General features: G+C 39.5%; 48 protein-coding genes (1 of these 48 cut by a window edge). 27 read left to right on the top strand and 21 right to left on the bottom strand.

The window, feature by feature from the left end; genetic code table 11:
* The 3 genes from GSQ84_RS22365 to GSQ84_RS22355 all read left to right on the top strand — a co-directional run.
* Positions 1–693, top strand: partial view of a PLP-dependent aminotransferase family protein gene (locus GSQ84_RS22365; RefSeq protein ID WP_158799596.1) — the end only. Its footprint begins 795 nt before the window's first position; only the last 693 of its 1,488 coding nucleotides appear in the window; its start codon lies off the left edge, out of view; the stop codon is at positions 691–693.
* A gap of 96 nt (positions 694–789) precedes the next feature.
* Positions 790–2,037 (top strand): hypothetical protein, encoded by a 1,248-nt coding sequence (locus GSQ84_RS22360; RefSeq protein ID WP_158799595.1) that lies wholly within the window; start codon positions 790–792, stop codon positions 2,035–2,037.
* 8 nt (positions 2,038–2,045) lie between these two features.
* Positions 2,046–3,293: a glycosyltransferase family A protein gene (locus tag GSQ84_RS22355; RefSeq protein WP_158799594.1), complete on the top strand. Its 1,248-nt coding sequence runs from the start codon at positions 2,046–2,048 to the stop codon at positions 3,291–3,293.
* 122 nt (positions 3,294–3,415) lie between these two features.
* Here GSQ84_RS22355 and GSQ84_RS22350 read toward each other — a convergent pair whose 3' ends face one another.
* Positions 3,416–3,697 (bottom strand): hypothetical protein, encoded by a 282-nt coding sequence (locus tag GSQ84_RS22350; RefSeq protein WP_158799593.1) that lies wholly within the window; start codon positions 3,695–3,697, stop codon positions 3,416–3,418.
* A 225-nt stretch (positions 3,698–3,922) separates the two neighbouring features.
* Here GSQ84_RS22350 and GSQ84_RS22345 point away from each other — a divergent pair, with 225 nt between their 5' ends.
* The gene (locus GSQ84_RS22345; protein WP_158799592.1) at positions 3,923–5,266 is read left to right on the top strand and encodes a Gfo/Idh/MocA family protein; all 1,344 of its coding nucleotides are present in this window, start codon (positions 3,923–3,925) and stop codon (positions 5,264–5,266) included.
* A 240-nt stretch (positions 5,267–5,506) separates the two neighbouring features.
* On the opposite strand, the gene GSQ84_RS22340 is transcribed toward GSQ84_RS22345, so the two are convergent.
* The 3 genes from GSQ84_RS22340 to GSQ84_RS22330 form a co-directional block, all read right to left on the bottom strand.
* Positions 5,507–7,894, bottom strand: coding sequence for a mechanosensitive ion channel family protein (locus GSQ84_RS22340; protein ID WP_254070949.1), 2,388 nt, complete (start codon positions 7,892–7,894; stop codon positions 5,507–5,509).
* 186 nt (positions 7,895–8,080) lie between these two features.
* On the bottom strand, positions 8,081–9,199 hold the full coding sequence (locus GSQ84_RS22335; protein ID WP_158799591.1) for a hypothetical protein: 1,119 nt from the start codon (positions 9,197–9,199) through the stop codon (positions 8,081–8,083).
* Between the two features lie 64 nt (positions 9,200–9,263).
* On the bottom strand, positions 9,264–9,686 hold the full coding sequence (locus GSQ84_RS22330; RefSeq protein WP_158799590.1) for a secondary thiamine-phosphate synthase enzyme YjbQ: 423 nt from the start codon (positions 9,684–9,686) through the stop codon (positions 9,264–9,266).
* Positions 9,687–9,953: 267 nt separating this feature from the next.
* Here GSQ84_RS22330 and kynU point away from each other — a divergent pair, with 267 nt between their 5' ends.
* The 10 genes from kynU to GSQ84_RS22280 all read left to right on the top strand — a co-directional run bounded on the left by kynU (position 9,954) and on the right by GSQ84_RS22280 (position 20,585).
* Positions 9,954–11,237, top strand: a complete 1,284-nt coding sequence (gene kynU, locus GSQ84_RS22325; protein WP_158799589.1) for a kynureninase — start codon at positions 9,954–9,956, stop codon at positions 11,235–11,237.
* A 64-nt stretch (positions 11,238–11,301) separates the two neighbouring features.
* Positions 11,302–12,207 carry a histone deacetylase gene (locus GSQ84_RS22320; RefSeq protein ID WP_158799588.1) on the top strand — a complete coding sequence of 302 codons (906 nt, stop codon included), beginning with the start codon at positions 11,302–11,304 and terminating at the stop codon, positions 12,205–12,207.
* A 69-nt stretch (positions 12,208–12,276) separates the two neighbouring features.
* The gene (locus tag GSQ84_RS22315; protein WP_158799587.1) at positions 12,277–14,136 is read left to right on the top strand and encodes a DNA topoisomerase; all 1,860 of its coding nucleotides are present in this window, start codon (positions 12,277–12,279) and stop codon (positions 14,134–14,136) included.
* A 112-nt stretch (positions 14,137–14,248) separates the two neighbouring features.
* Positions 14,249–15,493, top strand: coding sequence for a hypothetical protein (locus GSQ84_RS22310; protein ID WP_158799586.1), 1,245 nt, complete (start codon positions 14,249–14,251; stop codon positions 15,491–15,493).
* Between the two features lie 231 nt (positions 15,494–15,724).
* On the top strand, positions 15,725–16,417 hold the full coding sequence (locus tag GSQ84_RS22305) for an HAD family hydrolase (protein WP_158799585.1): 693 nt from the start codon (positions 15,725–15,727) through the stop codon (positions 16,415–16,417).
* Positions 16,414–17,253 carry a phosphoribosyltransferase family protein gene (locus tag GSQ84_RS22300; RefSeq protein ID WP_158799584.1) on the top strand — a complete coding sequence of 280 codons (840 nt, stop codon included), beginning with the start codon at positions 16,414–16,416 and terminating at the stop codon, positions 17,251–17,253. The genes GSQ84_RS22305 and GSQ84_RS22300 overlap by 4 nt, the downstream gene beginning before the upstream one ends.
* Before the next feature lies 1 nt (position 17,254).
* On the top strand, positions 17,255–17,809 hold the full coding sequence (locus GSQ84_RS22295) for a TerD family protein (protein ID WP_158799583.1): 555 nt from the start codon (positions 17,255–17,257) through the stop codon (positions 17,807–17,809).
* Between the two features lie 3 nt (positions 17,810–17,812).
* Positions 17,813–18,427, top strand: a complete 615-nt coding sequence (locus tag GSQ84_RS22290; protein ID WP_158799582.1) for a TerD family protein — start codon at positions 17,813–17,815, stop codon at positions 18,425–18,427.
* 57 nt (positions 18,428–18,484) lie between these two features.
* Positions 18,485–19,582: a toxic anion resistance protein gene (locus GSQ84_RS22285; protein WP_158799581.1), complete on the top strand. Its 1,098-nt coding sequence runs from the start codon at positions 18,485–18,487 to the stop codon at positions 19,580–19,582.
* A gap of 40 nt (positions 19,583–19,622) precedes the next feature.
* Entirely contained in the window at positions 19,623–20,585 is a 963-nt protein-coding gene (locus GSQ84_RS22280; protein WP_158799580.1) for a hypothetical protein, read from the top strand.
* Between the two features lie 18 nt (positions 20,586–20,603).
* Here GSQ84_RS22280 and GSQ84_RS22275 read toward each other — a convergent pair whose 3' ends face one another.
* The 4 genes from GSQ84_RS22275 to GSQ84_RS22260 all read right to left on the bottom strand — a co-directional run bounded on the left by GSQ84_RS22275 (position 20,604) and on the right by GSQ84_RS22260 (position 27,024).
* Positions 20,604–21,326 (bottom strand): glycosyltransferase family 2 protein, encoded by a 723-nt coding sequence (locus GSQ84_RS22275; protein ID WP_158799579.1) that lies wholly within the window; start codon positions 21,324–21,326, stop codon positions 20,604–20,606.
* A 96-nt stretch (positions 21,327–21,422) separates the two neighbouring features.
* The gene (locus GSQ84_RS22270; protein ID WP_158799578.1) at positions 21,423–24,686 is read right to left on the bottom strand and encodes a glycosyl hydrolase; all 3,264 of its coding nucleotides are present in this window, start codon (positions 24,684–24,686) and stop codon (positions 21,423–21,425) included.
* 535 nt (positions 24,687–25,221) lie between these two features.
* Positions 25,222–25,509, bottom strand: coding sequence for a hypothetical protein (locus GSQ84_RS22265; protein WP_158799577.1), 288 nt, complete (start codon positions 25,507–25,509; stop codon positions 25,222–25,224).
* A gap of 678 nt (positions 25,510–26,187) precedes the next feature.
* A complete protein-coding gene (locus GSQ84_RS22260; protein ID WP_158799576.1) occupies positions 26,188–27,024 on the bottom strand; it encodes an aminotransferase class IV in 837 nt (278 codons plus the stop codon).
* A 96-nt stretch (positions 27,025–27,120) separates the two neighbouring features.
* Between GSQ84_RS22260 and GSQ84_RS22255 the strand changes: the two genes are divergently transcribed.
* From GSQ84_RS22255 to GSQ84_RS22220, 8 genes are all read left to right on the top strand, one after another.
* Positions 27,121–28,218 carry an MBL fold metallo-hydrolase gene (locus GSQ84_RS22255; protein WP_158799575.1) on the top strand — a complete coding sequence of 366 codons (1,098 nt, stop codon included), beginning with the start codon at positions 27,121–27,123 and terminating at the stop codon, positions 28,216–28,218.
* 42 nt (positions 28,219–28,260) lie between these two features.
* Complete coding sequence (locus tag GSQ84_RS22250; protein WP_158799574.1) at positions 28,261–28,593, top strand: hypothetical protein; 333 nt, start codon at positions 28,261–28,263, stop codon at positions 28,591–28,593.
* Positions 28,584–29,387: a hypothetical protein gene (locus GSQ84_RS22245; protein WP_158799573.1), complete on the top strand. Its 804-nt coding sequence runs from the start codon at positions 28,584–28,586 to the stop codon at positions 29,385–29,387. The genes GSQ84_RS22250 and GSQ84_RS22245 overlap by 10 nt, the downstream gene beginning before the upstream one ends.
* A 21-nt stretch (positions 29,388–29,408) precedes the next feature.
* On the top strand, positions 29,409–30,341 hold the full coding sequence (gene miaA / locus GSQ84_RS22240; RefSeq protein ID WP_158799572.1) for a tRNA (adenosine(37)-N6)-dimethylallyltransferase MiaA: 933 nt from the start codon (positions 29,409–29,411) through the stop codon (positions 30,339–30,341).
* 395 nt (positions 30,342–30,736) lie between these two features.
* Positions 30,737–31,276, top strand: coding sequence for a hypothetical protein (locus GSQ84_RS22235; RefSeq protein ID WP_158799571.1), 540 nt, complete (start codon positions 30,737–30,739; stop codon positions 31,274–31,276).
* Positions 31,277–31,454: 178 nt separating this feature from the next.
* Entirely contained in the window at positions 31,455–31,976 is a 522-nt protein-coding gene (locus GSQ84_RS22230; protein ID WP_158799570.1) for a DUF3347 domain-containing protein, read from the top strand.
* A 117-nt stretch (positions 31,977–32,093) separates the two neighbouring features.
* The gene (locus GSQ84_RS22225; RefSeq protein ID WP_158799569.1) at positions 32,094–33,380 is read left to right on the top strand and encodes a citrate synthase; all 1,287 of its coding nucleotides are present in this window, start codon (positions 32,094–32,096) and stop codon (positions 33,378–33,380) included.
* Between the two features lie 140 nt (positions 33,381–33,520).
* Positions 33,521–34,315 (top strand): TerC family protein, encoded by a 795-nt coding sequence (locus GSQ84_RS22220; RefSeq protein WP_158799568.1) that lies wholly within the window; start codon positions 33,521–33,523, stop codon positions 34,313–34,315.
* Between the two features lie 64 nt (positions 34,316–34,379).
* On the opposite strand, the gene GSQ84_RS22215 is transcribed toward GSQ84_RS22220, so the two are convergent.
* The 9 genes from GSQ84_RS22215 to GSQ84_RS22175 form a co-directional block, all read right to left on the bottom strand.
* The gene (locus GSQ84_RS22215) at positions 34,380–35,150 is read right to left on the bottom strand and encodes a GLPGLI family protein (RefSeq protein ID WP_158799567.1); all 771 of its coding nucleotides are present in this window, start codon (positions 35,148–35,150) and stop codon (positions 34,380–34,382) included.
* Positions 35,151–35,234: 84 nt separating this feature from the next.
* Positions 35,235–38,036 (bottom strand): TonB-dependent receptor, encoded by a 2,802-nt coding sequence (locus tag GSQ84_RS22210; RefSeq protein WP_158799566.1) that lies wholly within the window; start codon positions 38,034–38,036, stop codon positions 35,235–35,237.
* A gap of 236 nt (positions 38,037–38,272) precedes the next feature.
* Positions 38,273–38,443, bottom strand: coding sequence for an Arc family DNA-binding protein (locus GSQ84_RS22205; RefSeq protein WP_158799565.1), 171 nt, complete (start codon positions 38,441–38,443; stop codon positions 38,273–38,275).
* 3 nt (positions 38,444–38,446) lie between these two features.
* Positions 38,447–39,301 carry an SPFH domain-containing protein gene (locus tag GSQ84_RS22200; RefSeq protein ID WP_158799564.1) on the bottom strand — a complete coding sequence of 285 codons (855 nt, stop codon included), beginning with the start codon at positions 39,299–39,301 and terminating at the stop codon, positions 38,447–38,449.
* 200 nt (positions 39,302–39,501) lie between these two features.
* Positions 39,502–40,647 carry a DUF3667 domain-containing protein gene (locus GSQ84_RS22195; RefSeq protein ID WP_158799563.1) on the bottom strand — a complete coding sequence of 382 codons (1,146 nt, stop codon included), beginning with the start codon at positions 40,645–40,647 and terminating at the stop codon, positions 39,502–39,504.
* Between the two features lie 6 nt (positions 40,648–40,653).
* A complete protein-coding gene (locus tag GSQ84_RS22190; RefSeq protein WP_158799562.1) occupies positions 40,654–41,919 on the bottom strand; it encodes a NupC/NupG family nucleoside CNT transporter in 1,266 nt (421 codons plus the stop codon).
* A 69-nt stretch (positions 41,920–41,988) separates the two neighbouring features.
* The gene (locus tag GSQ84_RS22185; RefSeq protein ID WP_158799561.1) at positions 41,989–42,606 is read right to left on the bottom strand and encodes a bifunctional nuclease family protein; all 618 of its coding nucleotides are present in this window, start codon (positions 42,604–42,606) and stop codon (positions 41,989–41,991) included.
* Between the two features lie 46 nt (positions 42,607–42,652).
* Positions 42,653–43,624 carry an electron transfer flavoprotein subunit alpha/FixB family protein gene (locus GSQ84_RS22180; protein WP_158799560.1) on the bottom strand — a complete coding sequence of 324 codons (972 nt, stop codon included), beginning with the start codon at positions 43,622–43,624 and terminating at the stop codon, positions 42,653–42,655.
* A gap of 101 nt (positions 43,625–43,725) precedes the next feature.
* Positions 43,726–44,463, bottom strand: coding sequence for an electron transfer flavoprotein subunit beta/FixA family protein (locus tag GSQ84_RS22175; protein ID WP_158799559.1), 738 nt, complete (start codon positions 44,461–44,463; stop codon positions 43,726–43,728).
* A 155-nt stretch (positions 44,464–44,618) separates the two neighbouring features.
* Here GSQ84_RS22175 and GSQ84_RS22170 point away from each other — a divergent pair, with 155 nt between their 5' ends.
* Both GSQ84_RS22170 and chrA read left to right on the top strand, forming a co-directional pair.
* Positions 44,619–44,954 carry a tetratricopeptide repeat protein gene (locus tag GSQ84_RS22170; RefSeq protein ID WP_158799558.1) on the top strand — a complete coding sequence of 112 codons (336 nt, stop codon included), beginning with the start codon at positions 44,619–44,621 and terminating at the stop codon, positions 44,952–44,954.
* 10 nt (positions 44,955–44,964) lie between these two features.
* A complete protein-coding gene (chrA, locus tag GSQ84_RS22165; protein WP_158799557.1) occupies positions 44,965–46,164 on the top strand; it encodes a chromate efflux transporter in 1,200 nt (399 codons plus the stop codon).
* Between the two features lie 357 nt (positions 46,165–46,521).
* On the opposite strand, the gene dnaB is transcribed toward chrA, so the two are convergent.
* Entirely contained in the window at positions 46,522–48,096 is a 1,575-nt protein-coding gene (gene dnaB / locus GSQ84_RS22160; RefSeq protein WP_158799630.1) for a replicative DNA helicase, read from the bottom strand.
* A 271-nt stretch (positions 48,097–48,367) separates the two neighbouring features.
* On the opposite strand from dnaB, the gene rlmB reads away from it, so the two are divergent.
* Positions 48,368–49,138 (top strand): 23S rRNA (guanosine(2251)-2'-O)-methyltransferase RlmB, encoded by a 771-nt coding sequence (gene rlmB, locus GSQ84_RS22155; RefSeq protein WP_158799556.1) that lies wholly within the window; start codon positions 48,368–48,370, stop codon positions 49,136–49,138.
* 145 nt (positions 49,139–49,283) lie between these two features.
* Here rlmB and GSQ84_RS22150 read toward each other — a convergent pair whose 3' ends face one another.
* Together GSQ84_RS22150 and GSQ84_RS22145 are read right to left on the bottom strand one after the other, a co-directional pair.
* Positions 49,284–50,375, bottom strand: a complete 1,092-nt coding sequence (locus tag GSQ84_RS22150; protein ID WP_158799555.1) for a mannose-1-phosphate guanylyltransferase — start codon at positions 50,373–50,375, stop codon at positions 49,284–49,286.
* 14 nt (positions 50,376–50,389) lie between these two features.
* Positions 50,390–51,355, bottom strand: coding sequence for an SIS domain-containing protein (locus GSQ84_RS22145; protein WP_158799554.1), 966 nt, complete (start codon positions 51,353–51,355; stop codon positions 50,390–50,392).
* A gap of 88 nt (positions 51,356–51,443) precedes the next feature.
* Here GSQ84_RS22145 and recQ point away from each other — a divergent pair, with 88 nt between their 5' ends.
* Positions 51,444–53,633 carry a DNA helicase RecQ gene (gene recQ, locus GSQ84_RS22140; protein ID WP_158799553.1) on the top strand — a complete coding sequence of 730 codons (2,190 nt, stop codon included), beginning with the start codon at positions 51,444–51,446 and terminating at the stop codon, positions 53,631–53,633.
* A gap of 8 nt (positions 53,634–53,641) precedes the next feature.
* Entirely contained in the window at positions 53,642–54,457 is an 816-nt protein-coding gene (gene kdsA / locus GSQ84_RS22135) for a 3-deoxy-8-phosphooctulonate synthase (RefSeq protein ID WP_158799552.1), read from the top strand.
* Between the two features lie 1,097 nt (positions 54,458–55,554).
* Here kdsA and GSQ84_RS22130 read toward each other — a convergent pair.
* Positions 55,555–57,450, bottom strand: coding sequence for an OmpA family protein (locus GSQ84_RS22130; RefSeq protein ID WP_158799551.1), 1,896 nt, complete (start codon positions 57,448–57,450; stop codon positions 55,555–55,557).
* Between the last annotated feature and the right edge of the window lie 221 nt (positions 57,451–57,671).

The raw sequence follows: 57,671 nt of genomic DNA, 5'->3' as shown, positions 1-57,671 counted from the left end.
CAAAAAATCCGTCTGTTGTATCTTACTCCACATCATCATTATCCTACCACTGTCACGATGAGCGCAGAGCGCAGGGTAGAACTTTTGCAATTGGCTTCCACTTATGGTTTCATCATTTTGGAAGACGATTATGATTATGATTTCCACTACAATGGAAATTCAGTACTGCCCTTAGCCAGTGCTGATACCAATGGTATGGTTGTTTATATAGGTTCCTTTTGTAAATCACTGGCTCCTGGTTTCCGCTCAGGTTACCTGATCGCCCCGGAAAACCTGATCCGCGAGATGGCCAAATTTCGCCGTTTGGTTGACCGCCAGGGAGACATGTTGATGGAACAGGCGCTGGCTGAGCTGCTGGAAGAAAAGGAAATTCAGCGCCATCTGAAAAAAGCAGTAAAAATCTATCAGGAGCGCAGGGATACCTTTACAGGTTTGCTGCAGCACCACTTGGGTAATGAGTTATCTTTTATTTCTCCTCCGGGAGGTCTGTCGGTCTGGACAAAATGGAATCCTCAATTAAACCTGATGCGGATCAGTAAAAATTGCCTAAAGCATAACCTGCATTTACCACAAGAATTGTTGTACCAGACAGACAATTTTACTGCAATGCGATTGGGATTTGGAAACCTAAGCCCTGCGGAGCTGGAGGAGGCTGTTGCTATTCTTACAAGTGCAGTGAAAGAAAGTATATAGCTATTTGAAAATCTGTTACCTATGACCTGTTTTTGAATGTTTTTTGTCTGTAAATTGATTGATAAGCTATTGATCAATTGAACAGCCAGCAAGTGTATGAAACTACAGGATGATTTCTTAAAACAACTTATTCTTGATATTGAAAGTTTTAGTGTATTCACAGAGGTAAAAAACACAGTAAATCAGCAAATTGAACTTTGGCCGGATCCATTGTTGTTGTCAAATTTGTCGGGCTGGGTGGGTGCACTCGTAGTAAGAACTATCCTGTCTAAATTAGCTGTTAATGAGCATCACGTATTCAGATGGCGACTGGAAAATAAATATATCCAATACTTACTTTTAGATTTTTATATCCCTGGCTGTATGCCCGAGACAATCGGTTTATCTAAAGTATTAGATAAAGTTGGAGGGGAGTTAATTGTCAGAAAATTATTTAAAAAAGGATTCTTTTTAAAGGCAGCATTAGGCCATGGTTCTTTTAATACAAAGAGTTTTGATAGAACGGCTGAATTTGATGATATTCTAAGTTTTCATCAGGAAACAAAAGCCGATCATGAAAAATGGATCCTGCAGAAAAAATTGAATCTGGACAAAGAATTCAGGGTACATACATTTGATAAAGAAGTAATTTCAGGCCTGACCTTTAAAATACAGGGTATTGATTCGGCAGGTAGTACGGAGGCAGAGGAATTTGTTAAAGGGCTTCTTGAAAAACTACCGGATACTATTTTTCAGGGTACTTTAATCGGGTGGGATATTGGCTTGACCGATCAACATCGATATTATGTAATTGAGGCGAACTTTACGGGATTTCATCCAGAATATTGTGCCGGATTTCAAACCAGTGGATATGTGGAAGACAATAATTTTGGGCCGATTGTATGCGCCTGGCTCAACCAATACTTTAACTATAAATTCCGGGTAGCTATTGTTTCTGTTGACGACAGTATGCTGTCATATTTTCCATTTCTGAGTGCATTTATGTTTTACAGTTCTATATTCAATAACAATCATATAGCAATTCTTAATAGGAAGGTAAAAGCTGAAAGAACCGCTATTATCTATTTTCCTGATATGACCAATACACTGATGATGAAGTTGATCACTTTTTTTCAAGTAGTGAATTTTGCGGAATATTATTATGTCATCACCAAAGAAAGGTTTGTGAAGGTGACCTGTAGTTTGTTTTTAGGGAATGACCATATTAAAGTTTGGGCAGAGGAATCATTATTCAAGAAAGATCAGTACCCGATAATTGAGCAATTTCGGGAAGAAAGAAGAAAGCAGATTTGCTGTTACCATGCGGTTAGGCAACTACATCCTGTAGAATATATTATTATATAATCTCTACGATGAAGCTGAGTCATGATTATTATAGTTATTACAATATTATCCTTTGGAAAAAGGGTGGAATCATCAGGCATTACGCAATGTATTTTTTGAGTTTCGAATTTCTGGATGAGGATTTTGATTATGTAATGTTCTTGAAATTTGACTTTCCGCATGCCTTTGATCATTTGAATATTAAAGAGTTGATCGCATCCATGGAAGCTATTTATAATAATACACCAAGGGCCTTTGTTATGATCACTCACAGAAAGGAATTGCCACTTTATATGGAGAGTCCAGATGAATTTATTTATTCTTTCAGCTCTGATTTTTATATATTTAGAAAGCTCATTGGAAGTTATGGTAGATCTGAATTCTTAAATAAATATTTACTTTTTGAACTATTGGATCAGATTTTTAAAGGGGCTTCAGGGTTTGATAAAATATTGGTCAGGCAGATTCCTATGCAGCCCGTTCAAATTCCTGCTTTGAAAATGGCCGATGTGATTATCCCACACAGAGGTGACAACGACTATCTAGACCATTTACTTTTCTTTTTACATCAGCTGACAGGAATTCATTCCTATATTGGAGTAGATCAGGAGGTGTCTGATGATTTATTAAGTTTCACCGAACATTATACCAAGGCCTCTTTTTATAGCTTCCATCCCCATCCCGCTGGGCCTTATGTGATACGTAACCGCCTCATTGAGGAGAGTAAAGGTAGTCTCTTATTTTTCCAGGATGCTGATGATATTCCCTGTGCGGACAGGTTTGAAAGAATAGCTGATTATATGGATAAAAATGAATGCCAGTTATGTGGCTCTCATGAGATTAAGCTGGATTACTTTGATAAAACTGTGAGGGCAATCCGTTATCCAAAAAATGTCATGGCAGCTTTGGAGAAAGGTGCCGGGCAATCCATATTACATCCTTCCTCTGCGATTACAAGGGCAGCATTCTATTTGAGTGGCCGGTTATCAGAAGAGAGAATCTTTGGGAACGATACCAAGTTTTTGCTGCATAGTTACTTCTTATTAAATAACATCCAAAACATTGATGAGTTCCTCTATATACGAAGGGTGCACCCCGGTTCTCTCACTACTTCACCTGCGACGAAGATAAGTTCTCCGCTTCGATATAACCTATTGTATCAATGGGCGACAGATTTTGAATTGGTAAAATCTGGCCTATTGAAATTAGAAAATTCCAGTTTAAATTATGAGCCCTCTAAACTTGATGTTGAGATAAAGAAAATAGAAGGCTTATAATTTTGTCATGGAGGGTCTTTTTAGGTTGGATATTGTAGCGAAAGAGAAAGTTATCATTTGATAGTATTTAAATTTAAAGTATTGTATTTCAGCATATAAAAGTGTTTAATATAATGTATATATTAACTACATGTCTGTGATACAACCCAGTCGCGGCCATCACCCAGGGCAGCACAAGGTGCACTATTTGTACAGTCCGAATTTGACGAGCAACTTGTACCCGTGTAAGTAAAAGTATGCGTATTGCCACTTGAATCGTCATAAACACAAGTGTAATGGCAAGTACCTGAAGTACCTCCGTCACTGATAACGATATCACGATAACTAAAGATCTGTCTGAGCTGATCACGTGTCAGTATTTTTTTTTCCTCTACTTCAAGGATTTCTGATTCAAGATTTTTCATAACATTTGGTTTGGCTTTTATTGTGTCTAGTTGAATTCATAAAGCCTAAGGCTTTTGCTTGAAATTACAAAATAAAATAAATGGTAATAATCCCAGATTACCCATAATCAAAAAACTAATATTAATGATATTTCAAAATTCTATATCGATTAATAAAATTTAATGGATTAATAGCTATTTTACAAGGGCTTGTTGCTTAACTAAATATCAAAAATTAACGTAAATATGAATCGTAGAAATTTCATTGCCAACAGTGCTATTGCAGCAGCAGGGATAACCATCCTGCCCGGAACATTATTCGCAAAAACCGAAAAAGTAAGACTAGGCTACATTGGTGTTGGTCAGCGAGGCCGCAGCCACATTGGCGAAGGTATCCTCCGGGAAGATGTAGAAATCGTAGCTGTTTGCGATATTCAGGAAAGCTCTTTAAAATATTGTAGGGAGCTATTTAATAAAGCTGGTGAAAAATTGCCTGTGGAGTACACAGGAGGCCTGGAAGCTTATAAGAAGTTACTGGACAGGAAAGATATTGATGGAGTGATTATCGCAACGCCATGGGCTTTTCATAAAGAGCAGGCGATCTACGCGATGCGTTCTGGTAAATATGTAGGCTGTGAGGTGATCGCAGGAATCACCCTGGCCGATCACTGGGATATTGCTAAAGTATATGAAGAAACAAAAGTCCCATACATGACCCTCGAAAATGTTTGTTATCGCAGAGATGTGATGGCGGTACTGAATATGGTTCGCCAGGGATTATTTGGTGAGTTGGTTCACCTGGAGGGAGGTTATCAGCATGACCTGAGAACGGTATTGTTTAACGATGGAAAAAGCTTAAGTGGTAAAGGTGTTGAATTTGGCCCTCAAACCATGGGAGAGGCCCAATGGAGAACCCAATATAATGTAGATAGAAATGCAGATATCTATCCAACACATGGCGCCGGACCAGTGATGAACTACATCGGGATCAATAAAGGGAACCGTTTTACCAATCTTGTTTCCTTTTCTTCGAAAGCCCGTGGATTGGCTTCTTATGTAAATCAATTAGAGCCGGGAAATAAGAACGGCAAGATCAATTATAAAAATGGCGATGTAATCACCACGATGTTAAACTGTGCAAATGGGGAAACGGTCATGTTATCTCACGATACCCATTTACCAAGACCTTATTCTTTAGGGTTTAGGGTACAAGGTACAGAAGGCCTATGGATGGATGTAAATAACTCTTTGTACCTGGAAGGGAAAGCTAAAGCCTATGACACCTGGGATTCAGCAACAGACTGGCTAACCAAATATGATCATCCACTCTGGAAGAAGTATGCAGTAAATGCGGAAGGTGCAGGACACGGTGGAATGGACTGGTTTGTATTTAATGCGTTCGTTCAATCGGTAAAACAGAAAAAACAAACCCCAATAGACATTTACGATTCCCTCACCATGAGTGTAATCACACCACTCTCGGAAAAATCCCTTGCCGAAGGCAATATGCCTCAGGAGTTCCCGGACTTTACCAATGGGAAATGGAAAGATGCCAAACCTAAGTTCTCCTTAGATGATTCTGGATTGTAACCTATTGTTTTTTAAGCACCCTGCTGGATGATCCTTCCCACGGATGATTTGATGAGATTGGAGTAATCTGAACAAACGGTGTGCTTTGAGCATCCTGCAAGTGGATAATCCTAAGCAGGATAATCTGATTGAAGGTAACCTCAAAAAGAATTAGACCTTATTTTCTGTGCCTTTAATTGCGTTTCAGCAATTAGCAGCACAGAAAATAAGGTCTATTCTTTTCAGCGAAGCCAGATAAAACTATAAAATCTCAATTCCTTTTGATTCAAGCTCATCGTAAATCATCGCATTGATACTACTCTGCGTGTTCTCACCTTGTGAAATATCCTTACACCAAAAATAGATCTTCACACTGCTGCTCACCTTAGTCTTCGGATTAAAAATAATCTTGGGCTCCTTGAGCACCAGGATATTTTCATTAGCAGCAATTGCTTTTTTAATGATCTCTGTAACTTCATCCCTATCAAAGGGCTTACTGATGATGTACTCCAGCACAATACGCATCTGGTTATTGGTCAGCGTCCAGTTGATAATATTATTAGATAATATATTCCCATTTGGAATAATGATCTCTGCGCCATCATCGGTCAGCAAAGTACTGGCACGAATACCAATTTCTTTGACACGGCCTTTCTTATCACTCAGCTCTACTACATCACCTATGCGGAGAGTTTTATCAAAGATCAGGATGATCCCGGAAACAAAGTTACTAACGATGTTCTGCAGACCTAAACCTATACCGACACCCAAAGCACCCAGTACAACGGTAATCTTGTCAATAGGAAGCCCTGAAGCCGCTACAGCCAATAGGAAACCACCAACCAGCAGCACCAATCTGGTAACGATCAATTTAGAACGTTCCCCTTTATTCTCTTCCAGTGAATCGTCACCCGTATCCCCAAAGAAATAAGCGATATACTTTTGTAAGAAATTGGCCAGCCAGATGATCAGGAGGAAGAGGACGATCCCGCCAAGGGTAAAGACTAAACTGCCTATAGTTCTCTTCTCTGTCAATACAGCAATAAAGAAATCATGTAGTGCGTCGAATATATTCAGGTTCACCAGGAACAAGGTAAGCCATACGAGGAACATAAGAATATTCAACAATCCTTTGATGCTTTTAACTACCGGTACCCAATCGAAATTCTCTGGATAATGCTTGCGGACGCGACTGCTTTTTATTTGTAGCAGGAACGCCTCTGTAATCATTGTACCCAAAATAATTAAGGAAACAGCATGTAAGAAAGCACTGATGGCTGTGGTATAGAATATTTGGGTCAATGTATAACGACCGAATAAATTACAAACTACAGCAAGTAGATTAAACAACACATAGATCAGTCCTACCGGAAGCATGATCTTGTATCTTCCAACCTTGTCCCTCAAAAGTTTATACATCATTATTCCGTAAACAGAAGAAGCGATGCTAAAGAAAAACACGATCCAGCGTTGGTAACGTTGTGGTACACCCAGGTTACGCAAAATAACGGGCACGATGAGCAGCAGACCAAAAATACACCATTTGTAAAATACATCACGCGGAAAGCGTTTATAAAATAAGGCCGTCAGGCTTAAAGTCAGCAGGATATGGATCAGCTCGATATATAAAGCAGGAGCGAGGAGGTCAAAAACAGGAGCAAGGGTTAAAATAAAAATAATAGATACCTGGAAAGGCTTTTGACGAATAAAATTAAAATTAAAAGGTTCTACTGCGTCCAGTCGATCCCTGACTACAAGACTTTTAAAATTAAAGAACACCCAGAAAAAGAAGATGGCGCCGCTGAGTAGCAGTAAATAGCGACTACTGCGGGTATAGACAAAATAATAAGCAGAGATCTGCTGTTCGCTTTCCATAAACCGTTTAAAACCCATCGTTTGGTTAGAGGTGAGTTTATTGGATGGTTCCCATAAATAACGTCTTTCCTTTCCAAAAGCCTTCACTCCGGCAGCGGTTAACTGGCTATCGGTTAGATAAGTAAGTTCCTTGACATTAATGATATTGGCAGATGCCCGGGCGGATAGGGAATTAATTAAGCCTGTATTACATCGGATCAGACTGTCCATCACCAAATGTTTCGCTCCAATTTCCTGCAGCTGGGGTTTGAAAATAGCTTTTAAGGAATCTACCGTAAATACTTTATGTAAAACAGTATCCTTTCTTAAAGTAAGGATCTTGGTTTTTACCTCATTCAGACTTTCGTCATAACCTTGCAAATCTTCTAAACAGGCTTCGTTACGGGTTTGCAACTCATCCAACAGGGTTTGGTACATTTGCAGGTTTTGCAGGTTCAATAACCTGTCGGTTTGTTTTAGACGCTCTTTCAGCAATCCAATGGCAGCTTCATCCTGTGTGAGATGCTCACCAATAGCTTTGAGTTTTGTAAAAGAGGCCGTAGTTACTTTTACTTGGTTCACTGCTTCGAACACCATTTCCAATCGCGCTAAATAATCACTCCTGGTCAGTACACTGGAATCTGCAAGATAGGACAGGTCGGTTGACCTGTCGATAGGTCTGTAACGTGATTTTTTATGTTGCGCCTGAGCAGATAGGCTGCCACAGAACATTGCTGTAAGCAGCACGAACAAAAAAGAAATACGGCTTGAAGAAAGGGTAAGCTTAAAATTCACAAAAAAAAGGTTAGATGTAAAAATCCTAACGCCAACCTTGATGAACCATCTGATCAATTATCATTTGATTTTGGGGTAGCGACCGGACAAATGTAACAAAAGCAGTACCATAAATGGCATGCGAATAGTTATACCGAACGGGCGTCCGGTATAACATTCTAGTTTAGGTAATAAATAAAGTGGTTTTTAAATATCTTTTTCGTAGATCCTGTACTTTTTATAAGGATCTCCTTTAATGGCACGTATAGCGTTATTGACTAAATCATTGTTTTCCAGCGTCCAGCCGGCTTCAGCGTATTTTAGTCCTTTACGTTTGTATTCTTTAATGATTGTACCATAAATACAGGCTTCAATACCCAGTTTGCGGTAACCATCAACTACCCCCAGCAGCATAATCCTGATGCCGGTAATTTTTTTTCTATTTAAAAGTAACTTAAAAATTCCGGTTGGCAATAATCTTCCTCTTTTTATTTTGATTAAAATTTCATTGATGTCTGGAATAGCCGCACCAAAACCAACGATTTTCCCGTCCTGTTCTGCCAGCAGGCAAAAATCAGGATCAAGAATCAGCTTAAGGTCTTTCGCCAAATAATCAAATTCTTCATCTGTCAATGGCACAAAGCCGGAATTTTTATCCCAGGCCTTGTTGTATACTTTACGCAGGTTTGCGGCTTCGACTGCAAAATTCTTAAGGTTCACCTTTCTGATGGTGATATTACTCCGTTGCAAACGTTCCTGCAATTTATCCAGGAGTTTTACCGAACGGTCGTCATAATTGGATTCGCCCCAGCGCCAGGCGATCAGGTCAACCTTCTTTTTTAATCCATATTGCTCCAGTAACTGGATATAATAGGCGAAATTATAAGGCATCATGACTACTGGCGGGTATTCAAAACCTTCAATCAGTAAGCCTGCTGTTTCATTGGTGGAGAAATTCTCAGGACCGATCATGGTATTCAGACCTTTGTCCTTCAACCAGTTTTTAGCGGTATCTAACAGCAAAGTTGCCGTTTCATTATCATCTATACAATCGAAAAAACCAAAGAAACCATCAGTCTTATCGTTATATTCATTGTGGGCATTGTTTAGGATCGCTGCGATCCTGCCCGTCAATTTTTCTCCGTCGTATACTAAAAAACACTGCAGGGAATTGTGTTTATGAAAAGGATTGGTAGTCAGCAGATCTCGCTGTGCGATGAACAATTCTGGAACGTAATAAGGATTGTGCTCATACAGATCATGTGGGAAATCAATAAATGCTTTAAGTTCTTTTTTTGATTTAACCTCGACTATTTTCTTTGTCATTGATGGAATTCTCTTGGGTTTATATAGGGTAAGCTTTAAGGCATCAAATATAACATTTTTTAGCTCACTCTCCCCAGGCGCTGAGCATCAGATTTCTGGATCCCCCGTAATTTCGGTGTTCACAAAGGTAAATACCCTGCCATGTACCTAGAGCCAATCTTCCATTGTGAATGGGGATTATGACCGAGCAGCCGAGCATGGCAGCTTTCAAATGTGCCGGCATGTCATCTGAGCCTTCATCATCATGTAAGTAATCGGGATCATTTTCCGGAACAGCTTTGTTAAAGTACATTTCGAAATCGTGCCTCACCGTAGGATCTGCATTTTCATTAATGCTTAAAGAAGCAGAGGTATGCTGAATGAACACTTGGCAGATTCCTGTTTTAATTTCACTGATCTGCGGAAATGCATGCAGCACATCTGCGGTAATCAGGTGAAAGCCTCTTTTTCTCTCATGTAAACGGATAGCTTGCTGGTAGATCTTCATAATTTTTGCTTTTTTACAGGGTAAAAATATGAAAATTAACTAAGCTCTTATTCCCGTTGCACTTTGAAATGTCTCAATTGACGATCATCAATATTTAATAAAGCTTACATAATAATTAATAAAATAGATATTTTTAGGTTTAAAATGTTAAACGATCTACAGCTACTCCATGCTTAGCACACATTGCTATGGATTCCCTCAGATAAAAAAATATTTTTTAACCAATAATTTCCGTTCTTCCAACAAATATTTTGAATATTTGAAAACATGAACTTTGAAAACACACTCTCCTTTGCCAAAGAACTGGATGCGCAGGATCCATTAAGCCATTTAAGAGAAGAATTCCTTTTTCCTCAGAAAAATGGTAAGCCTTTCATTTACTTATGTGGCAACTCTTTGGGCTTACAGCCTAAAGCTGCAAGGGAAGTATTGGGGGTACAACTGGACAACTGGCAGAACCTTGGTGTTGAAGGCTGGTTTGAAGGTGATACGCCCTGGATGTATTACCATAAAGAACTGAAAAAACTAATGGCACCAATTGTAGGAGCCAGACCAGCAGAGGTATGCCCGATGAACACGCTGACGGTAAATCTTCACTTACTTTTAGTAAGTTTCTACCAGCCCAAAGAAAAAAAATTCAAGATTATCATGGAGGCCGGTGCTTTTCCGTCCGACCAATATGCGATAGAAAGCCAGGTTCGTTTTCATGGCTATGACCCGGAAACAGCCATTATAGAAATTAGCCCAAGACCTGGAGAATATACTTTACGAATAGAAGATATTACCGCCCGGATTGCTGAAAACGCAGATGAATTGGCGCTGGTGCTGTTTGGTGGTATCAACTATTTCAGCGGACAATGGTTTGATATGCCAGAGATTACCAAAGCAGGTCATGCTGCGGGAGCAATTGTAGGCTTCGACCTGGCGCATGCTGCTGGAAACGTTCCTTTAAGTCTGCACGATTGGGATATAGACTTTGCCTGCTGGTGTTCCTATAAATACCAAAACGGAGGACCAGGAGGAATCAGTGGCATATTTGTTCATGAAAAACACTTCAATGATCAAACCTTAAAACGTTTCGCCGGCTGGTGGGGATATAAGGAATCTATCCGTTTTAAAATGGAAAAAGGTTTCACTCCTGAAGTAGGAGCCGATGGCTGGCAGATCAGCTGTGCGCAGGTGATGCCCATGGCTTTATACCACGCCTCGCTGAAACTGTTTCAGGCTGCAGGTTATATGGAACCTTTAAGAAAGAAGAGTATCACACTAACCGCCTACCTGATCTATATTATCGATCAGATCAACAAAAAACTTGGTAAAGCACAATTTGTAGTGATTACGCCCGATGACGAAAATGACCGTGGTGCGCAAGTATCCATCATTGCGGAAGGAAATGCCAAAGGAATCTTCCAGCAATTGGTAGAAAACAATGTGTTGGGTGATTGGAGGGAACCAAACGTAATCCGTCTAAGCGCCGTTCCTTTATACAATTCATTCGAAGATGTGTATCTTACAGGAGAACTACTGCTAAAGATTTGCAATGCTCAATAGTTCCAGTAAGGCATAAGCGCTGATAACTGAATAAATTACCTATATAGGCGCGATCCCGAATCTAATGGTTAAAATTGCCTGGCATCCTTTATACGCACATCCACTTCCCGAGGGACATCGTTTCCCCATGTTAAAATATGAGCTGATCCCGGCACAGTTGTTACATGAAGGTATCATTACATCCGATAACTTATTTGAACCCGAAGTGCTGGAAGAAGAAATTGTCCTGCTTTCCCACGACGAAGATTATTGGCATTCACTAAGAGATTTTACCTTGCCGCCCAGGGAACAGCGAAGAATAGGCTTTCCGATCAATGCGGATCTGCTGGAACGTGAACTCCGGATTGCACAGGGTACCATAGATGGTGCCTTATCTGCTGCCGCACATGGAATTGCTTTTAATGTAGCTGGTGGAACTCATCATGCGGGATCTGACTGGGGTGAAGGTTTTTGCTTGTTGAATGATCAGGCGATTGCTGCTAATTATTTGATCCATAATAAAATATATAAACGAATTTTAATCATTGATTTAGATGTTCATCAGGGTAATGGAACCGCCCAGATCCTGCAAAATGAACCACGAGTATTTACTTTTTCCATGCATGGAGAGAAGAACTTTCCATTTCGTAAGGAGGTTTCCGACCTGGATATTGGATTGGATGCGGGAATACAAGATGAAGAATATTTAAATATTTTAAGAGAAACCTTGCCTGGTTTATATGAACAGCATCAGCCGGAATTTATTTTCTATCTATCCGGCGTAGACGTGTTGGCTACTGATAAACTCGGTCAGCTGGCATTGAGCAAAGCCGGATGCAGGGAGCGCGACCGGATAGTTTTTCAATTCTGTAAAGATCATGGATTGCCAGTCCAGGTAAGCATGGGTGGGGGCTATTCCCCGGAGATCAGGGATATTGTAGATGCCCACTGCAATACTTTTAAAATTGGGATCGACCTGTTGGGCGACTAGTTTTGCACATCTGTTCCGTATCCAGATAATTTTCATCAGTTTTACCGATCCTAATTTGACGAGATATTCATGAAGATTGTAATTGCAGAAAAACCATCCGTTGCACGTGAGCTGGCTAAAGTATTTGGCGCAACGGGAAAGAAAGACGGATACATCGAGGGGAAAGGTTATTCTTTTACCTGGGCATTCGGGCATCTGCTGCAATTGGCACCTCCACAGGAATATGGTTATATTGGCTGGAGACGTCAGCATTTACCCATGCTGCCGCCAAAATTTAAACTGGCGATACGAAAGATAAAAACTAAAGACGGACTGGTAGAGGATCCCGGGGTAAGAAAACAGCTGGATATTATCAAAAAGCTGTTTGATGAAGCTACCGAAATTATTGTGGCAACAGATGCCGGGCGGGAAGGTGAACTCATTTTCCGCTATATCTATTATTTCCTGAAATGTAAAAAGCCTTTTAAAAGATTATGGATCTCTTCGCAAACTGATGAAGCGATCAAAGAAGGGTTCCGAAATCTGAAACCCGGTACAGATTACGATACGCTATTTAATTCTGCCCATTGCAGGTCGGAGTCTGACTGGCTGGTGGGCATGAATGCTACACAGGCTCTGAGTATTTCTGCAGGGGCACGTTCTGTACTTTCCTTGGGCAGGGTACAAACACCTACACTGGCTATGATCTGCTCCAGGTATATTGAAACAAAAAACTTTGTGCCCCAGTTGTTTTATCAGTTAGGTATTCAATTGGATAAGGACGGACAGTTGTTTAAAGCGGTGTCTGTCGCTAACTTTAATGTTAAAGAAGAAGCACAGGTTTTATTTGATAAAATTGAAGATGTACCTTCAGGGTTCCCCTTGGGAGGAAAGATCCTGGATGTGGAGGCTAAACCCAGGAAAGAACCGCCACCACTCTTGCACGACCTGAGTAGTTTACAGCAGGAGGCTAATAAAAAGAAAGGTTATACTGCCGATCAGACTTTAAACCTGCTGCAAAATTTATACGAGACCAAACTGGTTTCCTACCCACGTACAGGTAGCCGTTATATAGGTGACGATGTATTTGCTGGTGTTCCTCAATTGATTATGCAACTTACCAAACATCCTGAATTTGGGAAATCTGCTGAATTACTAATGACCATTCCGCTGAACAAAAGAAGTGTGAACGGTAAAAAAGTAACGGATCACCATGCGATCTTACCGACTGGTATAGAACCCCAGGGTTTAAGTTCTGACCGGCAGGCGGTTTATGATATGGTGGTGGGACGGATGCTGGAGGCTTTTCATCAGGAATGTGTGAAGGAAGTCACTAAGATCACCATAGAATCTGGTTCTATATTTATTGCTAATGGAACGGTGATCCGCTCTGCGGGATGGCGCTCAGTACTGAATGATAAAGACGAGGAGAAAAAAGATGAGGATAACCCTTCACTGCCCAAGGTGAAAAAAGGGGACTTATTGCCCATTGTAGAAAAGGCTTTATTAGAAAAACAAACCAAACCAAAACCTTTATATAATGAAGCTTCATTGTTGAAAGCACTGGAAACTTCAGGTAAAGAGATTGAAGATGAGGAGTTGCGTTATGCCATGAAAGACAGTGGCTTGGGTACGCCTGCTACAAGGGCTTCTATCATTGAAACGCTAATCACTAGGGAATATATCCAAAGGGAAAAAAGAAACCTGGTGCCTACTCATAAAGGGTTGGCAGTATATGATGTAGTAAAAGATCAGAAGATCGCACAAGCAGAATTAACCGGTTCCTGGGAGAAACGCCTGGAAGAGATCCGCTCAGGTGCTTCTGTAAAAGATTTCAAAGCCGAGATCTCTGAATACACGCGCACGATTACTAATGAATTATTGGCTGCGGGAGCAGGGCTGGCAGAGAAATTGGTACCTAAGAAGGAGGATATTCCCGCTTCAGTTTAACTCATCGCATTTATCAGTATTCTTGCTTTTACAATAGTCAAGAGCGAATACGGCACAATTTGTAACCTTTGACCCATTAGAGATGGACTTATTGTTTGTAGCTTATCAGACTATGAAAACAATCAGTGATGCTTTAGAAAAACTCGTAATTGATATCGAGGGAACCAACAGTCAGTTAATAGAAAAAAAAATTGATCAGCAGGAATTTGAACTTTGGGATGATCCGGATTTAAGAGCAAATTTATCAGGAAATATTGGGGCATTCTTTGTAAGGTCTTTTTTAAAACAGCTAAATGTTGATGAACATCATATTTTCAGATGGAGGCTGGAAAATAAATACAGGCAATATCAGTTACTAAATTATTATTTTCCTAATTCTATGGCCGAGACCATTGGAGTTTCACAACTGTTAGCTACTAATAATGGAGAGCAAAAGATAAGAGAATTATGTGAAAGTGGTTTTTTCGTCAAAGCCACTTTAGGAGATCGTTCTGGAATACGCAACAATTTTGACAGATCGAATGAATTAGATGAAATCATTCGTCTTCATCAGAATAGAACTGATGATCTGGAAGAATGGGTGCTGCAAAAGAGATTAACTTTAACCGAGGAATTTAGAATTCATACATTCAGCAGAGATTTAATATATGGTTTAACATATCTTGCGAGAGGGACAGATAGATCTATTACTATAAAGGCTGAGGACTTTGTGCTGGAAATTTTGGAAAAATTACCAGATACAATTTTGCAGGGTACGTTGATTGGTTGGGATATTGGGATAACAGACAGCAATGAGTATTATGTGATTGAAGCAAACTTTACCGGATTTCATCCGGAATTTAGTCGCGGGTTTCAAACCAGTGGATATTTTGGGGATATTGATTACGGACCAATAGTATGCGCATGGCTCAATAGCTACTTTAGGGATCAGTATCATATTTCTATTGGTTCCGTTGAAAAGAGCCTGCTTTCAAGTGACACCTTCTATCAGAAATTCATGTTTTATGTTTCCTTATTTAAGGACGAAAAGCTGGATTTTTTGAGAGATAAGGCAAATGATAACAATGTTTCAACTATTGTCTACCTGGGCGAGGATATCAACGAGCTTTTGATCGATTTAATCAGATATTTTCAAGTAGAAAATTTTAAGATGACTTATTATTTGATTACAAGTGAAAAAAATATTCCAGCGATAATGACAATGTATCCCGGGAATGTTAATATAGCCACAACGGAAACGTTGGTCGCCATCGATCAGCACCGTTATGTGAATTGCTTAAGTCATGAAAAAAGAAAGGTAATTTATTGTCAGCAATTACTTTCTGCTATCCAAGCTCATACCTATTTAATTATCTAGACACTTTGATTTGGCATTATCGCGTTAAAAAAATGTGAACCCAGACCATCTACCTAAATTTATTCATTGAAACTTAATTTTTATTTTAAATAGAATTTATTATAATTGTCTTACGGCCAAATATAAATGATGTAAGTTTTATAATTTATATGATCAGTAGAATTATATTTACTTATCTCTATCTATATGAGATCATTGAATTGATATTTTCATTTCAAATTAAGATGAACAATGAAACCCTATAAACACTATTCTTTCGATTTATGGCTCACTTTAATCCGGTCAAATCCACAATGGAAACTGGAGCGGGCGAAGATTTTTCATACACGTTATAATCCTTTGAAAAAATCTTTTGAGGAAGTTGTTACAATTTTCCGTCAGGTGGATCTAATGGTGAACAGTATCAATGAAAAAACCGGTAAAAATATTGATGCGGATGAGATGTATTTAATGGTGATCAGCATCATTAATAACTTCGAACCCGGTTTTATAACTATTGATCTGGAAGCCTTATACCAGGAAATGGAAAGTTTAGTATTTAATTACATGCCTGAAGTATATGGCAGCGAAACGAAAGCTACCTTAGCTGGTATCAGGGAATCTGGCTTGTCGACTGTAAGCCTGCTCTGCAACACCGGATTTATTAGCGGGATTACATTGAGGAAAGTATTAAAACAACTGGAACTGGAGCAGTATCTTGATTTCCAGCTCTATTCTGATGAAGAGGGATTGGCTAAACCTAATCCTGCTTTTTTTCAACTTATGCTGAACAAGATCAACCGGCATAAACACAGAGACCTGCAGCTGCACGATGTGATTCATGTCGGAGATAATCCTATTGCTGATATTTTTGGTGCCAGCAACGTAGGCATTGATAGCGTTCAGATCAATTCGAATCAACAATCCATAACCTGTTTAAGATGAATTTACCAAAATCATACGCTTTACATCAGATCCATCATCCAGAGGTTTTTGGATTTGATCCGAATGCCTATAGCAGGTTTAAATTTGGTGACGACCTGGTCGCAAAAGCATTTGGCGAGCAGCTGGCCAATGGTTTCATTACTGATTATCTGCAGGATAACTTGATAACAAATCAAATCGTAGTGATTTCCAGTCCCTATTCTTTTATACCCACAGCAACTTTCGCGATGAAAAACTATTTTATTTACCAGCTGAACCACTGGCTGGTAGAAAATGGCGGATTGGTGGTACAGGAAGCAAAGGTACACCGTACGGTTACTTATAAAGAAGATTACGGTGCATTGAGTGCCCAGGAGAGAATGAAACTGATTGGCAACGATTCCTTTCAAATCGATAAACAGTTTCTGGAGGATAAAACCTTGTTGTTCCTGGATGATATTCGTATTACCGGAAGTCATGAACGCATGATCCTGAAAATGGCCGAAGAATATAAGTTAACGAATGATATCCACCTGCTTTATTTTGCAGAACTGGCGAATATGGATATCCATCCTAACGTCGAAAATGTACTGAACTATCACTATGTAAAATCTATTTTTGATTTGGAAGATATTATAAAAGCTGGATCTTTTTGTTTCAATACTAGGATCGTTAAATACATTCTAAACAGTGATAGCGGCAGTTTTTCTATCTTTATAAAGAACCAGACCGAATATTTTATCAATATGTTGTACAATTTAGCGTTAGGTAATGGATACCACACCATAGCCGCTTATGCGGCCAACCTGGAAGATATCAGAAAACACATCATCAAAAAAAAATATAAATTAATTTAAAATGGCTATAAACTTGCAAAAGGGGCAGCGTGAAAACTTAGATGCTCCGAAATTTACTATTGGTTTAGGTTGGGATACCAACAGCTCTTCAACGGGTGCTGATTTTGACCTGGATGCTTCTTTGTTCTTATTGGGCGACAACAAGAAACTAATTACTGATGAACACTTTGTATTTTATAATAACCTGGTTTCTCCGGATGGCGCAGTGGAACATACCGGTGATAACCTGACTGGAGATGGCGACGGGGATGATGAGCAGGTAAAGGTAGACCTGTCGAAGATCGATCCTAAAGTTGCAGAGCTTTGTATTGTTGTAACAATTCATGAAGCAGCAGCAAGAAGGCAGAATTTTGGGCAGGTGAGAAATTCATTTATCCGTATCGTTGATGCATCAACCGATCAGGAGATCCTGAAATATGAACTGGAAGAGGATTTTTCTATTGAAACGGCTGTAGAATTCGGAAGGATTTACAAACGTGAAGGAAAATGGAAATTTGAAGCCGTAGGTGTGGGTATGAAAGGCGGCTTACAGGATTATGTAAATAAATATCAATAAGATATGGCAATTAATCTTCAAAAAGGACAACGTATCAACCTGGAAAAAAGTAATGGTACGAAGCTGCAGAAGGTCTGCGTAGGGATCAACTGGGGAGCAATAGAGAAAAAAGGTTTTCTTGGATTTGGCACTTCACTGGTAGCAGTAGACCTGGATGCCAGCTGTGCGATCTACGATGAAAACAAAAGTTTACTGGATGTAGTGTACTACGGTAATCTTGGTTCCAAGGACGGATCTATCCACCATAGTGGAGATGATCGTACTGGTGACACCGGTGGAGACGATGGATTGGATAATGAGATCATCGTCGTGGATTTTTCCAGGATCAATCCTCAGGCAGCATATGTAGCTTTTGTACTGAACAGTTTTCAGGGTCAGGATTTCGGAACGATCCCTTTTGCTTCGATCCGCATCTACGAAGGGTCGGCTACAGTGGTGAATGAAGTCTTCGCAACTTATGACATCGCTCATGGTGCTGATTTCGCAGGTCATGTCTCGATGGTGTTAGGTGTTTTTTACAAAAAGAACGGCGAATGGAAGTTCAACGCAATAGGAGAACCGACAAAAGATAAAAAATTAGAACAGACAGTAAATACAGTTACACAAAATTATTTGTAAATTTCCAGCTGCTGATGGTTAAATGGTTAAACAGCAGCAGCTTAAATTTTTAAACATATGGAAACAAACGCTCAAGAGTTATCCAATACTACCCCGGTTAAATTAGACAAAGAAGGAAACGCAGATATTACTGCCTTAAGCCCGGAAGAGATTGCCAAATATAAGGAAATCAACAAATCACTGGAACCGTCTGACGTCAACTCTATTTTGAATTACGGTGCCGACACGCAGAATTCAATGGAGAAATACAGTAATGACTTCCTGGCTTCAGTGCGTACGTATAACAGCGGTGAAGTGGGAGGACTGATCAATGAACTGCTGACAGAACTCAACTATATTGACGTTTCGGAACTGGAAAAAACAGGTGTTAAATCGTTTATCTCACGCATCCCTTTTCTGAAAAATCTGGTGGTTGATGTGAAAAAGATCTTCCAGAAGTATGATATAGTAGTCAATAACATTGATAAGATCACCAATAAGATCAAAGCAGGAAGGTTAAACTCGCTGAAAGACAATAGTTCTTTGCAGACTATGTTTGAAAGCAATGTGGCTTACATCCATCAGATGGAAGAACTGATCATCTCAGGTCAGCTGAAATTTAGTGAATTGAGCGTGAAACTGGCTGAAATGGAAGGCCGTCCGGCAGACTATGAAGATTATGAAATTGCAGACCTGAGAGACTTTGTAAGCCGCCTGGATAAAAGGCTGGCTGATATGAAGATTGTAAGGTTTATCATGATGCAATCGCTGGCGCAGATCCGTTTGGTACAGAACAACAATACATCCATTGCTGAAAAGGCACAATCGATCATTTCGACTACGATCCCGGTCTGGAAAAACCAGCTGACCATCGCTGTTGCTTTACAAAGGCAGAAGGCCAATGTAGACATGCAGAAAAAGATCTCGGACACGACGAATACAATTTTGCAGAAGAATGCGGATATGCTAAAGCAAAATACAATCGATGTAGCTAAAGAGAGCGAAAAAACTGTTGTATCTTTAGAGACGTTAAAGAAAACTACAGCTTCGTTGATTGAAACGCTGGATGAAGTAAAGAAAATCCACGAAGAGGGTGAAAAGGGCAGAAGGGTACTGGATACAGAACTGAAAAACCTGGAGACTGAATTAAAGAAAAACGTTACACAGGTTAAATAAGTTTGGCCTTTAGCAGGAAGAAAAGAGGAAATCATTAAGGATGGATGAACATGCTGCGATCATATTAAAAGAGTCTAACCAGATCATTAGCCGTCTGCAGATCTTGTCGGTATTTTTTCAGGAAGAAGTAGTCTACAAGATATACTTACGCAGTCAGGTCATCCATCAATTATTTGAAAATAATGAACAGCTTTCTATTGACAAGCTGGAACTTTTTCATTTGCAGTTTACCACCAGTGTGGTAGAGCTATTGAAAAAGATCAAAAAGAGTAATGAAAAAAATGTAACGCTGATTGATGAAGAAATACGTCTGAATCAGGAGGTGATAGAGAAGCTGAATGAAACGCTGCAGAACGAACAGAGTTTTTTAGCGGGAAGACAACATCAGTCATTGAAGATCAATAATTCTCTGCGGAATTTGTTTGAAGTACTATCTGAACATTCTACTGATTTTCCTTTTGTAAAAAACATCACCCAGTTTAGTGCCCGATTTGCAAAGGATTTTTATTACACGATCAGTTCTGATCAGCTGGCGAGACTGATCAACTATGATTCATCTACCGTTTACGTAAATAGTGCAGCAACGATTGAGAAAAAACTCATGGGATTGTTGTGTAAATATGATTTTAAAACTGAGTTTCTGTACGGTTTAAAATCAGGAACCATGGTCATTGAGATCTATAAATTTACAGCAATAGACCGATACTTTCTGTTTTTCCCAAGCAGGAATTTATTCCTATTTTGTACACCTGAAGAAATAGAAGAGTTGGATTTTTCACACACTTCATCCGAAAAGGCGAAGATGATCCAGGAAATGGCTTATAAAAATGATCAGCTAAAAAGTAATGCTGCTGCTGTGAAAACTTACATTCCACCGGAGATTATTAAACTGCTGCAGGAGAATTACGCAAAAATATCGGATATCAATTTCCTGGATAATCTAAGCAATTTTGATGTTCAGGCGAATATTTTAAAAACGATGTTAAATACGGATATGCTTTAAGGGCTTTTATTCAAGAATTTATATTAATTCCCATTTCCTTCCTAAACGATAGCCCCATTTTTTTTCATAATAAGTGTCTTGCTGATACATTAGTTCATCCCATCGTTCTGGTTCCTGTTTATTTAGCGTTGTATGGTCCAGATGATCTACGACAGAAGAAGTGACAAGGAAGTGATTTAAATTTAACGATGAGAGTAAATGCGTATAATCATGTGATGCATGTCTGAATATAAAATTTTCATCTAAATGACCGATTAAACTCAACATACTGCGCTTAAAAAAAAGGCACCAGCCTGAAACTTCCGTCCGTTCCCTATGTCCTGCAAATAATCCCATATTAGGTGTTACGCCCAATTTTGCATGGTGAATTGTACACATTGGAGAGGCACTGGAAAGATCCGGATAAGCTTTAAAAACTTTCACTATTTCCGTTGCCCATTGAGGATGGAAAAACAGGTCATTGTTACATAAACAGACATATGGGGCTGATGTCATTGAAATACCAATATTCATATAACGGTTATAGCCAAACGATTCATCGGGATAAACCGTTTGCCCATAGTTGTATTGAAAAGGTTTTAAATCTTTTTGGGATTCAACTACAATGATGTTAGACTTAATCAACTCAGGATCTTCGGAAGCTATCAAAGAATCCAGGCAGTTAACTGTAACCTGCTTTAACTCCTCTGTTTGCGCGAAGCTTAAAATAATGATATCTATCTCTGTAATTTCAGCTGCCATATTTTATAAATTAAGTTTAACCAAACCATTCGCGTTAAACGAATCCTTAAATTACAAGAATGTCAGAGGATAATTAAGGTCAACAGTCCCAAATCATCATTTTACTATTTCTAATGAGATAGGACCTAGTAATCCTGAAGTCTGCAATTTTACCTTCGCATCATAACAGTCGTAATAAGTCCAGGTTATCCTTTCCTTTTCTGGTAATTGATGATCTCCAATCAGCTTGTTTATCCAATTGTTCACCACTTTGATTTCAAGTTCGTTTTTACCTGGTTTCAGTGCCTTGGTAATATCGATCTTGTAAGGGGCAGTCCATACACCACCAACTGCTATTCCATTTACCTTAACTTTTGCAATGGACACATCATTTCCCAGATCCAGTAATACATGCTCATCATTTTTTGGGGCTGATAATTTAAAATTATGATGATAACAAGCTGCTCCTGAGTAATACTTAATACGCTCATCAGTATTTTGTGTCCAATCTTTTAATTGTTTGAAGACAACAGGCTTGGAAGGTCCGCCCATCTTTGCATAAAAATTAACTAGCCATTGGCCGGTAATAGGAATCATCCTGACTAATTTTGGATAGTTAGAGTGATCATTCTTTTTAATGATATTACGTTTTCTAAAGACTACAAAAGCGCTTTCATAAGGAGCTAATTTTAAGGGCACAAAAGTAGAATTAGCAGTTTGTGTGTAATCAGGAAGATCACGTATAATACCCGTAGTTGCATCCCACAATTCCGGGCTTTTTCCTGAAATACGAAATTCTGGATTCAGCTTTATAGATTTGTTTTTTTGATTAGAAATAAAATAGATTGAACCGTCTTTTAGTTCTCTATGGATGAAAAGTGCGGAATCGGCTTTCTCTGTTTTAAAATCAGGAATGGCGTTGATCAATTTTAGGGCATCTTCCAGGTTCATTCCATCAATCACCATTCCTTTACCAAAATGATTAACTTTTATATTGGATCCGTTAATGTTTCCCCAAAGTTCAGCTGTTAGTTGTTGAATCTCCAAATCTGCCTTTTCAAAATTTTGTAAACTGGGTGATCTGTACGGTTTTGGGCCTAAAACTACTGCACCATTATTTACTAGTTCTTTTATTTTCAGGAGTAAGTCTGGGCGCATGCTTTCCAGCTTCGGTAAAACTAGAATCCGATACTTCATTCCATCAGGCAAGACAAGATTACCATGCTTTACTGTTAACCTGGTTTTAATCACTTCTCCATTGATATAATCAAATGAATAACCATATGGAAGGATGGGGTCTTGTATCCCTGTCATTTTCGGTGCATCTTCACCAATGAAATAAGCCACATCCGCCACATATTTTCCCTGTTGCAAGAGTAGATTACATCTTTTGATATATTTTATGAAGCCGTCCATATCATAGAACCATGTGTTTTTACGGTTAAATTCAGTTCCAAAATAGGCGTTCATTCCCGGCATTTTGTCTTCATCAGGCTGCTGGATATAAACGTGCAATAAGGTATTATTTATTCCTTCGGTGAAAGAACGATCAAGGCGCTGTTTCAATGTTGAAGGATAATTCAGGAAATATTTATCAGTGGTGGTAAAAGATTCGGCAGAAACTTTAGCTTTTCCATAAATATGGCCACAGGATGCAGCAGCTCTGTTTTCGATGATACCTTTAAATCCTTCATTCCAAAACTCACCACTAACCTCATCCGATTCACCTCCGTATTGCAAAAATTCACCTGGGAAACCATAATGACCATAATTTTCCAGCCAGCTAGTTAGTCCATTTTGATGGCTCACCTCTCGCAATCCGCCTACATATTCATGAGCTACCTGATCGGCTACAAAACGCCGTAAATCCCAAAGAAAACGATCCGATTGGTCGGCACTTCCCACAACCTTCCCCTGCAGTACCGGGATGTAGGGAAGGGGATCATAACCAAAGTTTAGTTTAAATTGCGCTATAAACTGATCACTCCAATTCTGGCTGCCTGTCTCATAACTGTCTCCCACTACAATTTTCCAGGTTTTACGGTCTTGTGCCGGGATACGGCGTATGATTTCTCCCAAAAAAGCATTAAAGTGAGCAGTAATATGTTCTCTACTCATTTTATCAGTTTCCAATCCCGTTCCTTCAGGAGAAGCGTGAGCATTATGAACTAACGTTGGCGTCATTCCGCTTCGTTCAATGATCCATTTTCCTATGGGTACCTGCCAGTTCAGTGTACCGTCTATCGATAAATACTTTGAAATATCTAATACTTTATTCGGATCAATAACATGCTCTTTGTCGGCAATAACTGGTTGTGCCGGCCATTGATAAGCGGACCAGTTTACCAATCCGTCAGGATACATTTTTGCCAATGTTTTCTCCAAGTAATTTTCTACTATGGGGACCGAGGAAAACCTAACTTCTGCTAATCCGCTGTTTGCCGAAAAATCAGTAAATATGATCCGGAAATCTTTAGCTGTAGTAGTGGAAATTGAAATTTCGGCAGGACCATAAGGGATGAAACCGTTTTTTAAATTTGGATTAGTACGGTCTATGATAAAATGTTTTATAGTTTGATAGGTATGGTTAACCTTTACCTGAATGTCTCCTCCCAGACGAGTAGGTGAATGAGATGTATAAATAATCAGACTCCGGGCCGTGTAGGCTTTTTCTGTAGAAAAATCCAATATTAATGGCTTTTCAGAAGGGAAATGTAAAATAGTTTCTTCTTTTCCATCTGTTATGTAATTAAGATTTTCTAACGAAGGAGTAGAGCTAACCTTGGGTTTTAGATCACTCATTTTACTACCATAGTCTTTAGGCGCCGGATAAGCAATAACTTTTACATCCTGAAAAACAGGATTAGGTATTTCCAATTTTTTATGCAATAACAATGGGCCTTGAATCACGATTTCAGAAGAAGTCAGATAACGCATGGACTGCTCTGGTTTAACCCATGGGCCGCCTGATTGGCTCCATCCAGGGCAATTAAATATCCCTATTTCAATACCTAGTCTTGCGGCTGTTTTTAGTGCGGTATGCAGGATATCCCACCATTCTTCGGTGAACAATTTTATTTTACCAGCGTTTTTTTCTCCCCAGGTTACGTTTGCAATGAATGCGCGGTTAATACCTACCTTTTTCATCGCCTCAAGATCTTTTATAACTCCTTCTTTGGAGATATTTCCAGAAACCCAATACCAGTAAACACTTGTTTGTATACTGTCTGGAATGGTATGAAATCCTGTTTCCAGTTCCGTTATCGAAGTTAGATATACTTTATATTGAGCATTTACATGTTGAGCATTAAAAATAATGGTTAGTAAACATAAAGCGGTTATTTGAAAAGTAAAAAACAATCTAATTTTAGAGGAATTCATATCAAATGCAACGTGTCATACTGTATCGTTGCTTTAAAGTTATACCCTTCAAAAAAAAAAACATCAATACCTTTACTAATTTACATTTAAGAAATTAGTTGATTTATGAATTGCTTATCAAGCATCCCAATTGTTTTTAGAGATTTTAATTTATGAGGGTATATTCTTCATGTAAACATAGAATTTTTGAAATGGAGGGTTTTGGGGTTGAGGAACTCCAGTGGTTAAGGCGGCTACAATATAACTTTCCATATTAGGTGTAAAAAAATTAATAGGATTAGTTCCAGTAAAAACTGCGTATATGCTACAAAGAACTGATCCGGTAAGACAAGTAGGGGTCGCAGGAGAATAAATATAACTTGTTGCAAGTTCGGGGTCATCTCCGGGTATAAATGTATACCATCTTCTTTTAAGACCTGGCATAATGAAGATTCTTTTTCTAAAAAAAAGAAATAAAAACTTTAAGTTTAACCTACTCTATCCAAGGTTTTCGGTTTCGCCTTTCTCTATTTTAACATACTTAAGTCTTTTGCTATCAGGATTTCCCGTAGACATATATGGTATGTATCAAAACACCTGTTGGTTGTGCTAATCCAGTAGAAAAAAGATTAGAAATATAATTTTGCATGTTTGCTGAAAATGTTGCACCGCCAGGGATATTAATTCCTGGTGAAATATCAGGTATATAAATACCATATACTGCACATAATGAAGAACCATTTCTACAGCTTGGTGCAGCAGGGGAATATATATAACTGCTTGGTGAACTTGTACTTCCACCAATATAGTTAAACCATCTTCTGTAATGTGGAACTGCTGGCATGGTAAAGATTCTTTTCTACATCAAAAAGAACCAAAAACTTTAATTTCTACTTACTCTGTTTAAGGTTTTCGGTAATCCCTTTCTATTATATCATAAATAATCGATGAATTTATTGGAGTAGTGATGGAACTTTAACAAGTTCCGCCATATGCGTATGGCTTTTGTCCTAATCCGTTTGGCTGTGCAACCCCCGAAAATAATACATTAGCTATATAACTTTGTAAGTTTGATGAAATTACGGACGGACCGACAGAAGTATATATTGCGTATATAGCACATAAGGTAAAACCGTTAACGCATCTTGGTTTAGATGGCCTATAGATATAACTCGAAGGATTATCTACAGGTCCAAATCCATTATAGCAAAACGATCTTCTTTTTGGTGTAGCTGGCATAATGAAGATTCTTTTAAAAAAGAAACAAAAATTTAAGTTGCACCTACTCTTTTCAAGGTTTTCGGTAATTCCTTGTATACCATTAATCGGGTGATATCTATGATTAAATTCTATTTGGAATTGGGTATATTTTAAAAGAGGAATTGATCGATTTTAGAATTATATCATGATACTAATTTACAAGAATGAGATTTAGATTTATAGGGTCAAGCGTATCAATATTCAAGTAATGAAAGCGCTTACTTGTATAAGTTTGTTTTAAAAAAATATAAATGGAAAATATTTAAAGTTCTTGGCGGACTCTTTCTAGTAACTGGGAAGAAAGATGCGCACTAGTTTTTCCGGCTTTGCCGTCTCCTACAGACTTGCCATCAACTTTCAATACCGGCGATATATGTTTGGTTGTGCTGGTAATGAAAGCCTCTTTTGCATTTCGTAATTCATCCAAAGTAAAGTCGCGTTCAGTGATCTTCAGTCCCGTATTTTCAAGCTTAAAGATATTTTTACGAATCACGCCACTTAATACATTTGTTTTAGCTGTAACCACTTCATCATCTTTGGTGACGATAAAGAAGTTCGCTCTTGGTACTTCCTTAACAGATCCGTTATTGTGATATAGTACATCATCAGAGTTACTCTCTTTGATATACGGCTGCAGCCAGATCGCCATGGAATAATCCAGGGTTTTCATTTCTGAAAGCTGGCGTTGATAGGGGTAAGTAACTACACTTATCCCAGCTGGATTAAAGTCAAGCGAAAGGTGTAACGGGTTTTGTGTTATAATCAGATTAGGCGATTCCGGCAGGGTATAACCGTCTGAAGAGTACCCTCCAGTTAAAGTAATCTTGATCCCAGAATCAGGAATTTGGTTTCTTTCACGCATTTCTGTTAGAATATTTTCTAACTCTATAGGCGTTTGAATCACCTTTAAGTGCATACTGGCAGCCGAATGGTAAAAACGCTCCAGATGATCCTGTAAAAAGATAGGTTTCCCATTGATCGTTTTAAAAAAATCAAATATGCCATAACCTCTATGTATAGACAGATCTGAGACCAGGATAGATGCCTGAGCTTCTTCTACAAACGTATCGTTGATATAAACAAATTTCTTCGCGACCATAATTTTTCGTTGGATGATACAATAATAATAAAAATCATGCCGATATACGTTCATTTCTTATCTTAGCGGCTGCTTTAAGCACATAAATATTTAACTATGTATATTTCCCTGATCCTGATAGTTGCTTTTATTTTATTGGTACTGATCATATTAAAATTGCCCGTTTTTGGTCGTTTGCCTGAAGGTGCAAGGTTAGCAAGAATCAATGCTATTCCCTATGTAGCAGATGGTACCTTTCAAAACTTATCACACACACCAATGAGTCCAGAAGGAGTATCGATGTTTATGATCTTGAAGAAGGTGATAAAAGGCAATCCAAATAAAAGGCCTCCGCGTGCTTTACCCTTTATCAAACCTGATTTAACTTCTGGGTCGGGCACCAAACTAACCTGGTTTGGACACTCTTCCTACCTCTTGCAAATAGATAAACTGAAAATACTGGTAGATCCTGTGTTTAGCAAAACTACTTCTCCATTCTCCTTTATTGGAAACAAAAGTTATGATGGAACTGACTTTGTACATGCTGAAGATTTTTCTGAGATTGATATTGTAGTGATCACCCATGATCATTATGACCATATGGATTACGAGACTATACTCAAAATAAAAAATAAGGTGAAACACTTTGTGACATCCCTGGGCGCAGGTTCACATTTGGAACGCTGGGGTATTTCCACAGATCAGATCACGGAACTGGCATGGGGTGAACAGGCCGCTTTATTCGGGCTTAATTTCACTGCTACATCGGGAAGACATTTTACTGGCAGGCAGTTTAAGCGTAACCATACTTTATGGTCGTCTTTTGTACTGGAAACTCCTCAGCATAAATTATTTTTAGGTGGCGACTCAGGTTATGATACCCATTTTAAAACCATAGGTGATCAATATGGTCCTTTCGATCTGGCGATACTGGAATGCGGACAGTACAATGAATACTGGCCTTATATCCATATGTTCCCGGAAGATACCGTAAAAGCAGCCAAAGATTTGCAGGCAAAAGTATTGCTGCCGGTACACTGGGCAAAATTCTCTTTGTCAATACACGACTGGGATGAATCTATCTTAAGGGTAACCAAAAGTGCAGAGGAGCAGGGGCAGGCGATCACTACACCTTTGTTAGGAGAAACAATCAACATCGGTGAAAATTATCCTGACACAAAATGGTGGTTAAATGTGGCAGAAGCTAAACAATAGATTTCTATAACTGTTATAAAGATAGAAACAAAAACAAATTGTATGAAAACGGATCTCATAGAAATATTCCAAACCATCAGGGCAGCATTGCAGCCTTATACTACATTGGGTTTTACCTGCAGGATCAATAGTGAAGAAAAATATGATCTTTGGTCGGATAAGAATATAGAAGTAGATGGTGAAAAACGTACAGAAACATTTTTTGCCAGTCTGGTGATTGAAGATGGTCATGTAACTTTTAGCTTATTGCCCGAAGGTCTGGCAGAGTATGAACGTCCAATGATCATGACTGAACTTGACGATCTGACCCTTAATTTAATCGAGGATAAAGTAGCTGCAGGGTATAAGATATTTAAAGAGCAGGAGTGGGTATAACCATTGGCTCCTGGAAGCAAAAACTGGTAGAAAGATTAGATGAGCGCGGGATAGAAACAGTTTTATTTCCTTCCGGGGCTTTTCTTTTATTAAAGATCCCGGGATTTGATCAGCTGGTGCTGCATTTAATTCCTATGGTAAATGACTTCAACGCCGAAGAACTCATCGGATTACAATTGGAATATCGCTTAAATGGGATTCAGCTGATCCAGCTTTGGGAAGATATCTGGCTAAACAGACCCGAACAGGTGTTGAGCCGAATCTTTGGACTGCTTGGCAAAAACAAAAAGATTCACGGACGAAAAACCGTTATTTCGACGGTTACGCAAACAGAAGCAGATTATTTTTTTGATTTGTACCATCTGCAGGGATCTGCAAAATCCAGGAACAGGTATGCGTTATCTGTAGATGATAACATTGTCGCGATGGCCACCTTTAGCGCCAAAAGAAAAATGACCCGTAAAAGAGAAGGTTATACTTCCGTGGAGCTGATCCGTTTTGCGACTGCTGATGGCATTACTGTTCAGGGAGGATTGAGCAAGCTGATCAAACACCTGATCAGGACAGTTCTTCCGGATGATGTAATGACTTACGCCGACCTCGATTGGTCATACGGTAAAGGATATGCGAAATTAGGTTTTGAATTAAAAGAACAAACCCCTCCACTGGAGATCTGCCTGGATAAAGAACATCACATTCGTCATTTCCCACACCGGTTACCAGATCATATTCCGGCAGAAAATTATATCAGGATATTTAATACAGGAAACCTGAAATACATCTTATACTTGTAGTCTCAATATTTTTACGCTTCGATGGATACACATCCTTTATTAATTATTCTTGGCCCAACAGCTTCCGGCAAGACCAAACTGGCGGTGAACATGGCTGATGTATTGGGTGGAGAGATCATCAGTGCGGATAGCCGGCAGGTATACCGCGATATGGATATTGGTACAGGAAAGGATCTTTTGGAGTATCACTTGAATGGTCATGATATTCCTTATCATCTGATCAATATCAGGGAAGCCGGAGGTACTTATAATGTAAATGCTTTTAAGGAGGATTTTTATGAGGTGCTGGGACAATTAAAAATAAAACAGAAACTGCCCATACTTTGCGGTGGAACAGGAATGTATATTCATAGTTTATTACAGAACCATCAGTATACGGCTATCCCCGTTAATGAAACGCTGAGAGCTGAACTGCCTTTACATGACATACAGGCCTTAAGAGATCACTTAGCGGTTTACCCGTTATCAATGACCGCCCAAGCAGATCTTTCATCTGCCAAACGACTGATAAGGGCAATTGAAATTGCCGACTACCTGCAACACCATTCCTTCACTGAAGCAGTTTTTCCTGAATTAGATCCTCTGATCATTGGTTTAGCCGGTAGTGTAGAATCGCGAAGGGAAAGGATTCTCAAACGTTTAGAGGAACGGTTTGAAGAAGGGTTAATCGATGAAGTAGCAGGACTAATTCGTAGTGGTGTAGACCCTGAAGTACTCAGATTTTATGGTTTGGAATACAAATTCGTTACAGATTACCTGCAAAACAGGCTCAATTTTGAAGACTTAAAAGAACAATTATACATCGCTATACGGCAATTCGCCAAAAGGCAAATGACCTTTTTCAGAAAAATGGAAAAAGATGGCGTAAAAATAACCTGGTTAGATACGGACCTCGGAGCTTGCTCATTGAAGGCCGCCGCGCTGGAATCGTACCATGAGAAATTCGGCCACTAATTACCTGTTTATTAGGTGATAGCTATTGCTAAATCCTATTTTCATTCTTTTTAATATTTGCTTTCATTTCAGGTTTTGTCTTAACGCAGGAGGAAATCTCTTTGGTTTGGATTTGCAAAATCTTACCGAAATCTGAAATATCGGTTTCCACTATGGCATGCAATTTGTAAATGGTGTCATAACAGAGCGATTCTGGATTTAAATAGAGATAAACAAGCTTTAATAGGTGCTGAGTGATATTTAAAACAGGTGAATTAAATCATTAAGGCATTTATTGAATTTAAAAACAAAAAAATGAAGCTGTATCTATTGATACAAGCTTTGTAACAAAATCAAAAGTTATAAAACCTGCATCATCGATGCAAGCTTCATAGCAATTAAAAAAATCTAAAACGATGAAAAAATCTACTAAAATTTTTGCTTCGGCAGTAGCTGCTGTAGCAATGTTCTTTACAACAACTGCAAGTGCACAAAAAATTGGTATTGGAGCTAACGTAGGTATACCTACAGGTGATGGTTATAGTTTTGCAGCTGGTATTGATGCCCGTATACAATTTGATGTAACAAAACAATTGTCTATTCCGGTAGCAACTGGTTACAACCGAAACTTCGCCAATAATGACGTGAACTTTAGATACGGTAACAATACTCCTGACTACGCTTATATTCCATTAAAAACAGGTTTGAAATATTTCTTTTCAACAACTGGTTCAGGAACTTATATTATGGGTGAAGCAGGTGCCGCATTTGGTGTATCTACTGATTCAAAAACTACGTTCATGTATGCACCAACTATCGGTTATTCATGGAGTAATGGTTTAGATTTAGGTCTTAAATATGAAAATACTGGAAAAGGTGATGCTTATCGTTATGTAGATGATAAAAATCACACAGGACAGATTGCTTTACGTATCGCTTACGGATTTAAAATATAATCTATAATAGAATCAGATTCTCTTCCGGGAATCTTTTTAAGGCAGCTTCGGTATTTATCGGAGCTGCTTTTTTTGTAAACAATACAATTGCCATATTAAGATCATAAGCATTGTTATTATCTTGTTTTTACCCTGTAATTTAGAATTAAAATAGTATTTTGAGCAAAAAAAGAAATTGATGAAGAAGTATATAGGTATAGCGATTATCTCCATTTTTATGGCCTGTAGCGGCTCTGCTAAAAAGGGGGCTGCTATAACTGTCAGCCCGACGGGTAAGGTTAATGAAGTGCAGCTCGCTGATCCAAAAATTGATAGTATATATAAAGGATATCTGGGTTTGAAGAATTCGCTGGTGGCCAGCAATGCTGCTGCCGCACAACAAACGGCAAAAGACCTGTCTGGTTCCCTTAAAAACTTTGCCGGCTGTGAGAATACAGCACTGATTGCTGATAAAATTGCCGGTACTGAAGATATAGTAGTACAGCGGAAAGAGTTTACCGCATTGAGTTCTGATGTGATCGCTTTGTTTAAACATGTAGACCTGAAAAAGGGAAATATCTATGTGCAGCATTGTCCGATGGCGAACAATGGGGACGGGGGCGACTGGCTTTCTTCACAACGCATGATCCGTAATCCCTATTACGGAGATAAGATGCTGGGATGCGGCGGAGTGGTAGAAGTGATCAGCCCAAAAAAGTAAAGTTAATCGTTACTCAATGATGACCAGCGCGTAACAATAATTTAACAGCTTTGTTAGGGTGGTTTGTAAACTATTTGCTTGAGAATAGTTATTTTTGTTATTTATAAATTATAATATATGTCAGATATTGCAGAAATTAAGATTGATGGTAAAGTATACGAATTTCCCATTATAACTGGTACCGAAGGAGAAAGAGCTATTGATATTTCGAAACTGAGGGATTTAACCGGTCATATCACGTTAGATTTCGGGTACAAAAACACAGGATCTACTAAAAGTGCAATTACCTTTTTAGACGGTGAAAAGGGTATCTTAAAATATAGAGGTTATCCCATTGAGGAACTGGCAGAAAAATCCAGCTTCCTTGAGGTCGCATTTCTGCTGATCTATGGAGATCTGCCTAAAGGTACACAGCTGGAAGATTTCCAGGCTCAGGTAACCAAACATACACTGATCCACGAGGACATGAAGAAGTTCCTGGATGGTTATCCTTCCAAGTCCCATCCTATGGCACAGCTGTCTTCACTGGTTTGCTCTTTGTCTACTTTTTATCCTGAATCGTTAGATGCCAATTCTTCACCGGAAACGATGAACCGCGAAATGATCAAGTTGTTCGCAAAATTCCCTACCATCGTTTCTTTCATCTATAAAAAATCTTTAGGCCATCCGCTGATCTATCCTAAAAACAAGTTCGATTACGTGAGTAATTACCTGAACATGACCTTTGGTCAGCGTACAGAAGAAATTGAAATTGATCCGGTTGTGGTTAAAGCAATGAACACTTTGCTGATCCTGCACGCTGATCATGAGCAGAACTGTTCTGCTTCGACAGTGAGAATGGTAGGCTCGTCGGACTGTAATATCTATGCTTCAGTTTCTGCCGGTATCGATGCTTTATGGGGCCCGCTGCATGGCGGTGCTAACCAGGCGGTGATCGAAATGCTGGAACGTATTAAAGAAGATGGTGGTGATACAGAAAAATGGATCAACAAGGCCAAAGATAAAAATGATCCTTTCCGTATGATGGGATTTGGACACCGTGTGTACAAAAACTTCGACCCGCGTGCCAAGATCATTAAAAAAGCCTGTGATGATATCCTGGAGAAATTAGGTATCAACGATCCCGTTTTGGAGATTGCCAAAAAACTGGAAGAAGCAGCCTTAAGTGATCCTTATTTTGTAGAACGTAAGTTATATCCAAACGTAGATTTCTATTCCGGTATTATCTACCGTGCTTTAGGTTTCCCTACAGATATGTTTACGGTATTGTTCGCCCTGGGCCGTTTACCGGGATGGATTGCACAATGGAAAGAAATGCACGAAAACAAAGAACCAATTGGTCGTCCGCGTCAGATCTATGTTGGCCATACCAACAGGACTTTTGTTGAACCAGAGAACAGATAATAAATTTACCAGATATATGATCATCCCGGCAGCCAACCAGCTTGCCGGGATTTTTTTTAACCCTATTTTAATTTGAAAGCGTTTCTTAATCATCTTTCTTAAATTATTGTTTAAATTAGTAGCCAAACGAATTATTATTAATGGATTTTTTACACACTATTCTTGGGCCCGATATTAAAGCGGGATTGCTGATTATTTTAAATTTAATTGTAATTGAAAGCTTATTGTCAGTAGACAATGCAGCAGTGTTGGCTACGATGGTGATGGACTTACCTAAGGTTCAACGAAGTAAGGCTTTGAAATACGGGATTATTGGTGCTTATATTTTCAGGGGTATCTGTCTTTTACTGGCTTCATGGCTGGTGAAGATCTGGTTCCTTAAACCACTGGGAGGTTTATACCTGATGTACCTGGCATTTGACTATTTCAGAAAGAAAAACTCTGCAGGAGATGCTGAAGAAGAGTCTGTAGACAAAAGTAAAAGCTGGATCTATAAGTCTACCGTAGGATTGATTGGTACTTTCTGGGCCACCGTTGCTTTAGTAGAAGTAATGGACCTGGCCTTTTCTATCGATAATGTTTTTGCCGCTGTAGCTTTTACCGACCATATCTGGTTAATTTATATCGGGGTGTTTATCGGTATCCTGGCCATGCGTTTTGTTGCACAGGCTTTTGTAGGTTTAATGGAGAAATTCACGTTCCTGGAAACTGTCGCTTTTATTGTGATCGGTGTATTGGGAATTAAACTGACCGCATCGCTGTTTACACATTTCTCGCCAGATTCAACGATAGCGCATATCGTAGAAGGTGAGAAAACAGATTTGTTCGTCTCTGTTTTTACTGTAGCAGTTTTTATTCTGCCGGTATTGAGTTCATTGTTGTTCAATTACCCGAAAAAACAGATCGTAGATCATGCTAAGGATGACACGATTTAAAAATTAATATTTGTAAACAAAAAGCCCTGTGATTCAATTCACAGGGCTTTTTGTTTACAAATATTTATATTTGAAACGCTTTCAGATAGGATTTGGCATATTCACCCCATTGTTTAAGTGCCGATTTTAACGTTGCCATAAAAGTGATGTCATTAACAGCTTTTCCCTTGGTAGGAGGAGCGATGACTACTTTGTCCATTGTTTTGTCTTTGACAGATTTTGCAAACCAACTGATGTTTTCATGCGGTAGCGCCAGACCGAGGATCATACCTGGAAGCCCCGTAAATGATTCAGGCCCCCCTGACACGGGAATTTGATCAGCATAAAATGCTACTACGTATATCGAGTCAAGAATCAACGCATTTGCCCGTCTGCAACTATATCCTGCGATTTCCCGTGTTTCGTTCGTGATTTTCCAATTGATTACACGGGTACTGTCTTTAATGAGAAAAGTTTCTTCAAATACTTTTTTCTGTGTGGTCTGCTGGTGACTATCCACGTCTGTATAAATGGTGTTGATCTGATTTACTATAGGTTCATTGGATAAAAAGTTCTCTGCTGAATTGTCTTCTTCAGGTTTAAATAAGGTTTTGTTTTTACTAAAGAATAAGGTGCTTTTTGCCAATTTAAATTGAGGCTGTGTTTTTTTAAACTGCTCGAGGGCGGGAGTATAAAAAGCTGTATTCTCATTAGTGATCTTCTTCTCAATAATAGCATAAGAATTGACACTCTTTTCATATTCAATTTCTCCTTCTGTGACGAATCTGGTGTTCTGAGCAAATAGAAGAGAGCTGAGGCTTGTAAACAAGCAGGTGAGTAAAGTTAATTTCTTCATTGATTATATATTTTTTTAAAGGTGATGAAGTTTACATGAGCTTGCATTCATTTTTGATGTGAGCTCATGTAGTTTCCATCATAATTATTTTTTGCTTGGAGTAATCCCCATTTTACTAAAATCCCAGGAAATTGAAGCCATAAAGTATCTTCTTATGGTGGTGTATGTGTTTTGTGTAATTAAGTTGGCTGAGGCAGTTCTGCTAAAGCCTACATTTTGATTTAAGAGATCGTTAGCAGAAAGCGTGAATTTCAATCCTTCTGATTTCGTGAACTTCTTGCTCACGCTGGCATTCCAGATCACCCTGTTAAAAGTGGTATTAAAAGACTGTGTTTTACCCCTGTATTCATAGTCAGCATCTGATCTGATCTCAAATTTTAACGGTAAATAAAAAGCCATTCCACCATTAGCCTTAATACCCCATCCATTGTCATTAATGCCCTGTTGAATTGATGATTCGTTAGTGGTATAGGTAGGGCCACCTTGTGCATAAAACTCATACTTCTTTTCCAACCATTTTGAAAAACTAATGCCTCCATTGTAGGTAGCAGCCTGGTTTTTATTGAGCACACCATTTGCATAATTGTAGGAAGTATTGCTATTGACAGAGAATTGAAACCCGGCATTAATATCTATACCTGGAATCTTTTGACCTGCGGAAGCATATAAATAGAGTCCACTTGCTTTTTTTGTGGTTAGGTTTACCGATTGAAAAGTACTTTTACCCGCAGAATCAGTTACCGTATTGCTCACGATTGGATTAGTAGTGACATTATAATTTCCGTAAAAATATAAATTTCTGGAAGACAGGATTTTGTAAGAACTATATTCCAAACCTACTGAATGTTTAAAGGAAGGTCTTAAATCCGGATTACCTAAGGTTATATTTAATGGATCGGTATTGTTGAGCAAAGGCTGTATCTGGCTAATTTGAGGCTGAATTGTTGTTCCGTCATATTCAACAGAAATTGATGATTGTTTAGCCAGTTTGTATTTATAATTTAATTTTGGATTCCAATTGACAAAATTCCTTTTAAAATTGGTGTTGTTATACAGGTTAGTCTGATCGAAACTTACATCGGTGACCTTTGTTCCAAAATTGAAGGTACTTTTGTTGTCTTTGAAATTCATAAATGCGCCACCCTGGTTTGCAGTTTGATCAAATTGATAGTTAGTGCTATATAAAGAGTCCAGTTGCGTGTAGGCGCCTCCCAGTCCCTGATTAAAGGACTCCGTATTGGTACTGCTGTTGTTGATCTCTAATCCGTAATTTAGTATCACGGAAAGTGTTTTACTCAATGGTTCTGTGTAGGCAAGATTAGATTTAAAATCGCTGATTTTCTTTAAACTTGTTTTATACTGATTGATTGTCTGGCTACTGTCTTTAACCCCAGTACCATTAAAATAGTCAATGTTGGATTTTACATATCCTTTGCTGTCACTATTGGTAGCAGATTCACTCAAATCAAGTGAGATCGTGCGTCTTGGTTTTTTAAACTTTTTTGTCCACAAGGCTTTAGCATTAAATATCTTACCGTGATCATCATTGGTTACACTTCTGATACTGTTAGTGAGTGGGATAGCATTGTTTCTCAAGCTACCCGCAGTAAAATCACTGTTGCTATTTGTATTTCTTAATGTTCCGTCAAATGAGACTTTCAGATTTGAGGATGTGTCTATTTTCAATTGATAAGATCCGTCCATTTTTTGTCGGAGTATATCATTGTCAAATTTTTCATCGGAATTGGTATTGATAATTCCCGTCGATAGATTGTTTTGCGTAAGTGTATTTCTGTCTCCTTCTACCTTCAGGTAGCCTACTTTATAGTTTGCGTTAAGCGATTCTTTATCACTATTCCATTTTGTGTCATAATGCACACCGCCAGTTCTGGCCACCGGTAATCCCTGATTATTATAACGCCCGTCCCACGAATCAAGCCCGCTGCCATCACTTGAGCCTGAAATCATTATTCCACCATCATCCGTAGTCGTCACATTATCAGATCCTCCGCCATACTTACTGCCATCTTCCCATCCAAGTCCCGTTTTACCGTTATTTGCAATCGTACCATATACGGAGAACTTTTGTTTGTCTTTAAAGATGTTGAACATATCCTGGGTTTGATAGTAACTACCTGTTGCTCCGCCAGCATCCAATTTTCCAAAATATCCGCTCTTTTTACTATCTTTTAGTTTGATGTTAATCGTTTTAGTCTTTTTATCATCGTCAATTCCTGTAAAGGCTGCCTGGTCACTATTTTTATCATAAAGCTGTACTTTATCTACCATATCCGCCCGGATGTTTTTAGTAACCAGTGTAGGATCGTCTCCGAAAAACTCTTCGCCATCTAATAGTACCTTACTCACAGTTTTACCCTGTGCAGTAATCTTACCGTCTTTATCTACCTGTATGCCTGGCATCTGCTTGAGGAGATCTTCTACCTTGGCATTTGGCTGGACAACAAATGCCGAAGCATTAAATTCTGTGGTATCACCTTTAATTTTAACCGCAGCAGCTTTGGCTTTAATGATTACGTTGGCCAGCAGGGTAGCCTTTAAAGTCATTTTTAAAGTGCCCACATCAGCATTCGTTTTGGTACTGTCCAGACGAAAAGGTTCCACATAATCGGCATAACCTGGATACGTAACTAAAAGAAAAAATTTTCCTTTGGGCAGATTGCTGATGGCGAAAGTTCCGCTTTCATTGACCCGGGTAAAACGAACTAGTGTTGAATCTTTGCTGCGTAAAACGCTAACGGCGGTATTCTTCAGCCGTAGGTTGGAAACAGTATCTACAACTGATCCTTTGACCGTGTAAACATTTTGGGACCTGGCAGCAATGCTGAGTAAAAGTAGAAACACGATACTAAGGAGAGGTAACTTCATAGAGGCTAATTATAAGCCTAATATATAACTAACTATTTAGTAATAAAAATATTTTATTGTTATATTATGTTAATTTTTGTTATTTATAATCGAATATTCGCAGAAGGAGAGTCATTTTGACTGTTTGTTACTTCGATTTGCAAATATTGTAGATTTCGAGTAGATAAAATATAATATTTTACCAGTCCTAGGAGGGGACAGGAGATTTCTCCGGTTTTGAGACCGGAGAAATGAGATTATTTTTTTTCTTCAGGTTTGTTCTTTAGCCGCTTAGCTTGTTTAAGGCTATTGTTGAGCATCCATTCAATCTGGCCATTAACACTACGGAATTCATCAGCCGCCCACTTCTCTACCGCCTTCATCATCTCTGAATCAATTCTTAATGCAAATGATTTCTTTTCAGCCATCTTTTATTGATTTAAAGTACCCGTATTGATTACAGGTTTGGTTTCACTGTCACCACAAAGGACCACCATTAGATTGCTGACCATCGTTGCCTTTCTGTCTTCATCAAAGGTAATGATATCTTTATCAGCCAGCAGTTTTAATGCACTTTCTACCATACCTACTGCACCTTCTACAATTTTATGACGCGCAGCAACCACTGCTGATGCCTGTTGTCTCCTCAGCATAGAGTGTGCTATTTCCGGGGCATATGCTAAATAACCAATTCTTGATTCCACCACTTCAATTCCTGCGATCTCTAATCTTTCTGTCAGCTCTTTTTCCAGCGCGATATTGACATCATCGAAGTTTGTACTCAGCGTAATTGTTGCCGTTTCATCTTCAAAATGATCGTAAGGAAAGGAGCCTGCCAGCTTCCTCACTGCAGAATCGGTTTGGATCTGTATAAATGTGCTATAGCTATCTACTTCAAATGCACATTTAAATGTATCCTGAACCCGCCACACCAGGATCACACTGATCATGATCGGGTTTCCCATCTTATCATTCACCTTGATTTTTTCACTTTCAAAATTCCTTGCGCGTAAAGAATAAGTATACCGTGCATAAAAAGGGTTGATCCAGAATAGTCCATTGACTTTTACTGTGCCTTTATAATTTCCAAACAGCAGTAATACTTTTGAGCTGTTGGGACTGATAATGATTAATCCCTTGAGAATAAAGATCAGCACGGGTATCATGAGAATAATTAGAATAGGAGCCTGTGAGAATATACCAAATGCCAGTAAAGCAGCACCGATCAATAATAATGTAACAGCTAAATAGCCATTTACCGGATTAATAATTTTTTCTGACTTCATAAGAGTTAATATTTAAATGATATTAAATTGATATCATAAATATAGTCCTTTTTTTGAAAATAAGAAGAATAATTGATTTTTTTAAAGAGGATGGATGGCAGCTATTTGGTGAGTTAAACTCAGCCTGTCACGAGCAATTTGTTAGCTTGGAAAAAAAGGGCGTAATCGTTTCAAGAAATGGCTTAAGCTGAGAAAATTCATCAGCTTAAGCTCATCATATAAGTGATAATTTCGGTAAGCATCCACTGCGAGATAAAAAATGCCAGCGAATAAAATATCATGACCATGATGGTTTTACGGATCGTTACATTCCGGGAACGGTTATAAAATAACTTAAGGCCTTTATACAGATACCAGACAATTCCGGCAAACACGATAAAATCGATCAGGTCACTCATAAATGAGTCCAGTCCGAAAATATACTTTTCAATAGGTTTAGTAATGATGGAAACGATAAAATAAGCAGTCATTCCATGAATCGTAAAAACCAGGTGATCAATATAGTAGATCCTGTTTCTTCTGAAGTTGATCATGATGAACAAAGCCAGTAAAGGCATGAGGATAAAGAACTGTTTTGGCTCGTAATGTTTTACTTCTTCGTCAATCTGTTCTTTTGAAGTTTTATCACCGGATTTTTCGTTTTGATTTAGATTGAGGCTATAGGATTTCTTTTTCAGGTAGCGTACCATCCAGCCATCCTGCTGATCTGCCGGCAGTGTCTTCTGACGTGCCTGATAGGATTCATAAGTGCTGTCGAGATTAAAAACTAAGATCTTGTTGTATTCTTTGATCCTGTCGTCCAGCTCTTCTGATGGTTTGACCGCATTCAGTTTTTTTAGGGAATCGAGGTAGTGCTCTTTGGCGTGTATAGAAAGTTTTCTGAAATCTGTTAGCGGGGAAACCTTTTTGGCTACCTGTTTATTAATATCACGAACGGAAGGAACGGAATTGATATTGTAGTGAACAATTCCAATACTATCCAGTGCTTCTTTTTTTGCTTCGGCAATTTCATCTTGTTTGACTTTATCTTCATTTACCAGGGAACGTGGAACGATCAGGAAATAAATAATAGATACAAAAATGTATAAACTGATAGGATGAATATACCGCGCCCTTTTACCGGCAAGATAATCCAGCGTAACCTGTCCCGGTTTAGTGAGCAGGGGGATAAGCGTTTGCCAGAACTTAGCGTCAAAATGGAAATAATGACCAACACTGTGGCCGATAAAAGCCCAAAAGTTCTCTTTTAATTCCAAATTAGGCTGTCCGCACCGGCTGCAGTAGTGGTGCTCCACTTCATGTCCGCAATTCAGACAGTTTTTCTCTTTACGGTAATGTCCTGACATAAGCGTTTACATTAAAATACCAGCAATGGAAGCGGAAAGATAGGAGGCCAGTGTACCGCACATCAAAGCTTTTAAACCCAGTTTGGCCAGGTCAGCGCGACGTTCCGGAGCCAATTCCCCGATACCACCGATCTGCATCCCCACACTACTGAAGTTAGCAAAACCACAAATGGCTATACTGATAATCAGTACACCTTTTTCTGTCACTATCGGCACTGCCTTGGTGGTTAAGTTTTTAAAAGCCAGGAATTCGTTGACCGTTAGTTTTTGTCCCAGCAGGGTAGCTGCATTGCTAACATCTGCATCGGGAATACCCATCGACCAGGCAAAAGGATAAAACAATTTACCAAAGATCCAGTCGAGCGATAAATTGAAATTTGGATTGAACACATGTCCGATATGGATCAGCGTATAATCTACCAATGCGATCAACGCGATAAAACCAATTAGCATGGCGATTACGTTCATAGCAATTTTAAAACCTTCTCCAGCGCCATGCGAAATGGCATCGATCAGGTTGGTATATTCACTTTTTACTTCCAATCTTACTTTACCCATCGTTTGAGATACTTCCGTCTCAGGAAAGACGATCTTGGAAATGATCAATGCTCCGGGAGCAGCCATCAGACTAGCCATAATTAGCTTCGGAGCCAGGTTCATGCCTGCCTGTGCGCCCATATTGGCATATACAATGAGAATACCGCCTGCAATACAGGCTAAACTGCCCGTCATGGAGGCAAGCAGCTCACTTTTGGTCATTCCTTTTAAGTAAGGTTTGATCATCACTTGTGCTTCCACTTGTCCTACAAAAGCGCTGGCTACATTACTTAGGGCTTCCGCACCGCTTACCCGCATGATCACGTTCATGCCTTTGGCAATAACGGCAACAATACGCTGCATGATACCAAAATGATAAAAAATCGCCACCAGCACGCAAACCAGGATAATGGTAGCGGTAACGTTAAAAGCAAAAACAAAACCTTCAGGAGCGGAATAGTTATGTGGTTTTCCGTCATAACCCATAATGGCTACACCACCGTAAACAAAATCAACACCTTTTTTAGCAAATTGCTCTATTTTTTGCATTCCTTTACCTAGAAATTCAAAAAACTGCTGTACAAAAGCAACTCTAAGGATTAAAACGGCAATAGTAACCTGAAGCGTGAGTCCACTGGCAACTAACCTGTAATTTATTCTTTTCTTATTGTTAGAAAATAGAAAAGCAATACCCAGGATGAGAATAATGCCAATAATTCCGTGAAAGCGCTCCATAAAAATTGATCAGATGGTAAAATTTAGTTGTAATGGGATAAAGATGTGTATAAAAAATGCAAAAAGTAGCTATTTCGATGAATTTCTTTTACTGATTTCATCGCGGATGCGTGCTGCTTTTTCATAAGCTTCTTCTGCAATAGCTTCCTGTAATTTCTGATTCAATTCTTCTAGGCTTAAATTACCAAAACCTGTTCCGGGAATAGAAGTATCAATATCTTCCTGTCCCTGTTCTTTGCTTAGGTTATCCATGTTCTCCAGGAAAACGAAGTCGTTACCCTCAATCACGATGCCTGCAGAAGATAAGATGAATTCATAAGTATAAATGGAAGAGTTAAAGCGGACCGCTAGTGCGATGGCATCAGAGGTCCTGGCATCAATTTCCTGGGTAGTTTCCCCATCCGTGCAGATGAGTTTGGCAAAAAATACACCGTCTACCAGGTTATAGATCAGGATTTCCTTAATCTCTATGTGATAGGTTTGAGCAAATGTCTTGAACAGATCATGCGTCAATGGACGGCTGGGGGTCATTTTTTCAATCTCTATGGCAATTGCCTGAGCTTCAAACGCACCAATGATGATCGGCAAACGTCGTCTGCCGTTTACTTCTCCAAGTACCAGTGCATAAGCTCCGGACTGGGTCTGGCTATAAGATAAGCCAACAATATCGAGTTTTACTTTTTTCATATGTGGGAATACCGGGCGGAACGAATGGTGCCGCCAGATATCAATGTTAGGCTTGGTGTGCTTTTAATGCCGCAATTAATTTAGGAACAACCTCAAAGGCATCTCCTACGATCCCGTAATCGGCGACCTTGAAAAAAGGAGCTTCCGGATCTTTGTTGATCACAACGATCACTTTGGACGAGCTTACGCCCGCCAGATGCTGGATAGCGCCTGATATGCCAATCGCAATATATAAGTTAGGGCTGATGGTAATCCCAGTTTGTCCTACGTGTTCTGAGTGAGGTCTCCAGTCAGCATCTGAAACTGGTTTTGAGCATGCTGTAGCAGCGCCTAGCAAATTAGCCAATTCTTCGATCATGCCCCAGTTTTCAGGTCCTTTTAATCCTCTGCCCGCAGATACAACTAGTTCGGCATCAGGAAGGGAAACTTTATTGGTAGCCCTTACGATTTCTTTGATCACTGCTGCCAGATCAGTAGCCGCCACAGTAGGTGAGAAGGACTCAATTGCAGCCGTTACAGGTGATTCTTTAACCCCAAAAGCATTTGGATTTAAAGCGATCACTTTAATGGCCGAAGTCAGTTCAGTAACTGCAAAAGCTTTTCCGGAAAAAGCAGTTTTTTTGACCTGGAACTTTCCGCCTTCAACTGAAGGCAATTCAACAGCGCCATCGGCTAATCCTGCTTTCAGTTTAACAGCAATACGCGGTGCCAGGCCTTTTCCTGAAAAAGAGTTGGACAGGACAACGATGTCTGCACCTTCTTTTTGCACAGCTTCTGCAATCACAGACGCATAAGCCTGGTTTACAAAGTTCTTTAGTTCATCGCTGGTTACAGTTAATATTTTGGAGGCACCATATTTACCTAATTCCTGCAGTTCACTTTCTGCAACGCTGCCTATAGAAATAGCGCTAAGGTTAGTTCCTGTTTTGTCTGCGATGGCTTTAGCGTAAGAAACTGCTTCAAATACAGATTTCTTAAACTTGCCTTCTACTTGTTCTACATATACTAAGACTGACATAATTTCTTTGTTATAATTTATTTTTGGAAACCCTGTGCTGAAAATGTTTCAGTAAATACAATTGCTTTCCGGTTTTAATCAGGTGAAATGGATAGGATCAATTAAATAACTTTAGCTTCGGTATGCAGTAACCCAATCAGGCTGGAAGCATCATCCGCAGGAATCAATTTTACTGTACCACGCGGAGGAGGGGTTTCAAACTGGGTCACTTTAGCTACTTCTTCAATTTCTTTAGCTTCTACAACCTGTAATGGTTTTGTCCTTGCTGACATGATACCCCTCATATTTGGTATTTTTGCCTCGGCAACACCTTCAGCACAACTGGCTACAAATTTTCCGCTTACAGTAACTACTTCTTTACCGCCTTCTATTTCGCGTTCCAGTGTAGCAGTGGATCCATCATAGTCTAATTTTTTGATGATAGAAATGGAGGGGATATTCAGAAACTCGCCCAGCATGGCTGCAACCTGTGCACCATTGTAGTCAATAGATTCGCGGCCGGTAAGGATCATATCGAAATCAGCAGTTTTTACATATTCTGCAATCTGGTAAGCAGTGAAGTAAGCATCACGGGGAATGGCGTTGATCCTTACGGCATCATCAGCTCCGATAGCCAGGGCTTTTCTAATGGTTGGATCCGTAGCGCTTTCGCCTACGTTGATTACAGTTACTGTGCCCTTACCACCTTCACAAAGTTCTATGGCTTTCGATAAGGCAATCTCATCATAAGGATTGACAATAAATTGCACTCCTGCTGTATTGAATTGTGTATTATCGTTGGTAAAAGTTATTTTTGTGGTCGTGTCGGGCACATTACTGATACAAACTAAGATCTTCATATGAATAGGTTGTTATATATTGTTAGTAATTTGGTTTCAATTTTTATCAGGCTTGCTCCGCAGGTATCGTTGAATGAAGCAGTACTGAACAGTATAAATGATGAATTAATAAAAATGTCTTTTTGCAAATCTAATTAAAAAAGCAGGGATAAAAAATGCAAAATACCCGATTAAACAAGTTATTGACTTTTTTGGCAACAGAACCTAATGATCCTTTTATCTTATACGCTTTAGCTACGGAGTATAATTCTTTAAATGATACTGCAGAAGCTTTTCACTATTATTTAAAACTGGTAGCGGAACATCCTGATTATGTGGGTACTTACTATCATCTGGGTAAACTGTATCAAAAAGAAGGCCAGCCTGACAAGGCAGTGGAGATTTACCAATTAGGTATGCAGAGCGCACGGAAAAAAGGCGACAGGCATGCTTTCTCTGAATTGCAGGGTGCCTATAATTTAGCTGCTGGTCTGGATTATGAAGACGATTAATTAGAGCTGGATGGCGAAGCGGCAGTTGTTATTTTTAAAAGACGTTTTTTTATTTACGTTAACGGCATTTGGTGGTGCACAGGCACATATCTCTTTGCTGCTGAAGTATTTTGTAAAGGATACTCCATATATATCTGAAGAGGACTTATTGGAACTGAATGCACTGGCACAGATCCTTCCCGGGCCTGCTTCCACGCAGACTCTTGTAGGTATTGCCCATAAGGTAGGGGGATTGAAGTTGTCAATCGCCACCTTCCTGATCTGGATTATTCCTTCAGCAGCGATCATGACCTTTGCAGCGATCAGTTTTGCCCAGCTTGATCAGAAGGAAAAGTTTGTGGTGATCTTAAAGTATATCCAGCCAATTGCCCTGGGCATTGTAGCTTTTGGTGCTTATAATTTATCAAAAAAAGTACTCATCTCACAAACAGCGGTTTTCCTGGCGATATCAGCGGTAATTGTGACGCTGGTTTTGAGGAATGCTTATGTATTTCCGCTGGCCATATTGGTTGGGGGAATGATATCCTCTGCATTGGAAACCCCGCATGAAGAAAGTGAGATCAGGGTGAAGCTTTTTGCCAATGTAAACCCTAAAAAGTTATCTTATTTCTTTGGTGTCCTTTTGTTAATGGCTGCCCTGGGCGCTATCATCAACCGGACTTCTCCCTTTAGTTTACCAATCAGGCTGTTTGAAAATTTTTACCGTAACGGCATCTTCATTTTTGGAGGAGGACAGGTGTTGGTTCCGCTGATGTTTACCGAGTTTGTGCAAATGAAACATTACCTGACTTCAACGGGATTTTTATCCGGATTTGCATTACAGCAGGCCCTGCCGGGACCAACTTTTTCTTTTACCAGTTACCTTGGGGCATTGAGCATGAAGAATTTTGGCTATGATGTATACGGACAAATATTAGGGGGAATCATCGGAGTAATTGGAATTAACCTTCCCGGAGTGATCCTGGTATTATTTATTGTGCCTTTCTGGGAAGATTTAAAGAAGATCAACAGGATCAAACATTCTCTTTCAGGTATCAATGCGGTGAGCGTGGGTTTTATCATTGCAGCTTTTATTTTGCTGGTTAAACCAATTGGTCTCGACTTGTTTTCCGTAGGATTGATTCTGGCTACTTTCCTGATCCTGAATTTCACAAAGATCAGTCCGCCGTTTATTGTATTGGCCGGTATTCTGCTGGGTTATTTTATCTAATTGTAATCTCTTGTAACGAAGATATTAGGAGGTGAATTTGCTATATATACTATTGATTCATATAGTTTTATGTTAGCTTAAATCATTCAGATATTTATCCAGCAAAAACCCCAATATCAGATAACTAATATTGGGGTTTTTGTTATTTAATGGAAACAGCTTATCGATTGCTCTCTCACTGAAATCCGATCTCATTAGATTGAACTGATCATGTCATTAACGGAAAAAACTTATCGATTGCTCTCTCACTGAAATCATATCTTATTCTATTGAACTGATCATGTTCTTTAATAGAAACAGCTTATCGGTTGCTCCCTCACTGGATTTATCTAATACAATTGTACACTGATATTTCACTTAAAACGGTGCATCGTCATCATTGAAATCATCCATACGGGATGGTTTAATGATCACATTACCATGTGGTTTATCAAAATCAGCTGAAGGGAGCATTCCTGCACTTGGGCTATCCATAGAGAACGAATTTGGCGGCATGAAATCTTCTTCCAGATCGGTGAATTTAACATATTTACCAATAAACCGAAGCGGAACAATTCCGGTTTCACCATTCCTGTGTTTAGCGATGATAACTTCACCTACACCCGCCTGAGATCTACCTTGTTCATCTTCCGTAATCCCATAATATTCAGGACGATAAAGGAAAAGCACCATATCCGCATCCTGCTCAATGGAACCCGACTCCCTCAAATCTGAAAGGAGAGGCCTTTTACCGTTTACACCTGGCCTGGATTCTACCGCACGACTTAACTGCGAGAGTGCCAGCACCGGGATATTCAATTCTTTAGCAACTGATTTCAGTGCCCTGGAGATACTGCCGATCTCCTGCTCACGGTTACCACCGCCACTTTGTCCTTCACCTTTACCATGCATCAGCTGCAAGTAATCGATGATGATCATCTGTATATCGTATTGTGATTTTAACCTTCTGCATTTTGCCCTGAACTCAAAGATGTTCAGTGCCGGGGTATCATCAATCAGCAGGGGAGCTTCTGTCAATGTGCCGATCTTGCTGTGCAGCTGCTGCCATTCCCATTCTGCAAGATTTCCTTTCCTGATCTTCTCCTGCTCAATTTCTGTTTCCCCGGAGATCAAACGATTTACCAGCTGTACCGACGACATCTCCAGGGAGAATACTACTACCGGTCTTTTAAAATCTACCGAGGCATTCCTGGCGCAGGTTAGTACGAAGGCAGTTTTACCCATCGCAGGACGTGCAGCGATGATCACCAAATCTGAGGGCTGCCATCCGCCGGTGATCCTGTCCAGTGCGGTGAAACCTGAAGGCACACCGGTTAAACCGTCAGATTTTGTACGGAGTTCTTCCAGCGTGGCCAGCGATTGTTTGATGATCTCATCCATTTTCTGGGTATCTCTGCGCAGGTTGTTTTGTGCAATATCAAACAGGTTCTTCTCTGCATGATCCAGCAGGTCGAATATATCAGTGGTGTCTTCGTAAGCATTTTGAATGATCTCCGAGGAGATCCTAATCAACTCTCTCTGGATATATTTCTGTGAGATGATCCTGGCGTGATACTCAATATTTGCCGCTGAGGCTACACGGTTGGTGAGGTTGGTAATATAATAGGCGCCGCCCACCATTTCGAGTGTACCCAGGGTTCTTAATTCTGAAGTCACCGTTAGAATATCAACGGGTTTAGACTTTTGGAAAAGCTGCGCAATAGCCTCAAATATTTTCTTATGTGCTTCGGCGTAAAAAACCTCGGGTTTAAGGATATCGATAACGGTAGATAATGCATCTTTTTCCAGCATGAGTGCGCCGAGTACAGCTTCTTCCAGATCGATGGCCTGGGGAGGAATTTTACCCATATTACTCATAGGTGCACCTAATCGGTTCTTTTTGGAAGAGGTATAATTTTGCCTGTCTTGTCCCTGTGTTCCGTTATCATTCATACCTACAAAAATATGCAAAAATACAGTCCTGTTGAGATTTGTTTTTAAACATTCGGGATTATTGGGCATTGTGATTGTCCATATTTTTTTATCGGTTTAATTAGCTTTCATCAGCTAAATGTTTGCATTTGAGCAGCATAAGCCGTTGAATTTTGACCATATCAATAAAGTACTAACAAAATTTTGTTGATAAGAGTCTCTTATACAGTGATATAAAATGTATACCTCAATTCTCATTATTTCAGCTATTTTTGCAGGATAAATAGAATAAATGGAAAACTTTAGAAGGTCGCCGAGACCTAAAGAAAATAATGAGTTTGTATTTGGTATACGTGCAGTAATTGAAGCGATTAAAGCGGGAAAAGATATAGAAAGTATATACATGCAAAGAGGCCTGACAGGAGAGATCATTCCCGAACTGAAAGGCTTACTAAAAGACACAGATATTCCCGTTCATAATGTTCCGGTAGAAAAACTGAACAGGATGACGTTAAAAAATCACCAGGGAGTGATTGCTGTAATTTCTGCCATTACTTTCCAGAAAATTGAAGATATCATTCCGCTGATCTATGAAAAGGGAGAGGTGCCGCTAATCCTGATCCTGGATGGGATCACTGATGTAAGGAATATGGGTGCCATTGCAAGAACAGCTGCCTGTACAGGTGTGCATGCTATTGTGGTTCCTGCTAAAAATTCTGCACAGATCAATGCCGATGCGATTAAAACATCTGCCGGCGCTTTATTTACCATCCCGGTGTGCCGTCATCAGAACCTGCATAAAACAGCTTTATACTTGCAAGAATGCGGTTTACAAATCGTTGCCTGTACAGAAAAAACAAGCGACCTGATCTATGCGCCTGATTATACTGTGCCTACAGCCATTGTAATGGGAGCGGAGGATGAAGGTATTTCCAACGAGATCATGCGAATGGCCAACCATTTGGCAAAGATCCCCATGTTTGGAGAGATCGGTTCACTGAACGTTTCGGTTTCTACCGGGGTGATCTTATATGAAGCGATCAGACAAAGGGTAAGCGTCTAAAATATAAATCAGCTATTCATGATTTGATGTTTTATACATCATTCATATCATGAATAGCTGATCCTGGCCTTTATATATCTTTATGATCAATAACTGAACAAATCATTTGATAATTGATTGGTTCAGTTATCGTTTGAGGCGGCTTTTAAATAAACCTCTGCCCGAAGTTGGATTTCACATCCGCCACGATCTGTTTAACACTATGCTCTTCCGTTCTAGGGCAGATCAGTAATGTATTATTAGATTCTATTACAATGTAATCATGTAGTCCCTGTAAGATAACCAGTTTGTCTTCAGGCACATTAACAATACAATTAGACGAATCAAACATCATCACCTGTTCCGCAGGCATCACTGCATTTCCTACATAATCTTTATCAGCTACATCATAGATGGACGCCCATGTGCCCAAGTCAGACCAGCCGAAGTCAGTAGGCAGCACATATACGTTATCTGCTTTTTCAAGGATGGCCAGGTCTATTGAAATATTGGTGCACTGCTGGTAGGCATTGCTGATGAAATTTTTCTCTTCAGAAGTACCGTAAAGCGAGGAACCTAAATTAAAAATATCGTACATATCCGGCAGGTGTTTACTAAAAGCATCGTTGATGGCTTTAACCGACCAGATATAAATCCCTGCATTCCACAGGAAGTCGCCGCTTTGAACAAACGACTTTGCCAGTTCCAGGTTTGGTTTTTCTGTAAATAATTTTACTTTACAGATGCTTTCATCAGAGATCAGGGCGCTATCTACATATTGGATATATCCATAACTGGTATCAGGGCGGCTTGGCTTGATGCCTAAGGTGATCAGGCAATCATTTTCCCGTGCTGCTACCAAAGATTGCTCCAGGGAAGCTACAAAACCTTTCAGGTTAGAAATGGTATGATCTGAGGGGGCAACAATAATGGTTGCTTCAGGATTAAGCTCTGCGATCTTCATAGAACCATAAGCCACGCAAGGCGCAGTATTACGGTTTATCGGCTCTGCCAGGATCTGGTTATCATGTAGTCCGGGTATCTGCGTCTTCACGAGATCAACATAATTTTCATTGGTCACAATGAAAATATTTTCAGGCGGACAAATATTTAAAAAACGTTCGTATGTACTTTGGATCAGTGTTTTTCCAACACCAAAAAAATCGATGAACTGTTTGGGATGTTCTATTCTGCTTACCGGCCAGAAACGGCTTCCAACGCCGCCCGCCATGATTAAGACATAATTATTTTTGTTCATTTGGTTAGACATAATTAAATTAAACCTTCGTGTAAAAGGTCGTGCAAATGTACGATACCAAAGTAACCATTGGCATCAGTAACTAATAATTGAGTGATATTGGATTCCCGTATCAATTCAAAAGCGGTAGCGGCTAAAATATCTTTATCTATTGTCTTTGGATTATTGTTCATAATGTCCGCGGCAGTAAGATTTGTCAGGTCGGAATATTTTTCCAGCATCCTCCTGATATCTCCATCAGTAATGATTCCCTGGATATTATTCCCAACCAGAACAACTACTGCCCCCAAACGGTTTTTACTAATTGTAATTATTACGTCTTTAACTGTTGCCTCGGGAGAAACACTTGGTTTGGCATTACGTTCTGCCAATTCGGATACCCTTAGGTACAGGCGTTTACCTAAAGAGCCTCCGGGATGGAACCTGGCAAAGTCTTCCGAATTAAAATCACGAGCATAAAGCAGGCTTACAGCCAATGCATCGCCCATAGCCAATTGCGCCGTGGTACTTGTAGTGGGGGCCAGGTTGTTTGGACAAGCTTCCCTTTCAACAGTAGTATTCAGGATCAGGTCGGCCTGTTCTGCCAGGTCAGATTCCAGCTGTCCCACCATACCAATCAGCAGGTTGCCCGAGCTTTTGAGAGAAGGGATCAGCAGCTTAATTTCCGGGGTGTTACCGCTCTTGGAAATACATATAATTATGTCATCTTTTTGGATCATTCCAAGGTCGCCATGCACCGCATCCGAAGCATGCATGTAACTTGATGGAGTGCCCGTAGAATTAAAAGTAGCAACAATTTTTTGCGCAATTATAGCGCTTTTGCCAATTCCAGTGACAATCACACGTCCTTTTCCGGCAATAATACGCTCAACAATGGTCGAAAAATCATCGTTTATACGGTCAATCAGCCCAAGAATCGCCTGCGCTTCTGCCTGTAAAGTGTTGATCCCCGCCTCGATAATAGATTTTTTACTTTTCAAAGAGAATTTTTTAGTATATTGATGCCTTAATTGGTGCAAAATTATGTTATTTTGAATCAAAAATAGCACTGAATATTTTATACACAAAATGGACGTGAAAAAGTCGTTGTTTGACAACTTGCAAACCTTTTTTGGGTTTGACAATTTTAAAGGCGATCAGGAATCAATTATTACTAATGTTCTTGAGCGCAAAAACACCTTTGTGATTATGCCTACAGGTGGTGGTAAATCTATCTGTTACCAGCTGCCGGCACTAATGACCGAAGGTACTGCCATCGTGATATCTCCGCTGATAGCGCTGATGAAAAATCAGGTGGATCAGCTCAGGGCTTTTGGGGGAAGTGACAGTATTGCACATTTTCTGAATTCTTCTTTAAATAAATCTGAAATTACGCAGGTAAAAAATGATTTGTTGAGTGGCCAGACTAAATTATTATATGTAGCACCAGAGTCTTTATCTAAAGCAGATAATATAGAATTCCTGAAGCTCATCACTATTTCTTTTGTTGCGGTTGATGAAGCCCATTGTATTTCGGAATGGGGACATGATTTTCGTCCGGAGTACCGGAGGATACGTCAGGTGATCAGTGGTCTGGGAGATGATATCCCTTTGATTGCACTGACAGCTACAGCTACACCCAAGGTACAGCAGGATATTATCAAGAACCTGCAGATGAGTGATGCCACTTTATTTAAATCATCTTTTAACAGGCCTAATTTATTTTATGAGATACGCCCTAAACGGGATGTACTGAAAGAGATTATCCGGTATATCAAGTACAATACAGGAAAGTCAGGTATTATCTATTGCCTGAGCAGGAAGAAGGTGGAGGAAGTAGCAGAGGCCTTAAACCTTAACGGAATTAAAGCTTTGCCTTATCACGCCGGACTGGAGCCGAAGGTACGTGCCGATACACAGGATAAGTTCCTGATGGAAGATGTGGAAGTGATCGTAGCCACCATTGCTTTTGGTATGGGTATCGATAAACCTGATGTTCGCTTTGTGATCCACCATGATATTCCTAAAAGTATGGAAGGTTACTACCAGGAGACTGGCAGGGCCGGACGTGACGGTGGTGAAGGGGTCTGTATTGCTTTTTATGCCCAGAAGGATGTAGATAAGCTGGCTAAGTTCATGAAAGATAAGCCGGTGGCCGAACGTGAAATTGGTACGCAGATCCTGAAGGAGGTAATTGATTATGCTGAATCCGGCGTATGCCGAAGAAAGCAGATCCTGCATTATTTCGGAGAGAATTTTAATGAAACAGGTTGTAACTGCATGTGCGACAACTGCAAGAAGCCCAAACAGCTGTTTGAGGCCGAAGAGCATTTGAAAACATTGCTGGTACTCATCAGGGATATCGGAGAGAAGTTTGATGATGCCCATATTCTGAATGTATTAATGGGGTCTGAAACTGCACAGACCATCGCTTATGAACACAGCAAGCTGATGGAGTTTGGCCTGGGTAAAGTAGAAGGCGAGAACCTTTGGAAATCGCTGGTGAGACAGGCTGTATTAAATAACTTCCTGTCGAAGGATATTGATAATTATGGTTTATTGCGTTTAACCAATTCGGGACACGATTTTATTGCCAATCCATATAGCTTGAAGTTCATCTTGAACGAGCCGATTGAAAGTGCTTCTGATGATGACGAGGATGATGTGAAACATGGCAGCGGAACACTGGATACCCAGTTGCTGCAATTATTGAAAGACCTGCGTAAGAAGATCGCCAAGCAGAAAAATGTTCCTCCTTTTGTGGTGTTTCAGGATCCCTCCTTAGAGGAGATGTGTACGCATTATCCGATTTCAATGGAGGAGCTGAAACAGATCTCTGGTGTAGGTAATGGTAAAGCACTGAAGTTTGGTTCTCCTTTCCTGGAGCTGATCAAGAAGTACGTGAACGATAATGATATTGAAAGGCCAATCGACCTGATTATCAAAACACAGGCGAATAAGTCGCAATTGAAAGTTTCTATCATTCAGAATGTAGACAGGCAGATCGGGCTGGAAGATATTGCGAAGTCTAAGGGCATCACTTATTTTGAGATCCTGAAGGAGATTGAGGCCATCGTAAATTCCGGTACCAAGCTGAACCTGAATTATTTTGTAGATGAGATGATGGATGACGACCGCCAGGATGAGGTGTTCGATTATTTCCGCTCGGCAGAGAATGATTCTATCGATGAAGCATTGAAAGATTTAGGCGAGACGGATTATACCCGTGAAGAGATACAATTAATGCGAATCAAGTTCATGTCTGAACTTGGAAATTAAGGATAAGAATGATCAATTTTGAGTTAGATAAATTAAAATATACCACCTCCAATAATTTCTTTTTAATGGCCGGGCCATGTGCAATTGAAGGTGAAGAGATTGCCCTGAGAATTGCAGAGCGAATTATTACGATCACAGATAAACTGGAGATCCCTTTTATTTTTAAAGGATCTTACCGTAAAGCAAACCGCTCGAAAGGTGATTCTTTTACCGGTATCGGGGATGAAAAAGCATTGAAGATACTGGAAAAAGTAGGAAAGACCTTTGGTGTACCTACCGTAACGGATATCCATGAAAGCGATGAGGCGGCCATGGCTGCTGCTTATGTGGATGTACTGCAGATCCCTGCTTTTTTATGTCGTCAGACAGATTTGTTAATTGCCGCAGGTAAAACAGGCAAGGTAGTGAATGTAAAGAAGGGACAGTTTCTTTCTGCCGGTTCAATGAAGTATGCCGTAGAGAAGATCTATGAAGCAGGAAACAAAAAGGTGATCCTTACCGATCGCGGAAATACGTTTGGTTACCAGGACCTGATCGTGGATTACAGGGGATTACCTGAAATGCAATCTTTCGGTGTTCCCGTAGTAATGGATGTGACGCATTCTTTACAACAGCCCAATCAAAGTTCTGGCGTTACTGGTGGTAAACCAGAGTTGATCGAAACGATTGCAAAAGCAGCGATTGCTGTCGGTGCTGATGGCTTGTTCATCGAAACACATCCTGATCCTGCACATGCGAAGTCGGATGGGGCGAATATGCTACAGTTAGATTTGTTAGAGCCGTTATTAATAAAATTACTCAGAATAAGACAAGCTGTAATCTAATTGCAGTTTTTGAGTTTGTGCCCGGGCTGCCTCCAGTCCGGGTTTTTTTGTGCTCCATTTTCTGGGGATCAACTGCTGTAAAAATGTGATATGTTATATTCCGGCTGCATAATGCTGCGCAAGACGCTAGGCCGGAATATAACATATCATATTTTTACAGGTTATCTCAGGGGCATTACGCTTAGAAAGTTCCTTCTAAAGATTTTCCATATCATAGGATAACCATTGGATATCTTTTGGATTTCCCACTCTCCATCATGCTACAGATGGTCCTTTAAAAGGCTTTACCTTTCACTTTTTCTTAGATAAGCCTAAGGATTTAACCATTGGATATTTTTTGGATTCTCCTTTGCATCATGCTACAGATGATCCTTCAAAAATGCTTTACCTTTCACTCTTTCTTAGATAAGCCTAAGGATTTTACCATTGGATATTTTTTTGGATTTTCCGCTCTGCATCATGCTACAGATGATCCTTAAAAAAGCTTTACCAATAACTCTTTTTCGGATAACCTTAAGATTTAACCATTGAATATTTTTTGGATTTCCCACTCTGCATCATGCTACAGATGATCCTTCAAAAAGGCTTTACCTTTAACTCTTTCTTAGATAAGCCTAAGGATTTAACCATTGGATATTTTTTGGATTCTCCTTTGCATCATGCTACAGATGATCCTTCAAAAAGGCTTTACCTTTCACTCTTTCTTAGATAAGCCTAAGGATTTAATGATCGGATATCTTTTGAATTTCCCACTCTGCATCATGCTACAGATGGTCTTTCAAAAATGCTTTACCTTTCACTATTTCTTAAATAAGCTTAAGGATTTTACCATTGGATATTTTTTTGGATTTTCCGCTCTGCATCATGGTACAGATGGTCCTTTAAAAAGGCTTTACCTTTCACTCTTTCTTAGGTAAGCCTAAGGATTTTACCATAGGATATTTTTTGGATTTTCCGCTCTGCATCATGCTACAGATGATCCTTCAAAAAAAAGCGTATGCTGTATTCCGGCCTAGCGTCTTGCAAGCGCAGCGCAGCATTATGCAGCCGGAATACAGTATACGCTTTTTTTCAGCGAAGCTTGATGACCCCCCTCGTTACACTTTGATGATCTGAAATGATGTTCTCCGATTTTTCTGTCTTCCTTCAGCAGTATCATTTTTGGCGATAGGCGCAGTTGATCCGAATCCTTTAAAGCTTAACCGTTCAGGATCAATCTGCTTAGCAATTAGGTAATCATATACCGCCTTTGCACGTGCCAGAGATAACTTCTGGTTATCCAGTGCATTTCCTACATCATCTGTATGGCCCTGAATTTCAATAGAGATTGTCTTATTGGCATTTAATAGTTGAAGCAGATCTGCCAATTCTGTCAGCGATTCGGGTAAAAGCTCATATTTATTGGTGTCAAAAAATATGTTCTTTAAGATCACATTCCCACCAGGTTTTAACTTCTCCAGGTAGATGTCAAGTACATAAGGCTGATCGGTTTTTTTTGTATTCAACTCGAAATGATCAGAATAAAATAAATATCCATCAGCCATTACATTGAAGGCATAAGTACTGCCCAAAGGCATCACGGCTAAAAACTCTCCATTATCCTTAGAGGTGTAATCATTGAATTTGGTTTCTTTCGTTTTAAGGTCAACCACTTGTACTTTAGCCTCCAGGAAATTACGGGTTTCCTTATCCCTAACAATACCTTTTACATAAGTAATGGGTAATGGTTTCGCTGCAGTTGGCAGATTAAAACTGTAAATATCCATATCACCAAAGCCCTCTTTAAGAACAGAAGAAAACATGCCCAGCGTTCCATCAGGACTTACCATTAAACCGGTTTCTTCATTAAAGGTATTGATTGGATAACCTATATTAACGGGTTTGCCCCACTTTCCGTCTGATTGCATACGGCTATAAAAAATATCCATATTACCGAGGCCTGGCCATCCATTGGAAGAGAAATATAATGTTTTACCATCGGGATGTACAAAAGGAGTGTTTTCATCAAAAGGGGTATTGATATCTGGGCCCAGGTTTTGTGGTTTACCCCAGTTTCCGTCATTGTCTAATGTGGTTTTCCAGATGTCATATCCACCCATTCCTCCAGGGCGGTTACTAACGAAATATAAGGTATTTCCATCCGGCGTAACCGCAGGCTGTGAATCCCAGGAAGAAGAATTGACTACGGCCCCAAGATTAAAGGGGGTATCCCAACCATTTCCAACTTTATGGCTCACATATAGGTCACAGCTGCCGAAACCATCCTCACGGTTACAGCCTGTAAAAAAAAGATAATTTCCATCGGGTGTAATGGTTTGTGCACCTTCGTTAAACCTGGTGTTAATCTTGTCGCTCAGCGGAACAGCGGTTTGCCATTGCTGATTAACTTTATGGCTGATGTAAAAATCTTCATTGTTATCTACTGTGCGACTAAAGATCAGGCTATTTCCGTCTGCCGTTAAGGTGGGTAAGTATTCCCTGTCTTTTGTGTTGATAGCGGCACCTAAATTAACAGGTTCATATTTCTCCGGATGCTGAATGGCGATCACAGAGAAATCACAATCCCGGATAAACTTTTCTGCTCTTGCTATTAACGTTTGGTCTTTGCCTTTGTAATTCTGTTTGAACAGCGCAAACTGTTTGCCGGCGTTAGAATAATCACCCATATTTAATTCAGCTTCACCTAATGAATAATAAGTCCGTGCCTCAGGTGCCTGTCCGGCAATGGCAATCGCTTTACTATAATTGTCCTTAGCTTTTTCAAATGAGCGTTTTAACTTATAGATGTCCCCGAGCTGTATCAATGCCACCTGGAAAGACGGGTCTGCAGCTACGGCATCTTCTAAGGATTTAATGGCTGCATCATAATCCCTGCTTTGTAAAGACTTCTCCGCATACTCAAAATTTTGCTGTGCTTTTTTTACCGTGGATTCCTGCGCCAGGGCAGATTGCAAGGTGGTTAAGCAAATCAATAGGATCAAAAGTCTTTTCATATCAGATTCTTATTGGTTTTCTTCTATCACCTGCCGTTTTTCATACAGCTTTGTATTTGCATTTTGTAGATAGATGAATCTCATAGGATAAACTTAACAAAAAAAAGCAATATCCTTTTCCAACATGCATTGCTTTCTTCAAAGGAATGAGGAGGAAAAGGATATTGCTTTTTTTAATAAGTAATCGTCCTAAAAAGTATAAACCAGGAGAATTTTCATAA

The sequence above is a fragment of the Pedobacter sp. L105 genome, from assembly GCF_009765875.1.
In the GTDB taxonomy this organism is placed as follows: domain Bacteria; phylum Bacteroidota; class Bacteroidia; order Sphingobacteriales; family Sphingobacteriaceae; genus Pedobacter.
Note: the sequence above shows the minus strand (reverse complement) of the source record. Positions and strands in the feature narration are given on the sequence as shown.

Coding starts and splice junctions, on each gene's coding strand:
- GSQ84_RS22150 (WP_158799555.1), bottom strand. CDS start 50,375: ATGAACAAAAATAATTATGTCTTAATCATGGCGGGCGGCGTTGGAAGC.
- GSQ84_RS22295 (WP_158799583.1), top strand. CDS start 17,255: ATGGCTATAAACTTGCAAAAGGGGCAGCGTGAAAACTTAGATGCTCCG.
- kynU (WP_158799589.1), top strand. CDS start 9,954: ATGAACTTTGAAAACACACTCTCCTTTGCCAAAGAACTGGATGCGCAG.
- recQ (WP_158799553.1), top strand. CDS start 51,444: ATGGACGTGAAAAAGTCGTTGTTTGACAACTTGCAAACCTTTTTTGGG.
- GSQ84_RS22235 (WP_158799571.1), top strand. CDS start 30,737: ATGAAAAAATCTACTAAAATTTTTGCTTCGGCAGTAGCTGCTGTAGCA.
- GSQ84_RS22260 (WP_158799576.1), bottom strand. CDS start 27,024: ATGGTCGCGAAGAAATTTGTTTATATCAACGATACGTTTGTAGAAGAA.
- GSQ84_RS22220 (WP_158799568.1), top strand. CDS start 33,521: ATGGATTTTTTACACACTATTCTTGGGCCCGATATTAAAGCGGGATTG.
- GSQ84_RS22190 (WP_158799562.1), bottom strand. CDS start 41,919: ATGGAGCGCTTTCACGGAATTATTGGCATTATTCTCATCCTGGGTATT.
- GSQ84_RS22175 (WP_158799559.1), bottom strand. CDS start 44,463: ATGAAGATCTTAGTTTGTATCAGTAATGTGCCCGACACGACCACAAAA.
- GSQ84_RS22330 (WP_158799590.1), bottom strand. CDS start 9,686: ATGAAGATCTACCAGCAAGCTATCCGTTTACATGAGAGAAAAAGAGGC.
- kdsA (WP_158799552.1), top strand. CDS start 53,642: ATGATCAATTTTGAGTTAGATAAATTAAAATATACCACCTCCAATAAT.
- GSQ84_RS22335 (WP_158799591.1), bottom strand. CDS start 9,199: ATGACAAAGAAAATAGTCGAGGTTAAATCAAAAAAAGAACTTAAAGCA.
- GSQ84_RS22225 (WP_158799569.1), top strand. CDS start 32,094: ATGTCAGATATTGCAGAAATTAAGATTGATGGTAAAGTATACGAATTT.
- GSQ84_RS22355 (WP_158799594.1), top strand. CDS start 2,046: ATGAAGCTGAGTCATGATTATTATAGTTATTACAATATTATCCTTTGG.
- GSQ84_RS22205 (WP_158799565.1), bottom strand. CDS start 38,443: ATGGCTGAAAAGAAATCATTTGCATTAAGAATTGATTCAGAGATGATG.
- GSQ84_RS22230 (WP_158799570.1), top strand. CDS start 31,455: ATGAAGAAGTATATAGGTATAGCGATTATCTCCATTTTTATGGCCTGT.
- GSQ84_RS22315 (WP_158799587.1), top strand. CDS start 12,277: ATGAAGATTGTAATTGCAGAAAAACCATCCGTTGCACGTGAGCTGGCT.
- GSQ84_RS22310 (WP_158799586.1), top strand. CDS start 14,249: ATGAAAACAATCAGTGATGCTTTAGAAAAACTCGTAATTGATATCGAG.
- GSQ84_RS22185 (WP_158799561.1), bottom strand. CDS start 42,606: ATGAAAAAAGTAAAACTCGATATTGTTGGCTTATCTTATAGCCAGACC.
- GSQ84_RS22210 (WP_158799566.1), bottom strand. CDS start 38,036: ATGAAGTTACCTCTCCTTAGTATCGTGTTTCTACTTTTACTCAGCATT.
- GSQ84_RS22285 (WP_158799581.1), top strand. CDS start 18,485: ATGGAAACAAACGCTCAAGAGTTATCCAATACTACCCCGGTTAAATTA.
- GSQ84_RS22195 (WP_158799563.1), bottom strand. CDS start 40,647: ATGTCAGGACATTACCGTAAAGAGAAAAACTGTCTGAATTGCGGACAT.
- GSQ84_RS22275 (WP_158799579.1), bottom strand. CDS start 21,326: ATGGCAGCTGAAATTACAGAGATAGATATCATTATTTTAAGCTTCGCG.
- GSQ84_RS22200 (WP_158799564.1), bottom strand. CDS start 39,301: ATGAAGTCAGAAAAAATTATTAATCCGGTAAATGGCTATTTAGCTGTT.
- GSQ84_RS22255 (WP_158799575.1), top strand. CDS start 27,121: ATGTATATTTCCCTGATCCTGATAGTTGCTTTTATTTTATTGGTACTG.
- dnaB (WP_158799630.1), bottom strand. CDS start 48,096: ATGAATGATAACGGAACACAGGGACAAGACAGGCAAAATTATACCTCT.
- rlmB (WP_158799556.1), top strand. CDS start 48,368: ATGGAAAACTTTAGAAGGTCGCCGAGACCTAAAGAAAATAATGAGTTT.
- GSQ84_RS22320 (WP_158799588.1), top strand. CDS start 11,302: ATGGTTAAAATTGCCTGGCATCCTTTATACGCACATCCACTTCCCGAG.
- GSQ84_RS22280 (WP_158799580.1), top strand. CDS start 19,623: ATGGATGAACATGCTGCGATCATATTAAAAGAGTCTAACCAGATCATT.
- GSQ84_RS22170 (WP_158799558.1), top strand. CDS start 44,619: ATGCAAAATACCCGATTAAACAAGTTATTGACTTTTTTGGCAACAGAA.
- GSQ84_RS22300 (WP_158799584.1), top strand. CDS start 16,414: ATGAATTTACCAAAATCATACGCTTTACATCAGATCCATCATCCAGAG.
- chrA (WP_158799557.1), top strand. CDS start 44,965: ATGGCGAAGCGGCAGTTGTTATTTTTAAAAGACGTTTTTTTATTTACG.
- GSQ84_RS22345 (WP_158799592.1), top strand. CDS start 3,923: ATGAATCGTAGAAATTTCATTGCCAACAGTGCTATTGCAGCAGCAGGG.
- miaA (WP_158799572.1), top strand. CDS start 29,409: ATGGATACACATCCTTTATTAATTATTCTTGGCCCAACAGCTTCCGGC.
- GSQ84_RS22350 (WP_158799593.1), bottom strand. CDS start 3,697: ATGAAAAATCTTGAATCAGAAATCCTTGAAGTAGAGGAAAAAAAAATA.
- GSQ84_RS22215 (WP_158799567.1), bottom strand. CDS start 35,150: ATGAAGAAATTAACTTTACTCACCTGCTTGTTTACAAGCCTCAGCTCT.
- GSQ84_RS22270 (WP_158799578.1), bottom strand. CDS start 24,686: ATGAATTCCTCTAAAATTAGATTGTTTTTTACTTTTCAAATAACCGCT.
- GSQ84_RS22290 (WP_158799582.1), top strand. CDS start 17,813: ATGGCAATTAATCTTCAAAAAGGACAACGTATCAACCTGGAAAAAAGT.
- GSQ84_RS22130 (WP_158799551.1), bottom strand. CDS start 57,450: ATGAAAAGACTTTTGATCCTATTGATTTGCTTAACCACCTTGCAATCT.
- GSQ84_RS22305 (WP_158799585.1), top strand. CDS start 15,725: ATGAAACCCTATAAACACTATTCTTTCGATTTATGGCTCACTTTAATC.
- GSQ84_RS22180 (WP_158799560.1), bottom strand. CDS start 43,624: ATGTCAGTCTTAGTATATGTAGAACAAGTAGAAGGCAAGTTTAAGAAA.
- GSQ84_RS22265 (WP_158799577.1), bottom strand. CDS start 25,509: ATGCCAGCAGTTCCACATTACAGAAGATGGTTTAACTATATTGGTGGA.
- GSQ84_RS22360 (WP_158799595.1), top strand. CDS start 790: ATGAAACTACAGGATGATTTCTTAAAACAACTTATTCTTGATATTGAA.
- GSQ84_RS22250 (WP_158799574.1), top strand. CDS start 28,261: ATGAAAACGGATCTCATAGAAATATTCCAAACCATCAGGGCAGCATTG.